The organism is Mycobacterium sp. (genome assembly GCF_032159775.1).
Taxonomy (GTDB): domain Bacteria; phylum Actinomycetota; class Actinomycetes; order Mycobacteriales; family Mycobacteriaceae; genus Mycobacterium.
Map to the genome: position 1 here is coordinate 1 of NZ_JAVHWK010000076.1, position 51,025 is coordinate 51,025.

Genomic DNA, 51,025 nt, shown 5'->3' on the forward strand with positions numbered 1-51,025 from the left:
CCCGATCATCAGCGAGATGCCGCATGGTGGCGTCGGCGCTTCGGGCTTCGGCAAGGACATGTCGGACTACTCGTTCGAGGAGTACCTGACGATCAAGCACGTGATGAGCGATATCACCGGCGTCGCCGAGAAGGATTGGCACCGAATCATCTTTAGCAAGCGTTAGCTTTAGCAAGCGTTAGCGCGGCAGTCGTCCACTCCCCGAAACTGCTGGGAGATTGCGAATTCGGCGGGAAAAGCGATCTGCCAGCAGTCTCGGCGTGCTTGGGTGTTAAGCACTCGTACAAATCGGGTACACGGGCTTGTCTTTCAAGATCGACAGGAGTGCGATGAGTGCCACGCCGGGATTGCAGAAGTCACTGAGTCAGCGTCAGCTGAGGATGATCGCGATCGGTGGCGTGATCGGCGCCGGTCTGTTCGTCGGCTCCGGTGTGGTGATGGGTGGCACCGGCCCCGGTGCCTTCATCACCTATGCCCTTTCGGGCGTGCTGATCATCATGGTCATGCGGATGCTCGCCGAGATGGCGGTCGCCAATCCCTCGACGGGGTCGTTCGCCGACTACTCACGTGACGCGCTCGGGCACTGGGCCGGCTTTTCCGTCGGCTGGCTGTACTGGTACTTCTGGGTGATCGTGGTCGGCTTCGAGGCGATCGCGGGCGCGAAGATCGTGCAGTACTGGATCGACATCCCATTGTGGTTGTGCGCGTTGATGTTCATGATCCTGATGACTGCGACGAACCTGTTCTCGGTGAAGTCATACGGCGAGTTCGAGTTCTGGTTCGCGGGCATCAAGGTCGCCGCCATCGTCGTCTTCATCGTGATCGGCGGCTGCTTCGTGCTCGGCCTGTGGCCCAGCAAGTCGGCTGATTTCTCGAACCTGTGGAGCCATGGCGGGTTCATGCCGATGGGTATAGGTGTCATCACGGTCGGCATCGTGACGGTGATCTTCTCGATGGTCGGCCCGGAGATCGCGACGATCGCCGCGGCCGAGTCGTCGGACCCCGAGAAGGCCGTCGCGAGGGCGGCCAACTCGGTGATCTGGAGAATCCTGATCTTCTACGTGCTGTCGGTGTTCCTGCTCGTGACGATCGTGCCGTGGAACAACGAGGATCTGGCCGCCTCACCGTTCGTCGCCGCGTTCACCGAGATGGGAATTCCCTACGCCGACGACATCATGAACGCCGTTGTGCTGACGGCGGTGCTCAGCTGCCTCAACTCCGGGATGTACACGGCGTCGCGCATGTTGTTCGTTCTCGCCGCACGCAACGAGGCACCCGAACGACTGATGCGGCTCACCAGTCGCGGTGTGCCCGCGTACGCCATCTTGTTCTCGTCGATCGTCGGCTTCCTGTGCATCATCGCGGCCGCCTTCTCCGAGAAGACCATCTTCGCGTTTCTGCTCAACTCCAGCGGCGCGATCATCCTGTTCGTCTACATCCTGATCGCGATATCCCAGATCGTGCTGCGCTACCGAGACCGCGACCGCGAACTGAAGCTGAAGATGTGGCTGTTCCCTGCGCTGTCGATCCTCACCACGATCGCGATGCTGGCGATCCTGGTGCAGATGGCACTCGACGACGCACTGCGCTCGCAGCTGGTGCTCAGTCTGTTGTCGTGGGGCGTCGTGCTGGTGCTGTTCTTCCTCAATCAGCGGTTCAACAAGCGCCACCACATCGATGTGGAGGCCGCCGAGGCGAGAGCACGCGCACTGCTCAACGAGTGATGCGAATCAGCTTCTTGTTGACGAATTCGTCGATGCCGTAGCGGCCGAGTTCCCGGCCGAAACCGGAGCGCTTCACGCCGCCGAACGGCAGCTCGACGCCTTCCGCGCCGACTGCGTTGACGAACACCATGCCCGCCTCGATCTGGTCGGCGACGCGCTTGGCCTGTTCGTCGTCGGTGGTGAAGACGTAGGAGCCCAGCCCGAACGGGGTGTCGTTGGCCAGCTGGACGGCTTCGTCTTCGGAGCTCGCCTTATAGACCGTCGCCACGGGGCCGAACAGTTCTTCTTTGTACGAAGGCGAATCCGGTGAGACGTTCGTAAGCACACCCGGCGGGAAGTGCGCGCCCTTGCGCTCGCCTTCGGAGACCAGCGTCGCGCCGTCGTCGACGGCACGCTTGACCTGTTCGTCCAGTCGCTCGGCCGCCGCGAGCGACGACAACGGCGCGAGGCCCTCGGCCTTTTCCAGCACCTTCCTGGTGAACTTGTCCAGGAAGTCGTCGTAGATGCCCTCGTCGACGATGATCCGCTTGGCGGCGTTGCACGCCTGCCCGGTGTTCTCGAAGCGACCGTCGATGGCCGCCTCCACGGTGGCGTCGAGGTCGTCGGAGCTCAGCAGGATGAAGGGGTCTGAGCCGCCGAGTTCGAGGACGACCTTCTTCAGGTTGCGGCCCGCGATCTCGGCGACGGCGGCGCCCGCGCGCTCCGAGCCGGTCAGCGAAACCCCTTGCACGCGTGGGTCGGCGATGATGTCGGCGACCTGTTCGTTGGTCGCGTAGATGTTCACGTAGGCGCCCTCGGGGTAGCCGGCGTCGGTGAAGATCTGCTGGATCGCGGCAGCCGACTCGGGGCACTGCGGTGCGTGCTTGAGCACGATGGTGTTGCCCAACGTGAGGTTGGGTCCCGCGAATCGGGCCACCTGGTAGTACGGGTAATTCCACGGCATGATGCCCAGCAGGACGCCGACCGAACCGCGTCGGATCAACGCGGATCCTTCGCCTTCGACCAACTCGATCGGCTCGTCGGCGAGGAACTTCTCGGCGTTGTCCGCGTAGTACTCGTAGATCGCCGCGCTGAAGTCCACCTCGCCCTCGGACTGGTCGATGGGCTTGCCCATCTCGCGGTTGATGATCTTCGCGAGCTCTTCTTTGCGCTCGGTGTGCAGCTTGGCGACCTTACGAATCAATTCCGCGCGGTCGGCGATCGTCGACCCCCGCGACCATTCGCGGTGCGCCTTGCTTGCCGCGGCGATGGCCGCCTCGATCTGCTGGTCGGTGGCTGTCGGGTACTCCTTCACCGTCTCGCCGGTCGACGGGTCAACCACGGCATACAGTGATGCGCTCATTCCGGTGTGCTCCTTTGCCGCTTGTTCACGAAGCGCTGCAGTACTTTTTCGCGCTTTTGGATCCTGACCCTGATCCTGCACGAAATCAGTCGCCCGGTGCAACGATCGCGACGAATTCCGCCTGGCAGAAGTCAGCCGGGGGGAGAAAATCGCAGTTCTAGACTTGGTCCATGACCGCCAGCACCCGCGTCGACGAGTTCGAGGCACTGCGTCCACATCTGCTGGCCGTGGCGTATCGGCTCACCGGGACCGTTGCCGACGCCGAAGACATCGTGCAGGACGCGTGGTTGCGCTGGAACGGCGCGAAGACGGAGGCGATCACCGATCTGCGGGCGTGGTTGACGACCGTGGTCAGCAGGTTGGGCCTCGACCGGTTGCGCTCCGCGGCTCACCGGCGGGAGACGTATGTCGGCGAGTGGCTGCCCGAACCGGTGGTCACCGGGTTCGACGGCAGCGACCCGCTCGCGCTGGTTGTTGCGGGCGAGGAAGCTCGGTTTGCCGCGATGGTGGTGTTGGAGCGGTTGACGCCCGACCAGCGGGTGGCGTTCGTGTTACACGACGGCTTCGCGGTGCCGTTCGGTGAGATCGCCTCGGTGCTGGGGGTGACCGACGCGACGGCACGGCAGTTGGCTTCTCGTGCGCGACGGGCGGTCATCACGTCCGCGCCGGAACCGGTGCCCGACGACGCTCACAACGAAGTCGCAGGCGCCTTGATGGCGGCACTCGCCGAGGGCGACATGAAAGCCGTTGTGCGCCTGCTACATCCGGAGGTGACGTTCACCGGGGATTCCAATCGCAGGGCGCCGACGGCCGCGCGCGTCATCCACGGGCCGGACAAGGTCGCGCGGTTCCTGTTCGGTCTGGCGACCCGGTACGGGCCGAACTTTGTCGCGACCGCTCAACTGGCCCTGATCAACGGACAGCTCGGCAGCTACACCCCTGGTGCGCCGGCCCGCGACGGCTATCCCGAGATGATGCCGCGGGTGACCGCGGTGACCGTTCGCGACGGAAAGATCTGCGCCATATGGGATATCGCGAACCCCGACAAGTTCACTGGTTCGCCTCTTCGGTAGCCCACGGCACCCTGCAGGCGTCTCCCGAGCTGAAGCCCTGTTCGGTGATGCCGAGCGCCGAGTACATCCTGGCCCGCATGTTCTCCACGCCGATTTGGTAGCTCAGTTCGATCACTCCGTCGTCGCCGAAGCGGCGGCGCAGATCCTCGACCTGTTCGTCGGTGATGGTGTGCGGGTCGGTCGTCATCGCGTTGGCGTAGGCAATGGCGGCCCGCTCGTCGTCGGTGAAGAGCGGAGAAGTTGCGTACTCGTCCACGTACTTGAGCCGTTCGACGTCGAGCCCCTCGAGGCGGATCAGCATCGAGCCGAAGTCGACGCACCACGAGCATCCAACGGTGCGGGCGGTCCAGAACACCGCGAGCTCGCGAACGCTGGCAGGGAGCTTCTTCGACCCGGACTGCAGCAGCATCTCGTGCACGCCGTTGGCCATCATCAACCGGGGGTGATGGGCGGCGACGGTGAAGGGCTCGGGCACCTCGCCGAACTTCCGCTTGGCGAACCTGTACATCAGCCTGGTCATCAACGACGCCTGCTGCGGCGGCACGGGAGCGATACGAGTTTTCTGTGTCATACCCGTTAGACGAGACACCCCCGCAATGTGTGACACCCAGACGCGCGAAACGGAATTCCAGCACCCAAAGTGCGAGAAGAGGGGTGCTGGAATTCCGTTTCGCGAGACAGCTAGCTGGTGGCAGTGACTACGGGGTGCCGACGCAGCCGACGCCGTTCACGCACGCACCGGTGCCGCCAGGTCCGGCTCCGGCACCTGCACCCGGCACGCCTGCAGTGGCGCCACCCGGTCCGGCTCCGGCACCTGCGCCGCCTGCGCCTGCGCCTGCGCCGCCCGGTCCGGCTCCGGCACCCGCGCCCGGCGCGCCTGCGGTTGCTCCGCCCGGTCCGGCGCCAGCGCCCGGCGCGCCCGCTCCAGGTGCTCCGGTACCGGTGCCGGGGGCCGGAGTGGCCGCCGACGGTGTCGTCATCGACGTGGTCGTGGTGGTGGTCGAGGATGTGCTGCTCTCGTCACCTTTGTCGTCGCCGCCCCCGCAGGCCGACAGCGTCAAAGAGATGGCCGCGGCGGCAATTCCTGTGGTGACGGAGAAGCGACGAAAGGTCAAGCGCTCAGTCATGGTTCAATCCCGATTCTGTGAGTGGATCTACCTCGGCAAACGTGTAGATACCCACTCGCATCCGCGACAAACCGGACCCGACGGCGCGAAAGCGTCAGCGCGCGAACATCAGCGCGCGCTTGACCTCCTGAATCGCCTGCGTGACCTGGATTCCGCGCGGGCAGGATTCCGTGCAGTTGAACGTCGTGCGGCAACGCCAGACGCCGTCGACCTCGTTGAGGATGTCGAGGCGCTCGGCGGCTGCCTCATCGCGGCTGTCGAAGATGAACCGGTGCGCGTTGACGATCGCGGCTGGCCCGAAATAGGAGCCCTCGCTCCAATAGATGGGGCAGCTGGTGGTGCAGCACGCGCACAGGATGCACTTGGTCGTGTCGTCGTAGCGGGCCCGGTCGGTCGGGCTCTGGATCCGCTCGCGGGTAGGCGGATTGCCGCTGGCGATCAGGTACGGCTTGACCGCCCGGTAGGCGTCGAAGAACGGCTCCATGTCCACCACCAGATCCTTCTCCACCGGCAGGCCGCGAATCGGTTCGATGGTGATGGTCAGCTTCTTATCGGCCTTCTTCGGCAGCATGTCCCGCATCAGCACCTTGCACGCCAGCCTGTTGACGCCGTTGATGCGCATGGCGTCCGAGCCGCACACGCCGTGTGCACACGACCGCCGGAACGTCAGCGTGCCGTCCAGATACCACTTGACGTAGTGCAGCAGGTTGAGCAGGCGGTCGCTGGGCAGGCACGGCACCCGGAAGCTCTGCCAGCCTGCGCTGTCGGGGTCCTCCGGGTTGAAGCGGGCGATCTTCAGCGTCACCATCACCGCGCCGTCGGGGATCGGCGGCAGTTCGGGATCCTTGGTGTCGACCTCGGGTGCGATCGTGGTCATCAGTACTTCCGTTCCATCGGCTCATACCGGGTCTGCACCACCGGCTTGTAGTCCAGCCGGACGTCGCTCAGCAGATCAACGCCGTCCTTATAGGCCATCGTGTGGCGCATGTAGTTGGTGTCGTCGCGGTTGGGATAGTCCTCGCGGGCATGGCCGCCGCGGGACTCCTTGCGGTTCAGCGCGCCGACGACGGTGACCTCGGCCAGCTCGAGCAGCATGCCCAGTTCGATCGCTTCGAGCAGGTCGCTGTTGAAGCGTTTGCCCTTGTCGTGCACGGTAATTCGGGCGTACCGCTCCTTGAGCGCGTGAATGTCGGTGAGCGCCTGCTTGAGCGTCTCCTCGGTTCGGAACACCGCCGCGTTGTTGTCCATCGACTGCTGCAGCGCGCCGCGGATGTCGGCAACGCGCTCGTTGCCGTGCTCGGAGAGGATGCCGCTGATCCAGTTGACCACCATGCCCTCCGGGTTCTCGGGCATGTCGACGTGGTCGTGTCCCAGTGCGTAATTCGCGGCGGCGATGCCTGCGCGACGGCCGAACACATTGATGTCCAGCAGCGAGTTGGTGCCCAGCCGGTTGGCCCCGTGCACCGAGACACAGGCGCATTCGCCCGCGGCGTAGAGCCCGGCGACGACGTTGGTGTTGTCGCGCAACACCTGGCCGTGCACGGTGGTCGGGATGCCACCCATGACGTAGTGACAGGTGGGATACACCGGCACCAGTTCCTTGACGGGGTCCACGCCGAGATAGGTCCTGGCGAACTCGGTGATGTCGGGCAGCTTGGCCTCGAGCACGTCCGCGCCGAGGTGCCGCACGTCGATGTAGACGTAGTCCTTGTGCGGTCCGGCGCCGCGGCCCTCCAACACTTCGAGCACCATCGAGCGGGCCACGATGTCGCGCGGAGCGAGGTCGACGATGGTCGGCGCGTAGCGCTCCATGAAGCGCTCACCCTCACCGTTGAGCAGCCGGCCGCCCTCGCCACGCACCGCCTCGGAAATCAGGATGCCAAGGCCGGCGAGCCCGGTCGGATGGAATTGGTGAAACTCCATGTCTTCCAAGGGAAGTCCCTTACGGAAAACGATGCCCAAGCCGTCGCCGGTGAGCGTGTGCGCATTGGAGGTCGTCTTGTACATCCGGCCCGACCCGCCGGTGGCGAACACGATCGCCTTCGCGCTGAAGACGTGGATGTCACCGGAGGCCAGTTCATAGGCGACGACGCCGGTCGCCACCGGCCCGCCAGGAGTCTCCGTCAGGCAGATGTCGAGCGCATAGAACTCGTTGAAGAACTCGACATCGTGCTTGACGCAGTTCTGATACAGGGTCTGCAGGATCATGTGGCCGGTGCGATCGGCGGCATAGCAGGCGCGGCGCACCGGCGCCTTGCCGTGGTCGCGGGTATGCCCGCCGAACCGACGCTGGTCGATGCGACCTTCGGGGGTCCGGTTGAACGGCATCCCCATCTTCTCCAGGTCGAGCACCGCGTCGATGGCTTCCTTGCACATGATCTCGACCGCGTCCTGGTCGGCGAGGTAGTCGCCGCCCTTGACGGTGTCGAAGGTGTGCCACTCCCAGTTGTCCTCTTCGACGTTGGCCAGCGCCGCGCACATCCCGCCCTGTGCTGCACCGGTGTGGCTGCGCGTCGGGTACAGCTTGGTCAGTACCGCGGTGCGGACCCGCGGACCGGCCTCCACGGCGGCGCGCATGCCGGCGCCGCCCGCGCCGACGATGACGACGTCATAGCGATGCTCAATGATCATTGGCGCCCATGTTTCTTTCCAGACCTCACAGCAACCTCACGAGATGTTCGCGTCGAAGGTGACAAGGACATAGCTGCCCAGCACCAACGTGAAGCCGGTGGCCAGCAGCAACAGCGAATTCAGATAGAACTTCGTGACGTTCTTGCGGGCGTAGTCGCCGATGATGGTGCGCATGCCGTTGGCGCCGTGGATCATCGCCAACCACAGCAGGGCCATGTCCCAGATCTGCCAGAACGGCGATGCCCAGCGGTCGGCGACGTAGTTGAAGTCGATCCGGTACACGCCGTCGTCCCACATCAGCATGACGAACAGGTGACCGAGAGCGAGGAAGACCAGCGCCACCCCGGAGAACCGCATGAACAGCCAGGCGTACTTCTCGAAATAGGGGATGCCCCTGGGCCGGCGCGGCGCTCGCGGATGGTCCAGCGAGGCAGGCCGGTCGTGCTCCCTCTCGGCGACGGGTGCCACCCGGCCCTCGCGGTGGTGTGGCGACCACGGCGCGCTCACAGGAATCGCTCCGCCATGTGCATGCCGAGCACGCCGAGTGCTGGGATCATCACGGCCAGCCAGATCGCGGCCACTCCCCACAGCATCAGCCGTTGGTAGCGCGGGCCGTGCTGCCAGAAGTCGATGAGGATGACCCGGATGCCGTTGAGAGCGTGGTAGAGCACCGCGGCGACCAGCCCGACCTCCATTAGGCCGATGATCGGCGTCTTGTAGGTGTTGACGACTTCGTTGTAGGCCTCCGGGCTGACCCGGACCAGCGCGGTGTCGAGCACGTGAACGAACAGGAAGAAGAAGATGGTGGCACCGGTGATTCGGTGCAGCACCCAGGACCACATGCCCGGGTCACCGCGATACAGGCTGCGTCGGCGTGCCGGCTTCTTCCGCGGGGCCGCTGTCTCCGTGTCCGTACTCATCGGGCCTCCAACGTCTTCGGTGGTCGGGGCGACTCTAAACCCCTTTGTAGTAGCCAAAGCACTACCGTGTTAGCCGTTCGCAGGTGTTTGACCTTGAATTTAGGGTTACCTACATCACGTGTCGAGCCACGAGACGGAGAATTCGGAATGCATTCAGTGCCCGGTTGGCGGTATTGACGTGACAGCCGATATCGATTGGAAGATGTTGCGGGGCAAGGCAATAGAGGCTGCGGGCAATGCCTACGCGCCGTATTCGGGGTTCTCTGTCGGCGCTGCGGCGCTGGTTGCCGACGGTCGATTGGTGGCCGGCTGCAATGTGGAGAATGTCTCATATGGCCTAGGTCTCTGTGCCGAGTGTTCAGTGGTCAGCGCCCTGTATTCGGGCGGCGGCGGCAGGCTGATCGCGCTGTCCTGTGTGAGCGCCGACGGCGAACCGCTGATGCCGTGCGGGCGGTGCAGACAGGTGCTGCTGGAGCACGGCGGACCGCAGATGCTCGTCGACCATCCGCTGGGCCCGCGTCCGTTGGGTGACCTTCTGCCTGACGCATTCGGTCCCGACGACCTCGCCCGCGGGGAGCCGGAAAAGCCGTGACGGAACCCACTTTCGACGCGCCGACTGTCATCCGCGCCAAGCGCGACGGTGGCGGCTTGTCCGACGCGGCGATCGACTGGGTCATCGACGCGTACACGCACGGCCAGGTGGCCGACGAGCAGATGTCGGCACTGTTGATGGCGATCTTCCTGCGCGGGATGACGCGCCACGAGATCGCGCGCTGGACGGCCGCGATGGTGAACTCGGGCAAGCGGATGGATTTCACCGATCTGCGTCGCGACAACAAGCCGCTCGCCCTGGTGGACAAGCACTCCACCGGTGGGGTGGGAGACAAGATCACCATCCCGCTCGTGCCCGTCGTGATGGCATGCGGTGGCGCCGTCCCCCAGGCCGCCGGGCGCGGACTCGGCCACACCGGCGGCACCCTCGACAAGCTGGAGGCCATTGCCGGGTTCACCGCCGAGATCTCGACAGAGCAGATCCGCCAACAGCTTTGCGACCTCGGTGCGGCGATCTTCGCGGCGGGCGAGCTGGCGCCCGCAGACCGCAAGATCTACGCGCTGCGTGATGTCACCGCCACCACCGAATCCCTGCCGCTGATCGCCAGCTCGGTGATGAGCAAGAAGATCGCCGAGGGTGCGCGGGCGTTGGTGCTCGATTGCAAGGTGGGCTCTGGTGCGTTCCTCGCGACCGAGGCGGAATCGCGCGAGCTGGCGCACACCATGGTCGAGCTGGGCACCGAACACGGGCTGGTCACCCGCGCACTGCTGACCGACATGGACCGGCCGTTGGGCAGGACCGTCGGCAACGCCGTCGAAGTGGACGAATCCCTGGAGGTGCTGGCAGGCGGTGGGCCGCCCGACGTCGTCGGGCTGACGCTGGCGCTGGCACGCGAGATGCTCGACGCGGCAGGGTGCGACGGTGTCGATCCCGCCCAGACGCTGCGCGACGGATCGGCCATGGACCACTTCCGCCTGCTGGTCAGCGCCCAGGGCGGCGACCTGTCGCAACCGTTGCCGATCGGTGCGCACTCCGAGACCATCACCGCTGCCCGCGGTGGCACGATGGGCGATATCGACGCAATGGCGGTGGGGCTGACCGTGTGGCGACTCGGTGCGGGTCGCGCGGTTCCCGGTGAGCGTGTTCAGTCCGGCGCTGGTCTGCGTATCCACCACCGTCCGGGCGAAGCCGTCGCCGCGGGCGAAGCGTTGTTCACCCTCTACACCGACACCCCTGAGCGTTTCGACGCTGCGATGGCGGAGATGGACGGCGGTTGGAGCGTCGGCGACACGGCCCCCGAGATCGGGCCCCTCATCATCGATCGGATAACGGCATGACCAGCCCGCTGACCCTGGACACCATTCGGCGCGCGCCCAAGGCGCTGCTGCACGACCACCTCGACGGCGGACTGCGCCCCGCCACCGTCCTCGACCTCGCCCAGCAGACCGGTTACGAGGATTTGCCTGCCGCCGACGTCGCCGGGTTGGCGACATTTTTCCGCACCGCCGCGCACAGCGGATCGCTCGAGCGCTACCTGGAGCCGTTCGCGCACACGGTGGGGGTGATGCAGACGCCGGAGGCGCTGTACCGCGTGGCCCTCGAGTGCGTCGAGGATCTGGCTTCAGACAACGTGGTGTACGCCGAGATCCGGTTCGCCCCCGAACTGCACATCGACCGCGGCCTGTCGCTTGACGCGGTGGTCGACGCGGTGCTGGCCGGCTTCGCCGACGGAGAGAAGGCCGCCAGCGCCGAGGGCCGCGCGATCACCGTGCGTTGTCTCGTCACCGCGATGCGCCACCAGGCCCGGTCGTTGGAGATCGCCGAGCTGGCGATCCGGTTCCGGGACAAGGGTGTTGTGGGATTCGACATCGCGGGCGCCGAGGCGGGCTACCCGCCGACACGGCACCTCGATGCCTTCGAATACATGCGAAGCCACAACGCCCGCTTCACGATTCACGCAGGAGAGGCGTTCGGCCTGCCGTCCATTCACGAGGCCATCGCGTTCTGCGGTGCCGACCGCCTGGGCCACGGGGTGCGCATCGTCGACGACATCACCATCGGGCCCGACGGCAGCCTCCAGCTCGGTCGCCTGGCCGCACTTCTGCGGGACAAGCGAGTTCCTTTCGAATTGTGCCCGAGTTCCAACGTGCAGACCGGTGCCGTCGGCAGCATTGCCGAGCATCCGTTCGATCTGTTGGCGCGCAGCCGGTTTCGCGTCACCGTCAACACCGACAACCGGCTGATCAGCGACACCACGATGAGTCAGGAGATGCTGCGCCTCGTTGAGGCGTTCGGCTACGGCTGGAGCGACCTTGCGCGGTTCACCATCAACGCGATGAAGTCGGCGTTCATCCCGTTCGACGAACGACTGGCGATCATCGACGAGGTGATCAAACCGCGGTTCGCCGTGCTGATCGGCTGAGCACTCTTGCGCGAGGGGGCCCACGCGAGAGTTGTCAGTAGAAGTAGAGGTTGGAGCCTGGCAGTTCCTGGTGGACACGCGGCCTACCCGATGGCGTCAGATCATCGCCGAACTTCGCCATTTCGCCGGTCCGGACGCTGACGATGTTGAAGTAGCCGGTGAACGCGAAGCGTCCCGGCGGGTTGGCGGGATCGATATCGGGTACCGGCACGGGGGAGATCGTGAACTCCTCGGCATGGTCGTCATTGCTCGGCGCGCACGTGTAGAGGAGCTTGTGCCCTGCGGGTGTGAGGGACGTGGCGCTGGCATGCAGGTTGCGGTTGAACGCCTGATTGGTGAACGACTTTCCAGTACCCAGGTCGTTGAGAACCCACAGATCGGTCGGATGGTTGTTGTCGAACAGCTGCTGGTGATAGACCTCGAAGTTCACCGGCGCGGCTTCGCCCGGCGGGATCGACTCGGTGTTGCTGGCATGCAGGCAGTCACTGGTGTCGTGCTTGAGGATGTACACCGGCTCCGTCGGGTCGGGTAGACCGGTGAAGATGTAGGCGGCCGATTCGGCCAGCCGTAGCTGCTGTCGGACGGTGTCGACCTCCTGCACCGCATTGGGTACGCCGAATCCCGTTACCAGAGCCTGCATCTGATCGATCAACGGCTTGAGCACCGTCTGCTGACTCTCCCGGCTGAACACGGTGTCCCGGTACGTCCGAATCTGGTCCACCAACTGCTTGCGGCGCGCGTCGTCGTTGCGGACCAACTGCGCGACGATCCCCATCCGGCCGAGCCGGAAGAACTCGCCAGGTTTCAGTATCTGGTCGACACCCCAGGGAATCATCTTGAACTTGATATCTCCCACGCCGGGCGAGGCGACGGCGGTGACGTCGTTGTAGAGATAGGTGTTGTTGGTGTTGTTCGCGTAGCCGTCCCAGTGCTTGAGGAGAAACTCCATCGCGTAGACCTTGAGGAACTGGTCCATGTCGAGCAGTTGATCCGCCCCGGCGAGACCGTTGGCCTTGATGTGCCTGCACGCGAATTTGAGATCTTCTTTGTCGTCGAACTCGGAGAGGTCCTCGACGCCGATGAAGGGGAGACGTTCTTCGCGCAAGTCATCCGTGTGCTCGATCTCGTACAGATTGCCGTTCATGTTGCCGTTGAAGGTGCGTTCGATGTAGCGCTTCATGATCGGCTCGGCGTTGACGAAAAGGCCGGGGAAGATGTCGCCCCCGAGCCCTTCGCCGACCGGCGTTCCGTTCACGAACACCATGGCGTAGTTGCACCGTGAATGCGGCAGGCCGGCCATTTCGAGCATTCGATAGCCCAAATTTTGCCTGATATAGGAATCGTCCTGCTTGGAGTTGTTGAGCGTCACGTACCGCGATCCGATGAGCGCTTCGATCGCATCCTCATTGGCGCTGCTGAACCGGCCGAAGTCGACATGCAGGCACGGCTTCTTGTCGTCGATCGAGCCGCAGAACGACTTCTTCTTGATGCCGATGTCGCTGAAAGTCGTACGGGCGGGAAACCTGGTCCCGGAGATTTCGACGGTGTCCGCTTTGCGCCAGGTGTATCTGCTGCCACCGGTCCAGTCCCATTCGCAGCGACCGCTCTTGGGCTCCTCGAGGCGCACCTTGTCCCACTCGGACGCAGGCATCGTGATCTTGATCGTGATCACGTTGTCTAGCCCATAGAACGAATCCATCGCCTGCTGCTGTTCCGCGGTCATCGCCATCTCCGTCCATCGCTGCTACTGGCAGCATGCTGCGGAGAACCGCGTACGTCGCGAGTATCGATTACTCGATTGTGCTGGGGACTACTCCTGGCGCAGCCGTGAGTCGAGGAAGGTCTCCAGCGACTCCCATTGCTCGACCGCCTTGGCGTACGGCGGGCTGGGCTTTCTGACCGTGCCGGGGTCCAGAACGTGGGCGACCAGACCGCCCAGCGGCATGTCGGCGTCCAGCGTCTCCTCGACGATGTCGTCTTCGGCGTACTCGCCGACGTCGCGAAGCAATTCGACAGCCAGCTCCAGCTGATCGCGATCCACCGACTCGGGGCCGTCGGCGAGGTCGTCGGCCAAACCGCTCGTCACATAGACGTTGTCGTCGGTGACGTCGACGCGAAGCGAGCCGTCCGTCGCGGCGGTCTTGATGTCCTCGTAGGTCGCCAGATCGGACAGGTCGTGGTCGTGCTCGTCGGCCAGGTAGCGCGCCAGCGATCGCTCCGATCCGAAGACGCTGACCCGGCCGTTTCGGCCAAGGAACACCGGCGCTTCGTCGAGATAGCACCGCAGCGTGTAGAACGTGCCGCCGCGGGTGATCATCTGAATCGGGTCGATGCCGACTTTGAGCCAGAAGTCCTCGTCGGCGCCGAGCACCAGCCCGCCGGTGGAGGCCGGGGCCGCCACCTGCTCACCCAACGTCTCGTCGGCGTCCCCGCCCTCGGCGTCGACGTCATCGCCCTCGACGTCATCGACCCCGATCTCGTCGGGTTCCTCGATCTCTTCAGGTTCGGGCTTGGGTGCCTCGAGTTCGGCCGCCGCCTTCTCCGACGCCGCCTTGTCGACATCCGGGACGGTGATGACCTCATCGATGGCGTCCACGACGTTGTCCCAGCTCCGCCCGATGACGGCCCCGATCTCGGCCCAGCGCTTGCGGCCACTTCTGCCGTTGAAGCTGTCCATGCCCGCACCGAGCGAGCCGAGGATCGGGTTGCCGTTGAAGAATTTCGTGACCGCAGGCAGTTCGCAGACAGATCCGACGGACGACACGATCGCCAGGGTCCTGTGCAGCGTCGCCACCGATTCCTCGGTCGGCTTCTCCGCCAGCAACTCCTGCACGCCGATCAGGTCGTACTCTCGCTCCGCCGGTGGATCGAACCGGTGCGCGTTCGCCCCGATCAGACCCTCCCACGCCGGGTGGTCGGTGAGGTCGTTGTCGCTGTTCGTCCTGATGAAGGCGACCAGATCGGCGACGGACTCGAAACCGTAAAGGTCCTCGTCCTTGCCGAGCAGGGCCTCCCACTCGTCGCCAGCATCGCGCCAGCGTGGAGCCCAGAGTGTGTACAGGTCGCCCTTGGTCAATCCGAGCCGGATCGGCACGATGTCAGCAGCCATGCGGCACAGCCTAGAGCGTGCCGGTGTGCATACTGCCAAACGGTGTGCGACCAGCCGCTCCGGCGATACTGTGACTCGGGCCCACAGGTGGCTCACGGGTAAGGGGAGGCGACCATGGTTGCAGCGATGTTTCCGGCGCAACAGGCGGGGCTGAACTACCTCACCGAGGGTGGTCAGGAAACCGAGATCATGTACAAGTACGGGTTCGATCTGCCGCACTTCGCCATGTTCCCGTTGCTCGACAACCCGCGTGCAGTGTCCGAACTGCACGGCATGTACACGCGGTATCTCGATACCGCGGCACGCAACGGATTCGGCGTTTTGATGGGGGGCCTGGACTACCGGGCCAGCCCGGACTGGGGCTCGCTGCTCGGTTACTCGTCCGAGTCGCTGGCCGAGATGCAAATGCGCGCAATAGATTTCCTGCGCGAGCTCGGAAAACCGTATGAGGGGCAGGTGCCCGCGCTGCTGTACGCGGGAATAGTCGGTCCACGCGGTGACGCGTACGAGTTGAACAAGACCATCACCGCCGAGGAGGCCGAGCAGTACCACGGCGAGCAACTGGCCACACTCGCCATGGCCGGCGTGGACGTGATCGAGGCCATGACGTTCAACAGCATCCCCGAGGTGGTGGGGTTGTCCCGTGCGGCGGCGCGTGCGGGCCTGCCTCTGGCGTTGTCCTTCACGCTCAATCACGACACCCACCGGCTGGAATCGGGCGCGTCGCTCAAGGAGGCCATCGAGTCGATCGATGCGCAGACCGGTGACGATCGGCCCGCGTTCTACGGCATCAACTGCTCACACCCCCTGGAGTTCACCCCCGCTATAGAACCGGGCGAGTGGTTTACCCGGGTGCGGTCTCTGCGGCCGAACGCGGCGATGATGGACAAAATCTCGCTGTGCACGCTCGGCCACCTCGAGATGGGTGACCCGCCAACGCTCGGTGCGCTCATGGGCGACCTGGCGCGGCAGTACCCCAACATCGACGTGTGGGGTGGCTGTTGCGGCACGTGGGACACCCACCTCGAAGAGATCGCGCACAACGTGGGTACAGCGCGCAACGCATAAGCCCTTGCTATGGTCCTCGCGTGCGCGGAGCAGTGACGGTCCATATGAACGCCCCCGCGCAACGGGTTTGGGAGTTGGTCTCCGACGTCCGCAACACCGGGCGGTTCTCGCCTGAGACGTTCGACGCCGAATGGCTGGACGGCGCGACAGGACCCGCGATCGGTGCCCGCTTCCGAGGGCACGTGAAGCGCAATGAGATCGGGCCGGTCTACTGGACGACGTGCCGGGTTACGGCCTGCCGGCCCGGCCGCGAGTTCGGCTTCGAGGTGTTGGTGGGCAACCGCGCAGTCAACAACTGGCACTACGCGTTCGCGCCGGGTGATGACGGCACGGACGTGACCGAGTCGTTCTGGGTCCCCGTCCCAACACTTCTGCGGGCCACCGCTTTTCTGGGTTATCTGCGCAAGCGGCGCAACATGCGTGACATGCGCACGACGCTCGAACGGATCAAGGACGTCGTCGAAGCCTGAGGAGTCAGTCCTTCTTCTTGTCTTCTGGCAGCGGCCGGTTCGCGACGACCGGGAACGAACCCGTGAATCCTTCGCGCTCCCGAGCGACCTCGAGCACGCGACCCCGGACGGCGAACCAGCCGACGACCAACGCCGGAATGATGAGCACCAGGCTGGCGACGGTCCAGGTGCCGATCGGAGGGTCGAGCGCCATCAGCACGACGACGCCGAACAGGAACGCCAATGTGAGATAGCCGGTGTACGGCGTGCCCCACAACCGGAACGACGGCCGCTCCAGGATGCCCTTCTTCGACCAGCGGTACAGCTGGATTTGACAGATGACAATGGTGCCCCAGGACGCGATGATGCCGAGGGCCGCGATGTTGAGCACGATCTCGAACGCCTGGCCGGGGAAGAGAAGGTTGAGGATGACGCCGAACAGCCCGACGACCGCAGTCAGGAAGATTCCGCCATACGGCACGCCGCGACTGGACATCCGCGCCGTGAACTTCGGTGCGCTGCCGTTCATTGCCATCGACCGCAGGATCCGGCCGGTCGAGTACAACCCGGCGTTGAGGCTGGAGAACGCGGCGGTCAGCACGACGATGTTCATGACAGTGCCCGCGCCGTTGATTCCGATCTTGGAGAAGAACGTGACGAACGGGCTCTCGCCGGCCTTGTAGGCGGTGTAGGGGAGAAGAAGGGCCAGCAGGAACAGTGAACCGACGTAGAAGACGGCGATACGTGCGATCACCGAGTTGATCGCACGCGGCATGATTTTATGTGGATGAGCGGTCTCACCTGCCGCTGTTCCGACGAGTTCAACTGCGGCGTAGGCGAAGACAACGCCGGACATGACAATCACCAGCGGGAAGAGGCCGGCGGGGAAGAGTCCGCCGTTGTCAGCGATCACACTGAATCCGGTTGGCTGCCCCTGAATTTGGTAGCGGCCGGCAAGGAAGATGGTGCCTGCGACCAGAAATGTGATCAGCGCAAGGACTTTGATGGCCGCAGCCCAGAACTCGAGTTCCCCAAACAGGGTGACCGAAATGAGGTTTACCCCCACCACGAGCGCCAACGCGATCAATGCGATCAGCCACTGCGGCACGCTCCCGAACGACGTCCAGTAGTGGAAGTAGGTGGCGATCGCCGTCGAGTCGACGATGGCCGTGAACGCCCAGTTCAGCCAGTACATCCAGCCGGCGACGAACGCCGCCTTCTCGCCGAGGAATTCGCGCGCATACGACACGAAGGATCCCGACGACGGCCGGTGCAGCACGAGTTCGCCCAGCGCCCGCAGGATGAGGAAGACAAAGACGCCACAGAACGCGTAGCTCAAGAAGAGGCCCGGTCCGGCGTTGTGTAGTCGGCCGCCGGCACCGAGGAACAGCCCGGTGCCGATGGCGCCGCCGATCGCGATCATCTGCAGCTGTCGGGGCTTGAGGCCCTTGTGGTAGCCCTCGTCCTCCGCCGTCAGCGCGGAGTTGTCGTACGTCGACGGCTTGGGTTCAGTGGTCATCGAAGCGGCCTCGCTCTAGTCGGTTCCGGGTGACGCAGGATCAACGGGGTTACCGCGGGCATCCCAATGCTCCGGAGGGTCTGGCGTATCGCTGACGTCACGAAACGTCATCACGAAGCCGGACACGGCGACCACGGCCGCAATCGCGTAGCCGATGATCGAATACCAACCGGCGTGCAGGTAGGCGGTGACCGCGACGATCGCCATGGCCAGGAACACCAGGGTCATCCCGATCAGTGGGATCTTGGCGAAAAGGTCGACACGTGCCATGACACTCACCCCCGAACCGAACGTGAACTAATGGTGAAACGAGTAGACACCCTCCCGGTCACACGGGCGACTCGAACTCCAAGATTCCTTTGAGAAACCTTCAAGAGGGTGCACAGATCCTCATCCGGTGACCACTGCAGAACTCACCAGGCCGGACGTGCGCAATGTTCCCCGGTTCTACGGCGCCGTGGCTGGGGACATCGTGCCGCGGCTGCCGTTCCTGCGGCGAATCCTCAAGCACCCGCGCCTTAAGCAGTACAACCGGCTCGTCGTGCTAGTGATGACGGTCAACCTCGGATGGGCGGTGCACGGTGCCGCGGCCGCCGGCTGGTGGACATCGGACGGTACCGACTTATGCGCCATCGCACTGACGGCGCAAACGAATCTTGCTGCTGCCGTGGTGTTTCGGCAGCCCTACATCCCCAATGCATTGGCATGGCTGGTGACCCGACCGCCGACGTCCTGGCCACTGCGGGTGCGATGGGCGCTCGGCAAGTACTACCACTTCGGCGGTCTGCACGTGGGCATGGCGGTGGCAGGCACGATCTGGTACATGACCCTCGTCGTTTCGTTGATCCGCGACGCCGTCGCCGGTGTCGGCGAGGTGTCACACGCGCACATGGTCCTCGGCATCACCATCGCCACGACGTTCACGGTCATGATCGCGATGGCGTTGCCCCGGCTGCGCGCGTCACATCACGACCGTTTCGAGGTGACGCACCGGTTCTGCGGCTGGGCGGCGCTTGTGCTGGTGTGGATCAACACCATGCTGTTCGTCGACGGTGGCCGCGGTGAGCAGTCGTTCGGCTCTGCCCTGATGGCCGAGCCTGCCTTCTGGCTGGTCGTGCTGACCGCGCTGTTGGCCATCTGGCCGTGGCTGCGTCTGCGTCGCATCCCGATCGGTTGGGAACGCCCGTCGTCGCATGCGGTGATCCTGCGTCTGGATCACGGCGTGGTGCCGGCCGTCGGTACCACCCGCCCGATCAGCCGTCGCCCCTTTGTGGGGTGGCACCACTTCGCCAATGTGCCTGCCGCGCCGGGCGCGACCGGATATCGCATGCTGGTGTCCCGTTCAGGCGACTGGACCTCCGCCTTCGTCGACGAACCGCCGACGCACGTGTGGGTGCGGGGAATCCCGACGGTCGGCGTGGCCAATGTGCGCAAGTTGTTCACCAAAGTTGTGGTGGTGGCCACCGGCAGCGGCATTGGGCCCGTATTGGGACACATAATGGACACCTCGGTCCCGTCCCAGTTGGTGTGGGTGACCAAGAACCCACGTCTCACCTACGGCGACGCGTTCGTCGACGAGATCAAAGCCGCCCAACCCGACGCGATGATCTGGGATACCGGCGCGCTCGGCAAACCCGATGTGCTGCAACTGGCTTACGGCGCCTACGCCCAATCGGGGGCCGAGGCAGTCATCTGCGTGTCCAACAGCACTGTCACGCGGCAGGTGGTGCACGGTCTGGAGCAGTGCGGGATACCGGCGTTCGGCCCGATCTGGGATTCGTGACCGACATGAGACACTTCCCTTGTACCCGATGGGATCAGGGGGTTCGACGTGGAGTCGCGCGTCGGCACGGCGTTCGGCAAGTACACCATCATCGGCCTGCTCGGCAAAGGCGGGGTGGGTGAGGTGTACGAGGCCTACGACACCGAGAAGAACCGAACCGTCGCGCTGAAGATCCTCGCCTACGGGTTTTCCGACGACGCCACGTTTCGCCAGCGATTTCAACGCGAGTCCCGTGCGGCGGCGGTGCTGCAGGAACCGCACGTCATACCCATTCACGATTGGGGTGAGATCGACGGCAGGCTCTACATCGACATGCGTCTGGTGCACGGCCAGACGCTCGACGAGCTGATCGCCACGGGCCCGCTCGAACCGTCACGCGCCGTGGCCATCATCGGTCAGGTCGGCGCCGCGCTGGACGCGGCACACGCCGAGGGTCTGATGCATCGGGATATCAAGCCGCACAACATCATCGTCACGCCGGCTGATTTCGCCTACCTGGTCGACTTCGGTATCGCCGCGACGAAGGGCGACACTCGGCTGACAACCGCGGGGATGCCGATCGGCACCATCAATTACATGGCGCCCGAACGGTTCACCGAACAGGAGGCCACCCCTGCGGTCGACGTGTACTCGCTGGCGTCCGTGCTGTACGAATCGCTGACCGGCGACAGCCCGTTTTCTCGTGACAGCCTCGAGAACATGGTCGCGGCCCATCTCGCCTCGCCACCTCCGCGGCCGAGCGTGACCAACCCGCGCGTTCCGGCGGCGTTCGACGCCGTCATCGCCCGAGGAATGGCGAAGGATCCCGACGACCGGTACGGCACCGCCGGTGGCCTCGTCCGCGCGGCGCAACGGGCGGCCGACGGCAGCAGATCCACCCTCGTCATGCCGCCGGACACTGCGGCTGCCGATCCCGCGCAGGCGGTCGCCGACCGTTACGCGGGCCGCCGGCGGGGATGGCTGATGCCTGCCGTGATCGCCGTGGCCACGGCGCTGATCCTGGGTGCTGTCGGCGTGGTCATCGGCCTGCTGACCCAGCAGGACCGGGGGGCCCAGTCGGAGGCCCCGCCAGCGCCGGTGCCCGACCACACGAGCCGAACTCAGCCAACACGCACTGGCGGCGTGCCGTTCCGCGGTTATGTGCTGCAGCGGCCCAGCCTCGAGGTGCGCGCCGAGCCGGTGCTTTCCGGGTCGGTCACCGGCTACCTACCGGTTGAGACTGAGGTGTTCGTCGTCTGCACGACGATCGGCGACGTCGTGGAGGGACCGGGCGTCGGAGCAGGACCCTCGATAGCCACACCGGTATGGGACAAGGTCCGTACCGATCCAAACGGCACCGACGTCGGTTTCGTACCCGACGCGTGGGTGAAGACGGGCACGGCGCAACCCCGGGCGGATGCCTGTTGATTGGTTTCGGGGTGCTGGGTCCGCTCGAGATGACCGTAGGCGGCGAACCGGTGTCGCTGGGCTCGCGCAAGCAGCGCGCAGTGCTGGCCATGCTCGTGATCAATCGCAATCGCGCGGTTGGCAGTGACGCGTTGATCGACGGGGTGTGGGGACAACAGGCCCGGCAGGAGCCACGTGCGAGCCTGCACACATACGTTTCCAATCTGCGCGGGTTTTTGAACAACGCCGGCGTCGAAGGGCGCACGGTGTTGGCGGCCGCGCCCCCGGGATACCGGCTCGCCGTGTCCGACACCGATTGCGACATAGGCCGATTCGTCAGTGAAAGGACGGCGGGCATACGCGCAGCCGCGGCTGGCCGATTCGAGCTGGCGAGCAGGCATCTGTCGGCCGCGATAGCGCAGTGGCGTGGCCGGGTGCTTGAAGATCTGGGCGACTTCCAGTTCGTCGCTGCCTTCGCCGCCGCGCTCACCGAGGACAAAGTCAACGTCCACACCGCCTACGCGGAAGCCGAAATCGCCTGCGGGCGAGCAGAGGCCGTGATCGGTGCTCTCGAAGGTCTGACCAACGAGCATCCCTATCGCGAGCCGCTGTGGGCGCAGTTGATCATTGCCTACTACATCGCCGAACGGCAGTCCGACGCCCTTCACGCCTACCGCCGTCTGAAGACCGCACTATCCGACGAGCTGGGTATCGAGCCGGGGCCAACGCTGCGCGCGCTGCACGAGCGGATTCTGCGTCAGGAGGTACTGGACGTGAGACGAGCCGCGCTCACCCGCGCCTCCGCGACGGCGCGCACCTTTGACCGGCGGAACACGGCGACCGGCGATACCGCGGTCGCGCGCCTTCATGCATCGTCGGGACAGGTGTATCCGCTGGTCGGGGCGGCCACCCGGATCGGCCGGTCAGCCGATAACGACGTCGTGCTCGACGACGCCGACGTGAGCCGCCACCACGCCGTGTTCAGCGACACGGGCACGAGCTTCGTCATCACCGATCTGCGCTCCGCCAACGGTGTCTACGTGCAAGGCCGTCGAATCCGGGGCAGCGTCGCGCTCGCTGACCGCGACCAGATCCGGATCTGCGATCACGAGTTCGTGTTCGAGGTCGAGCCGCGAGATTCGTAGCAGCGAACGGCGTTCCCGGTGAACGATTCACCGGGATGTGTGCGGGAACGGCAGCGGCGTAGACGAGTCGTCGCACAGGATCGCCGGTGCGACATGGCTCAGCATTTCTGCCGCGGAACAGCAGATTGCCCTGAAGGCTTACCGTGCGACCGACGCCAAGAGTTTGCTGGCCTCGCCCGCATGGATAGGAAACCGGCGGTTGACGAGCTAGGATCGCTATCTAGGACGATCGCGTTGTATGCGATAGAGGTGGCATGAAAACGATCGCTAAGTTAACGAACAGGCGCGACGCCCACGGCGTCCACGAGGGCTATCTGCTTCTCGCCGACATCTCGGGATATACCGCGTTCCTTACCGGCACCGAGCTGGAGCACGCGCACGAGATCATCCATGAACTGACCACGCTCATCCGCGAGCGGCTCGCGCCTCCCATGCGGTTTGTAAAGCTCGAAGGCGACGCTGTCTTCTGCTATGCGGACACGGAGACGTTTCGGGAAGGTGAGCGGCTCGTCGAGCTGATCGAGGCCTGCTACTTCGAATTCTCCAACCGCTTGCTCGACATGACGCGCGCTACGACCTGCCGCTGCGTGGCCTGCGCGGCCATCGGTTCGCTTGGGCTGAAATTCGTATTGCATTACGGCAGCTATGTGGTCGAGCGCGACGACCGACGCGAAGACCTCGCGGGACCGGACGTCATCTTGGCGCATCGGCTGCTGAAGAACACGATCAGCAACGACGACGGCCCGCGGGCTTACTCGTTCTTCACACGGGCGTGTCAGCAGCGCCTGCCTCCGTCGTTCGAACTGCCCTCACATATCGAGATGTACGAGTCGTTCGGCGAAACCAAAGGCGGCGTGCATGATCTCGATCCGGTCCTGAGCAGGATGCGGGAGGAGCGCCGCTTGTACATCAGCGCTTCCGACGCGGACTTCGAGATCCCGATCGATGTGCCGGTGCCACCGGCGGTCGCCTGGCAGTACGTCGTTGATCCCATCGAGCGACAGCGCTGGGCCTGCCGGCGGTACAACGAGGATCCTGACCACGACGAGCGAAACGCAGAGGGCCGCCTCGGGCCTGGCGCGACGTCGCACTGCAGCCACGGCCCTGGGCATCTGATGGCCTTCCGCGAGTTCATCGACTGGCGTCCCTTCGTTTACTTCACGTCCCGCGTGAGAACGACGGTGGCCGGAGGTCTTCCCCGTTCTCTTATCGAGACGGTCGAGTTCGTTCCCCTGGGCGATCACCGCACACGGATCATCATTCGCTATCGGGCGACGAATCGGTCCCCCATGTCGCTGCTGATGGGCCGCGCGACACGTGCGTTCGTCACCGGGTTGTGGCAGCGGAGGGGGAGCGACCTGGTCAGCATCGCCGAGGAAGATGTCGCAGCGCTTCGGCTCGGCGGCATCGAGCGTCAGGCAGTCGGCCGCCAGAAGCCCTGAAAACCCTGACCCGCGTTCGTCGTTCGGATCGGCGACAGCTGCACCGGATCGCCCGCCTCGATCATCTGGCCGTCACCGACGACCATCGCGACGTGACCGTCCCACACAGCAAGGTCACCGGGTCGAAGCGCGTTCTGGCTCACCGCTGCGCCGAGATCCTGTTCCTGAGCTAGTCGCGGAAGATCAAGTCCTGCTTCGTGATACGCCCACTGCGTCAGCCCGCTGCAGTCCAGCCCGACTCCCGGTGCGGTGCCACCCCAGACGTAGGGAACGCCGAGCTGTGTCAGTGCGTTACGGACGGCGTCGGCGGCGACGGCGTTCGGCGCTTCCACTGTGCTGCCATCCGGAAGCCGCACGGCAACCCCGTCTCCGAACTGCTCTGGATCCGGCAGCGGCAGCGACGCAAGTTCGGCGCCGGTGGGCGCAGCACCGCCTGACGCCCCGGCAGGCATGCCGCCGAATCCCGCGGGCGGCGCGAAACCGGCAGGCGCAGTAGGCGCACCGGCCGTCGCTCCCGCAGGTGCCGTCGCTCCCGCAGGCGCCATCGGTGCCGCCGGTGCCTCGACATTGGCGGCGTGGCCGTCGAGTTCTGTGCGCAGTTCGTCGACGACGGCGACCGCCTCATTCAGCGCCCGTCGAGCCTCCTCTCGCAACTCTTCTGCTGCACCGGGTTCGTCGAGCCGCGCCTCGATGGCGGCGGCGTGTTCTTCGAAGCGGCTGATGATGTCCTGCAGCCGTGAGCGCGCCCAGGAAACGGCATCAGCAGCGCCTGCGGTGCTGACCCTCAACTCATCGATCCGCTGCGCCAACCTGTCCGCGGAATCGGCGACACCGGATATGAAGTCCGCGGCTCCGTCGGCACCCACGCCTGACCATCTCTGCGCGACACGTTCCCATCCGAGACGTGCGGCAGCGGAGATGTCCGCCAACTGGTCACGTACCTCCGCAAGTGAGATGGCCGGATCCCCCTCGTCCGACCAGCCCGGCCCGACCTGCGCCGCCACCTCTCGGATGGGCGCCGATAACGCGGCGATCAGTCCGCTCGGCATCGCTAAAGAAGCTGGCTGCCGCGTCGGTCAGCGTCGGAGTAGGCCTGCGCCACCACACCCGTGACCGACTGCGCCGAGGCGAGGTCGTCGCCCAGCGCGAGGACGGCCTGCATTTCGGTTGCGACCGCGTCGGCGAGGGCGGCGAGGAATCCCGCGCCGACGGGACCGAACGCGGCGGCCGCGCCCGCACCGGGCAGCGACTTCAGGGCGGCTGCGGCGGTGGACAGGTCATCGGCGTGGGCAGAGCAGTCGGTGCCGAGCGCACTGATGGCGTTTGTGTCGACGAACATGGCGATACGACGATCGATCGCGCCGGGTGGTTCCCTGACGTTAGGGTCGGCGCATGGACGTGCGCGTCGTCGACCATCCGCTGGCCGCAGCGCGGCTGACCACATTGCGCGACGAGCGCACGAACAACGCGTCGTTTCGAGACGCGCTTCGCGACCTGACCTTGATGCTGGTGTACGAAGCCACCCGCGACGCCGCCACCGAGAGCGTCCAGGTCCGCACGCCGCTCGCAGCCACCACCGGTGCCCGACTCGCCCACCCGCCGCTGCTGGTGCCCGTGCTGCGCGCCGGTCTCGGCATGGTCGACCAGGCGCACGCGTTGATCCCCGAGGCGCACGTCGGCTTCGTCGGTGTCGCGCGTGACGAGCAGACCCACCAGCCGACGCCCTACCTGGAGTCGCTGCCCGACGATCTGAGCGGCCAGCCCGTGTTCGTGCTCGACCCGATGCTGGCGACCGGTGGCTCGATGGCGCACACCATCGCACTGTTGCAGGCCCGCAACGCCGTTGACATCACGGCGATCTGCGTCGTCGTCGCCCCAGAAGGCATCGCGGCGATCGAGAAAGTGGCACCCGACCTCAAATTGTTCACCGCAACCATCGACGACCGTCTCAACGACGTCGCCTACATCGTTCCCGGACTGGGCGATGCCGGCGACCGCCAGTTCGGGCCGCGCTAGAACTTGCCCGCGAGCTCGGTCAGCTCTCCGGCAATGCGTTGGGCCTCCGCGCGGGCCGCCGCCACATCACCGTCGACGCACGCGCGTCGAACTTCGATGTAGGACTTGACCTTCGGCTCGGTACCCGACGGCCGCACCGCGATCCGGACCTCAGTCTCGGTGTCTCCACCGGTGAGGATCACCGCGTCGGATCGACGTTGGTAAGGCTGCGCCGCAGCCAGATCCGTCATCGTCACGTCGAACCCGCACAGCTTCGTCGGCGCCTTGGAACGCAGCCGGGTCATCACCGCCGCAGCGTCGTCGGCATCGCCCACCGGCCGGGATACCGCCGTCGTGGTGTGCACGCCGTGGCGTCGGGCGAGGTCGTCGAGTGCGTCGAGCACTGTGCGTCCCTGCTCGCGCAGCGCTACGACCAGGTCGCAGAACAACACGGCGGTGCTGATCCCGTCCTTGTCGCGGACCGCTGACGGGTCGACGCAGTAGCCGATCGCCTCCTCGTACGCATATATCAGCGTGCACCCCGGCAGATCCGCGTCCGCCCGCGACAACCACTTGAAGCCCGTCAGAGTCTCGACGTGGCGAGCGCCGTGCGCGGCGGCGATCCGGGAGAGCATCCGCGACGACACCACAGAGCTGGCCACCACCGTGCATTCGGTTACGTCGCCGGGATCGATCTGAGACAGTATGTAATCACCGAGCAGCCAACCGGTTTCGTCGCCCGTGAGCATGCGCCAGCCGTCCGGCGTCGGCACGCCGACCGCGCACCGGTCGGCGTCGGGGTCAAGGGCTATGGCGACTTCGGCTTCGTTCTCGGCGGCCAGCTTCAAAAGTTCGTCGGTGGCTCCCGGTTCCTCCGGATTGGGGAACGGGACGGTGGGGAAGTCGGGGTCGGGCGCGAACTGACTCTCGACCACGGCAACGTCGGACAGTCCGGCCCGGACGAATGCATCGAGTGCGTACTCGCCGCCGACGCCGTGCATCGCGGTGAACGCCAACCGCACCGAGCCGTGCGTGTGCCGGACCTGCGACGCGCGGTTGACGTAGCGCTGGATCAGGTCCATGCCAGATGTCTGGACCGGCGCTCTTGGTATCTCGTCGGCGTGCGGCGCCTTGCCGATCAGCGCCTCGATCTCCCGGTCGGTGGGCGGGACGATCTGAATGCCGCTGTCGAAGTAGACCTTGTACCCGTTGTCCGATGGCGGGTTGTGAGACGCCGTGATCTGGATGCCCGCGCTCGCGCCGAGATGGCGGCTACCGAACGCCACCACCGGCGTTGGCACAGCGGCGAACAGCAACGTCACCATGAATCCTTGCCCGGCGAAGACTTCGGCTGCCGCGAGCGCGAACTGCTCCGAGCAGTGGCGGGCGTCGCCGCCGACGACGACGTTGGATCCGTCGAAGCCGCGTTCCTTGAGCACCTGCGCGACGGCCCAACTGGTCCGCAGAACGACGGCGAGGTTCATGCCACCCGGGCCGCCGCGCATCGGACCTCGCAGACCTGCCGTGCCAAAGGTGAGCGGAAGCGCGAACCGTTCCGCTAGCTCGTCGTCACTGCACGACTTCAACTCCGCGGCGGTCACGGGGTCGGGGTCGTGCTCTATCCATTCTTGAGCGGCGCTGGCCCGAGGGCTCGTCATACGGGCAGTGTGCCCACTTTGTGTTCGGCGTAAGCCAGCTTGCGTAGCACCGGCGCAATCAACATCAGGAGGTTGAATTCGAGGTCCGTCAGGTTGTCGCGCATGGTGACGTTCAGCCAGGCGTCACGCTCGGCGCGATCCTCGTCGAGGAGCGCGATGCCGGCAGCGGTGACCTCGATGAGTTGGCGACGTCGATCGTCGTCGTCGGGGCGGCGCGACAGCAGTCCGCGGCCCACCAACTCGTTGATGCTGTCGGTGAGGGACTGCACCCGCACGTGGAGCCGTACAGCCAGCTCGGCGGGTGTGATCACGCTTGTCCTGGTGACTTCGCTGAGCACCTCCATCTGACTCAGCGTCAGTCTGTGGTCGGGTCGGTGCCTGCGCATCTGCCTGGTCACCGCCACCATCGATTCCCGCAACTCGGTGGCGGAGGAGCTGGCGCGTGACTCGGTCATCACCAAGTTATACCTTGGTTAATCTTCGCTGTCATAGCTATAACGCCGGGTTGCACGCCAATTTTGTTAAGGGCATACTTGACATAGTGACTAGGCAGCGGCTGAATCAAGCATCCAGATGGGTGCTGCTGGCCGCAATCACGATCGCGGTCACCGTTCCCCTGACCGTCCTCGGCGTTCCCTCTGCCGCGCTGTTCGCAGCGCTGATCGTCGGTATCGCCTTGGCGCTGCCCGCAGTGGCTCCCAAGCGGGTTCCCCGCCCTATCGGCACTGCCGCCCAAGGCGTGCTCGGCGTCTACATCGCCACGATGGTCGATCGCGACGCGGTGAACGCACTCGGCCCGGACTGGACCATCGTTCTCGGGGTCGCCATGGCCACGCTTGTGCTCAGCATCGGTGCGGGCGCCCTGCTCGGGTGGCACCGCGACGTCAGCCCTCTCACTGGATCCCTTGCACTGGTCGCCGGTGGCGCGTCGGGCTTGGTCGCCATCGCGCGCGAACTCGGCGGTGATGATCGCGTCGTCGCCGTGGTGCAGTATCTGCGCGTCGCGCTGGTGACCGCGTCGATGCCGGTCGTGGTCACGCTCGTTTACCATGCCGACAAATCACACCATGCCGACTTGCGCGGTCAAACCGATTCGGCGCCTTGGTATCTCAGTGTCGCGCTGATGACCGTGCTGATCGTCGCCGGAGCGGCGGGGGGACGGCTCATCCGGCTGCCGGGGGCGGGTCTGCTCGGGCCGATGGCGTTGACCATCGTGCTTCAAGTCACCGGGTTGTCGTTCGGCCTCTCGGTGCCGACGATTCTGGTTCAGGCCGGCTACATGTTCATCGGCTGGCAGGCGGGTGTGGCCTTCACCCGCGACGCGCTGCGGGCAGTGGGACGGCTGCTGCCGGTCGCCGTCGCCCTGATCGTGGTGCTGACCATCGCCACCGCGGGCCTTGGCGTGGTGCTGGCCGATGTCGCAGGTCTGACCCCGCTCGAGGGCTACCTCGCCACCAGCCCCGGCGGTGTGTACGCCGTGCTCGCAACCGCGGTGGAGACGGGATCGAACGTCACGTTCGTCATCGCGGCCCAAGTGGTACGAATCCTGTTGATGCTTTTCACCGCGCCGTTGCTGGCCCGGGTCGTGATCAGGATGACCGAGCGATTCAGTGATCAGAGCCGCGAGATCACCGAGGCCAGCAGGGAACCGGTGCGGGTAGCCGACTGACGGCCTGCGGCAAGCACCTCTTCGTGGTTCAGCGGCTGTCCCGTCATGCCCGCCGCGGCGTTGGTCACCAACGACACCGCAAGTACCTCGGCGCCGACCGCCCGCGCGGCGATCGTCTCGTGCACGGTCGACATGCCGACCAGGTCGGCACCGAGGGTGCGCAGCATCCTGATCTCGGCCGGAGTTTCGTAGTGCGGTCCAGGCAGGCACGCGTAAACGCCCTCGGCAAGGTCGGGGTCCACCTCGCGCGCGAGCGCGCGCAGTCGAGGCGAGTAGGCGTCGACCAGGTCGACGAACTGCGCCCCCACCAGCGGAGATCTCGCCGTCAGGTTCAGGTGGTCGCTGATCAGCACCGACTGTCCGACCGCGAAATCAGTTCGGAGACCACCCGCGGCGTTGGTCAATATCACCGTCCGCACGCCTGCCGCGCAGGCCGACCGTACGGGGTGCACAACGTGGCGCAGGTCGTGGCCTTCGTAGGCGTGGATTCTGCCGACGAACACCAGCGTGCGGTGATCGCCCGTCCGCACCGAGATGACGTCGCCGCCGTGTCCCTCCGCGGTCGGGGGAATGAAGCCCGGCAGTTCGCCCACCGGCACCACCGCCGTGGGCGCACCCAACTCGGCGGCCGCCGGCGCCCATCCGGAGCCCAGGATCACGGCGACGTCGTGCTCCTCGACGCCGGTGCGCTCGCGGATTGCGGCCGCGGCCTGCTGCGCTGCCACCTCCGGATCGGTCACAGTTCGGCAGCTTAGCTGTCAGTGAGATACTGCCAAGATGCCAACCGCCACGGCCGCCGTCAGCGTCGAAGACGCGATCAACCGGCGAAGTGGCGACCTGATCGAGCTGTCGCACTCCATCCACGCCGAGCCAGAGCTGGCGTTCGCTGAGTTCAAAAGCTGCGCCAAGACCCAAACCCTGGTTGCCGAGCGCGGCTTCGAGATCAGCGCCTCACCCGGCGGCCTGGACACGGCGTTTCGCGCCGAGTTCGGCAGCGGGCCGTTGGTGATCGGCATCTGTGCTGAATACGACGCGCTGCCCGGGCTCGGACATGCCTGCGGGCACAACATCATCGCCGCATCGGCCGTCGGCACCGCGCTTGCGCTCGCCGATGTCGCCGACGACCTCGGCCTCAAGGTCGTGCTGCTCGGCACACCGGCCGAGGAGTCCGGCGGCGGAAAAGTGTTGCTGCTCAACGCCGGAACCTTCGACGACATCGCCGCGACGGTGATGCTGCACCCCGGCCCGCTCGACATAGCGCGTGCGCGCTCGCTTGCGGCCGCGGAAGTCGAAGTCACCTATCTCGGCCGTGAGGCGCACGCCGCCGTCGCGCCGTACCTGGGTGTCAACGCGGCGGACGCGATCACTGTGGCGCAGACAGCGATTGGGCTGCTGCGCCAGCAGTTCGCGCCGGGCGAGATGGCACACGGCATCGTCACCAACGGTGGGCAGGCCCCCAACGTCATTCCCGCCCGCACCGTCCTGCTGTACCTGATGCGGGCAACCGACGCCGCATCGCTGCGTCACCTCGACGACAGGATGGCGGACTGCTTTCTCGGTGCGGCGATCGCCACGGGCTGCGACTACGAGATCGTGCAGACCGAACCGCCGTACGACGAGCTCGCGCCGGACAAGTGGCTGGCCGATGTTTTCCGCGGCGAGATGACGCGCCTCGGCCGAGAACCGATCGGCCAGGAGTTCGAGGCCGCGGTGCCGTTGGGCAGCACCGACATGGGCAACGTCACCCAGGTGATGCCGGGCATCCACCCCGTCGTCGGAGTCGACGCGCAGGGGGCGTCGGTCCATCAGCCCGGCTTCGCAACCGCAGCGGCCGGTGCCAGCGGCGACAAGGCCGTCTGCGATGGCGCGATCATGCTGGCCCGCACGGTGGTCGCGCTGGCCGAATCGCCCACCGAACGCGACCGGGTGCTCGACCTGGCGGCCAAGCGGGTTGCGTCATGACCTTGGCAGACGCCGCCGACGCCTGGCTGGACGCCCACTACGACGATGTGGTGGCCTGGCGCAGGCATATTCATGCCCACCCCGAGCTCGGCAGGCAGGAGTTCGGCACCACACAGTTCGTGGCGTCCAAGCTCGCCGACGCCGGGCTGAATCCGAAGGTGCTTCCCGGCGGCACCGGCTTGGTTTGCGACTTCGGCCCGGAGCACGGCCAACGCATCGCGCTGCGCGCCGATATGGATGCGTTGCCGATGGCCGACCGCACCGGAATGCCCTACGCCTCAGTGGTTCCCAACGTCTCGCACGCATGCGGACACGACGCGCACACCGCGGTGCTGCTCGGCACGGCGCTTGCGCTGAGCTCCGTGCCCGAGCTGCCGGTCGGCGTGCGGCTGATCTTCCAGGCCGCTGAGGAGCTGATGCCCGGCGGCGCCATCGACGCCATCGCCGCCGGGGCGATCAACGGGGTGTCACGGATCTTCGCATTGCACTGCGATCCGCGGCTGGCCGTCGGACGGGTCGCATTGCGAGCCGGGCCGATCACCTCTGCCGCCGACCACATCGAGGTCACCCTGCACAGCCAGGGCGGGCACACGTCGCGACCACATCTCACGGGTGATCTGGTCTACGGGCTCGGCACCGTGATCACCGGCCTGCCCGGTGTGCTGTCCCGCCGCATCGACCCGCGCACCAGCACCGTGATGGTGTGGGGTGCGGTCAACGCAGGCGTCGCGGCCAACGCCATCCCGCAGAGCGGCATGCTCGCAGGCACTGTGCGGACCGCCAACCGCGATACCTGGCTGACCTTGGAATCGATTGTCGGCGAGATCATTACGGCCCTGTTGGCGCCGCTGGCCATCGAGCACACGCTGCACTACAGGCGCGGTGTGCCGCCGGTGGTCAACGAGGAGATCTCGACGCGGATCATGACGCACGCGATCGAGAGCATCGGTCCCGATGTGCTGGCCGACACCCGTCAGTCGGGCGGCGGGGAGGACTTCTCCTGGTATCTCGAGGAGGTGCCGGGGGCGATGGCACGGCTGGGTGTCTGGCCCGGCCGGGGCCCGCAGCTCGATCTGCACCAGCCGACGTTCGATATCGATGAACGCGCGCTCGCGGTGGGCATCCGCGCACTGGTGAATATCGTCCAGCAGGCCGCCGAGTTCTGAGGCTGGTCCCGTCGGCACCGCGAGCGTGCGTGTTTGCACACGACACGCCGCAGTTTCACGTTCAACTGTGCACCTTCGCGGTGCGGGGCTGTGCACAGTTCGACATTGATCCACCGCCCTCTCCTCTGGCTCTACCGCAGTCGCCTCGCTGGCGTCGACGATCTCGTCATGAACGCAGAGCTGGAACGATTGTTCGATGATCAAGGAGGAGTCGCTACCAGTGCCCAGATTCTCCGCCATACGTCAAGGCGCAGTTTGGAGCGACAACTCGAAAGCGGTGCGCTGAGCAAGATTTGGTACGGGATCTACTGCCGCGGAGAACCCGACGACAATACGCGTTTACGGGGTCTGGACCTCTCGTGCCGCGCCAAGGTGCCAGTATGCCTTGGGACTGCCGCTGCATTGCACGGCTTCGATACCGAAGAGCCCGCGGACCTACATGTGCTCAATCCGCCGCGTCGCCAGCTGCGACCGAGTGATGGCTTGGTCGTACATCGCCGCGACGGTGCGCCACTTGTAACGGTCGATGGGCGTCGGGTGACGTCGCCGGCATGGACCGCTGTCGAGGTCGCACGCAGCCTGCAACGTCCACGCGCACTAGCGACGCTCGACGCAGCGCTGCGCAGCGGCACGTGCAGCCGGGCCGATATCTGGCGAGCAGCTATCGAGCAGGCCGGGCGACGCGGCATAGTCGAGGTCCGAAACCTGATCGCGCTGGCGGATCCTCGCGCGGAGTCGCCGATGGAAAGCGAAGCGCGATTGGCCATGATCGACGGCAACCTGCCGACGCCGGAGCTGCAGTACGAACTCATCGACGGGAACGGTGACCTCAGGCGCCTGGACTTCGCCTGGCCCGACCATCGGGTCGCTGTCGAGTACGACGGAGTGGACTGGCATAGCGGCCCGGACGCGATGAAGCGGGATCGTCGGCGTCAGGCCGCGCTGGGAGACATACGCTGGGTCGCCCTCGCAATCGTCTTCGAGGATGTCAGATACCGGCCGTCGGAGTTCGTAGGCCGCATCGACGCACAATTGCGTCGCGCTCAGGCGGCGTGAAGGTGCACGGAATGCCACCCGGCCGCGGCGTGTCGTGTGCAGACACGCACGGTCGCGGTGCAGGGCGTAGAGGTTAAGGCTCCACGGTGCCTGGGCCGATGTTGCGGGCCGGGCGGGTGCGCAGATCGCGGACGTATTCCGCTGGTGCACCGGCGATTTCGGCGGCATCGGCCATCACACCCAGATAGCGCGCCGACGGCAGCCCGCCTTCCCACGCGTCGACCACATACAGCCACGCCAACACCGGATCGGTCGTGGTGTCCGACGACAGCCGGTCCACCCGGCAGCGGATCTTCTTGTGCACGCCCAGCTCGCCGCCCTCCCAACGGTCGAGGTTCGCTTCGTCGGACTCCGTCATGTCGTAGAGGACGACGAACACCTTTTCCAGCGGATCTTCGACCAGCGTGGCGAGTGCGCCTTCCCAGCCGATGTCCTCGCCGCCGAAGGTGAGCCGCCAGCCGTGCAGCCATCCCGTTCCCGCCATCGGCGAGTGCGGCGCCCGCTCCAGCATCTGCTCCGGATGCATGTTCGACCCGTAAGCGGCGTAAATCGGCACGGGAGCAGCCTAAGGCTTCTCTCGATGGCTGGGCGTTCAACGGCACGCTTGGCTAGGTTAGGGCGGTGGCAACCCGCATTGTGATCATCGGCGGCGGCCCGGCAGGCTATGAAGCGGCGCTGGTTGCCGCGGCCCGCGGTCGCGACGTCGCCGAGGTCACCATCATCGACAGCGACGGCATCGGCGGGGCCTGCGTGCTGTGGGACTGCGTGCCATCGAAGACGTTCATCGCGTCGACCGGTGTGCGGACCGAGCTGCGCCGTGCGCCTGATCTCGGCTTCGATCTCGAGTTCGAGGACGCCGAGATTCAGCTGCCCCGCATCAACGAGCGCGTCAAGCGGCTCGCGGCTGCTCAGTCCGCCGACATCGCCGACCGGCTGCGCAGCGAGGGGGTCACCCTGGTCAGCGGGCGCGGGGAACTCGTCGACGACGTGCCCGGCATGGCCGCGCACCGCGTCAAGGTCACGACGGCGGACGGCTCGACGAACGTCGTGCCCGCCGACGTCGTACTGATTGCCACCGGCGCCAGCCCCCGCGTGTTGCCCGGCGCGAAGACCGATGGTGAGCGAATCCTGAACTGGCGGCAGCTCTACGACCTCGATGCGCTGCCCGATCATCTCGTCGTGGTCGGATCCGGGGTCACCGGTGCCGAATTCGTCAACGCCTACACCGAGCTCGGTGTGAGGATGACGGTGGTCGCCAGCCGCGACCAGATCCTCCCGCACGAGGACTCCGACGCCGCCGCTGTGCTCGAGGAACTGTGGGAGCAGCGCGGCGTCAAACTCGAGAAGAACGCGAGGGCCGACTCGGTCACCCGCACCGATAGCGGTGTGCTGGTGACCCTGACCGACGGCCGCACCGTCGAGGCCAGCCACGCGCTGATGACCGTCGGCTCGGTGCCCAACACATCCGGCCTGGGGCTCGAGAAGGTCGGCATCGAACTCGGGCAGGGCAATTATCTGACCGTCGACCGGGTGTCGCGCACCTCGGCACCGGGCATCTACGCGGCCGGTGACTGCACCGGCCTGATGCTGCTGGCCTCGGTTGCGGCCATGCAGGGGCGCATCGCGATGTATCACGCACTCGGCGAGGCGCTGCACCCAATCAGGCTGCGCACCGTGGCCGCTGCGGTGTTCACCCGCCCCGAGATCGCCGCCGTCGGCGTCCCGCAGGCCAAGATCGACGACGGCACGGTCGCCGCTCGCACAATCATGTTGCCGCTGAACACAAACGCGCGAGCCAAGATGTCCAGCCTGAGCCGTGGCTTCGTGAAGATCTTCTGCCGCCCGGCGACCGGCGTGGTCATCGGAGGCGTGGTGGTCGCGCCGATCGCCTCCGAACTGATCATGCCGATCGCGATGGCTGTCCAGGACGGCCTGCCAGTGGACGAGCTGGCGGAGACGTTCTCGGTCTACCCCAGCCTGTCGGGTTCGATCACCGAAGCGGGCCGCAGGCTGATGCGTCACGACGATCTCGACTAGCCGCAGGTAGCCTGGAGCTAAGAAGCTACCGACCAGTAACAAGAGGAGTCCGCGTGACCGACCCGATACCCGGTCTGGGCAGCGGGCAGACCTTTCTCGGCCCTGAGCAGCGCAGACTGGCGTGGGAGCGGCTCGGAAGCGAACAATTCGACGTTGTCGTCATCGGCGGCGGCGTGGTCGGCGCGGGCGCGGCTCTGGATGCGGCCACGCGCGGGCTCAAGGTCGCTCTCGTCGAGGCCCGCGATTTTGCCTCCGGCACCTCGAGCCGCTCGTCGAAGATGTTCCACGGCGGACTGCGCTACCTCGAGCAGCTCGAGTTCGGGTTGGTGCGGGAGGCGCTGCACGAACGCGAGCTGTCGTTGACGACGCTGGCGCCGCATTTGGTCAAGCCGCTACCGTTCCTGTTCCCGCTGACCCACCGATTCTGGGAGCGGCCGTACGTGGCGGCGGGCATCTTTCTCTACGACCAACTCGGCGGCGCCAAATCCGTTCCCGCGCAGAAGCATTTGTTCAAAGCGGGCGCGCTGCGGTTGGCGCCGGGCTTGAAGCGAAGTTCGCTGATCGGCGGTATCCGCTACTACGACACCGTCGTCGACGACGCCAGGCACACGATGAACGTGGCGCGCACCGCGGCGCATTACGGAGCGGTCGTTCGGACGTCGACCCAGGCGGTCGCACTCCTGCGCGAGGGCGATCGCGTTACCGGGGTGAAGATCCGCGACTCCGAGGACGGCGACGTCACCGAGGTGCACGGCCACGTCGTGGTCAACGCCACCGGAGTGTGGACCGACGAGATCCAGGCGCTGTCCAAGCAGCGCGGCCGGTTCCGCGTCCGCGCGTCCAAGGGCGTGCACGTCGTGGTGCCGCGGGACCGCATCGTCAGCGAGGTGGCGATCATCCTGCGCACCGAGAAGTCCGTGCTGTTCGTGATCCCGTGGGGCACGCATTGGATCATCGGCACTACCGACACCGACTGGAATCTCGACCTCGCCCACCCCGCGGCCACCAAGGCGGACATCGATTACATCCTCAGCACCGTCAACACCGTGCTTGCGACACCACTCACTCATGACGACATCGACGGTGTGTATGCCGGCCTGCGGCCGCTGCTGGCGGGGGAAGTCGAGGAGACCTCGAAGCTGTCGCGCGAACACGCCGTCGCGGTCCCCGCGCCGGGACTGGTGGCGATCGCCGGCGGCAAATACACCACCTACCGGGTGATGGCCGCCGACGCGATCGACGCCGCAAGTGAATACGTACCAACCCGGGTGGCGCCGTCGGTGACCGACAAGGTGCCGTTGATGGGCGCCAACGGGTATTTCGCGATGATCAACCAGACCGAACACCTCGGGGCGATGTACGGGCTGCACCCCTACCGGGTGCGCCATCTGCTGGACCGCTACGGCTCGCTGATCGGCGAGGTGCTGGCGATGGCCGACGACAAGCCTGAGTTACTCGCGCCGATCACCGAGGCGCCGGTGTATCTGAAGGTCGAAGCCTGGTATGCCGCCGCGGCGGAGGGCGCGCTGCACCTCGAAGACATTCTCGCCCGTCGCATGCGAATCTCGATCGAGTACCCGCACCGCGGCGTCGACTGCGCCCGCGAGGTCGCCGAGGTGGTGGCACCAATCCTGAGGTGGACGGCCGAGGACGTCGACCGCGAGGTGAACACGTACATCGCGCGGGTCGACGCGGAGGTCCAGTCGCAGCAGCAGCCCGACGACGAGTCCGCAGACGCACTGCGAGCCGCCGCGCCCGAGGCGCGCGCCGAGATCCTCGAGCCGGTGCCGCTCAATTGAGTCGTGCCCCGTTGCCTGACCGCGACGGCGTGGGTCCGGCGCGGGTGCGGTTGCGCGGCGGTGCGGTGCTGGTGGAGCTGGCGGATCGGTTCGGCGAAGCAGCAGCGGCGAAAGTGCTTGCGGGCGAGGTGGTTTGTGCCGACGGTGCGGTGGTGACGGCGGCGACGGTGCTGCCGCCGAACTCGGACGTCTATCTCTACCGTGATCTGCCTGACGAAGCTGTGGTGCCGTTCGACATCCCGGTGCTGTACCGCGACGACGACATCGTGGTCGTCGACAAGCCTCACTTCCTGGCAACCATGCCGCGTGGCGGGCATGTCGCGCAGACGGCGACGGTGCGACTGCGGCGAGAGCTGGATCTGCCGGAGTTGTCGCCCGCACATCGGTTGGACCGGTTGACCGCAGGAGTGTTGTTGTTCACTGCGCGGCGTGAAATCCGCGGCGCGTATCAGACGATGTTCGCGCGCGGCGAGGTGCGCAAGACGTATCTGGCGCGAGCGGCGGTGGACCCGGCGTTGGAGTTTCCGATGACGCTGCGCAGCCGAATCATTAAGCAGCGTGGCCGGTTACAGGCGTTCGAGCAGCCGGGGGAGCCGAACGCCGAGACGCTAGTTGAGCATCTCGGCGACGGCTTGTACCGGTTGACACCGCGCACCGGGCGCACGCATCAGCTACGGGTGCACATGGCCTCGCTCGGCCTGCCGATCATCGGAGATCCGTTGTACCCGGACATCGTCGATGTTGCGCGCGGCGACTTCTCGACGCCACTGCAGCTGCGGGCTTACAACATCGAGTTCGAGGATCCGATGAGCGGACGTTTGCGCCGGTTTATCAGCGAGCGCAGTATCGACTCATGACCTCGGTTGGCAAGTTGTGGCAGTACCCGGTCAAGTCGATGCAGGGCCTAGAGGTCGACGAGATTTCGCTCGGCACGACCGGCGTCCGCGGCGACCGCGCATACGCGTTCATCGATGCCGAGACGGGTGAAATCGCCAGTGCGAAGCAATCCAAGCACTTCGGGCCATTGCTCGAATGCCGGGCGAGTTTCCTTCATCCGCCGGCCGAGGACGGTGCAGCACCCATCGAGGTGACCTTCCCCGACGGCACCGTGGTTCGGACCGACGGCGATGGCGGGGAAGAACTGGCCAAGCGCGCGTCAGAATATCTGCGCCGAGAAGTGCGCTTCGTGAAGGCCGAGCGTCATGCGCTCGGTTTCGTGGACCTTGCCCAAGTGCACGTGTTGGCCGCAAGCACGCTGAGGCAGTTGGCAGCTGAGCACCCCGAAGGAGGTTGGGATCCGCGACGGATGCGACCCAACGTCCTGGTCGACGACGGCGATCTACTCGCCGCGGAGGACGACTGGCTGAACTGCGATGTACACCTCGGTGAGCAGGCCGTCGTGCACCTCGCCATTCTGACACCGCGTTGTGTGATGACGACTTTGCCTCAGCCAGGTCTGCCGAAGGACGCTGCGATTCTGAAGGCGATCGCGCGACTCGGGCTCAAGGATCTCCCATTTTTCGGCCAATCCGCCTGTGCCGGTTGGTATGCCGACATTGTCAGTCCTGGCGTCGTGCGACGTGGAGACCCGATTGACATCGAGCGCGTAACGCCTCGAAAAGGCGCTATCGCTGCCACAATCGACCTATGACCCAGTCGCTAGAGCCTACGCATGAACAGATGGCCGCACTCGCCGCGCGACCGGCCGACGACCCCGTCGTGATGGTCAACTTGTTGCAGTTCCGCCTCGACGGCGGCCGCGAAAGCTATGCCCGCTACGCGCAGGAGGTCGTGCCGCACCTGCAACGGGTCGGCGGCACGGTCCGCTACGCAGGCAACGCGCCGACGCAAGTCATCGGAGACGGTGAAAAGCCCTGCTGGGACGCGATTCTCGTGGTGGAGTACCCGTCGCCCGCAGCGTTCATCGACATGGTGACCAACGAGGACTACGTGAAAATCCATGAGTACCGAGCGGCCGCGCTCGATCGCGGCGACCTGATCGCCACGTCGACGTGGACGATGGCCGACTAATCGTGTACCTGGTCACCGGCGCGGGCGGCGGGATCGGCAGCGTGAGCCGCCAGGTGGTGAAACTGCTTCTCGATGATGGGCATCCGGTGCGGGCGATGGTGCGTCGGGACGACGACCGGGCGACCGCGCTTCGCGATCTGGGCGCCGAGGTCGTCGTCGGAGATCTGACCAACACGCAACACGTCGCGAACGCGATGGCTGGCGTCGAGCGGATGTTCTTCAACATGAGTGTCTCGCCCGACTACCTCACGGCCACGGCCATCGTCTGCGCGGTCGCGCTCGAGGCGGCGCCAGTCGAAGTCATCGTGAACATGTCGCAGATGACCGTCTCGCAGATGACGCTGACCAGTACCTCGGAATCCAAGCAGCACCGGCTGCACTGGCTCGCCGAACACATCATGAACTGGTCGGGTGTGCCGGTCGTTCATGTGCGTCCCACGGTCTTCATGGAGAACCCGTTGCTCACCATGCTGGCCGCCGACTCGATCCGCGAACGCGGCACGCTGGTGTTGCCGTTCGGCAGCGGGCGAACATCGCCGATCGCCGCTACCGACGTCGCCCGAGTGGTGGCCACCGTGCTCCGCGAACCCGCAGGATGCATCGGCAAGGTTTACGAGCTGACCGGGCCCGAAGTGCTCGACATCGGCGGGATCGCTGAGCAGTACTCGCGCGCGCTGGGCAGGCCGGTGACCGCGCAGGATCTGCCGCTCGACGAGTGGACAGATCGAGTGCTGACCCCGATCGGGCTGCCCGCGCACGTCGCCCAGCACATCGCCACCATGGCGCGGCTTCACCGCGAGGGCCGCTACGACCGCAGCACCGACGACGTCGCGCAGATCACCGGCGCCCCAGCGCAAACGGTGGAGCAGTACGTGGCCGCACACGCCGACGTGTTTAGCTGACCGGTGTGGACCGCACAACATTCGACCGTCTCTTCGACATGTCCGACCGCACCGTCATCGTGACCGGCGGCAGCCGCGGCATCGGTCTCGCGTTGGCGGAGGGGTTCGTCCTCGCCGGCGCGCGCGTCGTTGTGGCCAGCCGCAAAGCCGAGGCCTGCGACAAGGCCGCCGCGCATCTGCGTGACCTCGGCGGCCAGGCGGTCGGCGTGCCGACTCACGTCGGCGACGTCGAGGATCTCGGAGCACTGGTGCAGCGCACCGTCGACGAGTTCGGCGGCGTCGATGTGGTGGTCAACAATGCCGCGAACCCGTTGGCGCAGCCCCTCGGGTCGATCACCGTCGACGCGTTGACCAAGTCGTTCGAGGTCAACCTGCGCGGTCCGGTGTTTCTCGTGCAGGAGGCGCTACCGCATTTGAAAGCCAGCCCGCACGCCGCTGTGCTGAACATCGTCTCCGTCGGCGCGTTCATCTTCTCGCCGATGCTGTCCATCTATTCGTCGATGAAGGCGGCGATGATGTCGTTTACGCGGTCGATGGCCGCGGAGTTCGCGCATCACGGCATCCGCGTCAATGCAATCGCGCCCGGACCGGTGGACACCTACATGATGCAGCAGAACCCGCAGGAGATGGTCGACGCAATGGTCGGCGGCACGTTGGTGAAACGACTGGCCACCGCTGATGAGATGGTCGGACCGGCGCTCCTGTTGTGTTCGGACGCAGGCAGTTACATCACCGGTTCGGTGATTATCGCGGACGGTGGCGGAACTCCTCGCTGAAGCGGGCCACGGCGCCGCCGGTCGATGCCAGGATCTGGCTGCGGTTCTCTACGTGCAGCGCCGACTCGAGGCTTGACGCCTCCAGGTTCGCCCACAGCACCTGCTTGGTCGACTCCAGTCCGAATTCGCCGTAGCTGCATAGCGTTTCGGCAACCGCGAGCGCGTCGTCGAGCAGCGCCGAATCTGCCGACAGACGGGTGACGAGGCCGAGCTGCAGCGCCTCCTGGGCGTCGATGACGCGCGCGGTGAGGATCATGTCGAACGCCGGACCCGCGCCGACGATGCGGGGAAGCGTGTAACTGACGCCGATGTCGCAGCCGCCGAGGCCGAGCTTGATGAACTGTGTGCAGAACCGTGCGGACTCGCTCGCCAGCCGGATGTCGCAGGCCGCCGCGATGCCGAGGCCGCCGCCGTAGGCGGGTCCGTTGACGGCCGCGATCACGGGTTGGCGCAGTCGGTGAATGCGGCTCGTCAGGTCGGCGATGCGTTCCTGCCACCGCATTCCCGACCGCGGGAACTCAAGCCCCGAGCCCATACCGGGCGGATTCGGGTCGGTCAGGTCAAGACCCGAGCAGAAGCCGCGGCCTGCTCCGGTGAGCACCACCACCCGGCACTGCCCGTTCGCGGCGATGTCGGTGATGGCCACGTGCAGCGACTCCACCAACTCCCGTGACAACGCGTTGAGCTTCTCGGGCCGGTTGAGCGTGACGACGGCGATCTCCGGCCTCGGATAGGTCAGTTCGAGGTGTGGCATGGCCACACGTTATTACGTTGACGGGCAGGCTATGTCGACATAGACCGTGGTTCCGGGGTGCACGCCGGTGACCGCGCATTCCGACAGCGGTGTGGTTGCGGCTCCGTTGATCCCCACCGTGTAGCCGTCGGCCTGCAGTTCTTTCACGGTGTCGGCCGCTGAGCCGACGCCGCTGGGGGCGGCACCGGCGTCCGCCGCGAACCCCAACGCACTCAATGCCAGAACGCCGGCTGCGACTGCGGAAAAAGCGAACTTCATGCACTGAAGAACGTCGGTAGTTCCTCAGGTATTTCTCAGCTTCAGGGGCCGCTAGGGGCCGCTCTGCCAGGCGTTGACACCGACGGTGATCATCCGCAGCTGTTTGACCGCGACGCGCTTGATTTCTTGGAGTGCCGCCTGGTCGCCTGCGTCCTCGATGGCTTCGGCGATGACGATCATCGAGTTGACGAACAAGCTGGCCAAGATGTTCAGGTCCTCGCTGCTCCAGGTCGTCAGGCCGGGGAAACGGGCAAGGTCGATGGCCAGCTCCGAGGTGATCAGCCGAATCTCGGTGCGGATCGCGTAGCGCAGCACGGTCACTCCGCTGTTGCGTTCACGGCCGATGAACACCCAGTGTTCGCGCCGCTCGTCGACCCCCTCGACGAGGATGTCGACCGATGACTCGATGACGCGCTTGGGATCGAGCTTGCCCGCCCGCGCGCCCCGCAGCATGTCCCGCAGAACCCGGAACGACTCGTCGATGAGAACCAGGCCAAGCGCTTCCATCGACTCGAAGTGCCGGTAGAACGCGGCGGGCACGATGCCCGCCTCGCGCGTCACCTCACGCAGGCTCAGCTGCGAGAAGCTGCGCTCCTCCAGCAGGCGGAGCGCGGCCGCCACGATCGCGCGCCGGGTGACCTCCTTGCGCTCTTCGCGCGAAGGGGTGTCCCGTGAACGCGACCGGCTTGATCTGCGCGTACGTGAGCCAGGCGTACGACTGTTCACTCTGTGAAACCTACCACAATCAGGCACTTTCCCATTGACGGACCAGGCTGTACTGGCGCACGGTATACACATGTTCACTCAAACTCTGACACGCCGAGCGCGACGGTCGCCCCTTTTGGAGCTGCTGACCGGCCCCCACGGCGTCGACCGATACACCGAGCTCGTCGACCGGACCTGGACCAATGGAGAAGCCCGCGCGAAGGTCGTCGCGGTACGGCGCCAGACGCCCCGCAGCGTGACGCTCACCCTGGAACCGAACCAAGCGTTCACCGGATTTCTGGCCGGCCAGCACATCAACCTCACCGTCGAAATCGATGGCCGCCGCCGCACCCGCTGCTACTCGCCCGCGAGCGCAGAAGGCGCGACGCACATCGAGCTCACCATCGGCCGCCATGACGGCGGGCTGGTGTCCAGCTACCTGTGCGACAACGCGCGGCCCGGAATGGTCCTCGGCCTCGATTCGGTCGGTGGCGACTTCACCATGCCGACCGAGCGGCCGACCCGAATCCTGTTCGTCTCCGGCGGCAGCGGCATCACCCCGGTGATGTCGATGCTGCGCACGATGCGCGACGAGGGATCCGACCGCGAGATCACCTTCATCCACTACGCGCGCAGCGCCGAAGAGGCCTGCTACGCCGACGAGCTTGCCGCGATGCCGGGAGTGCGCGTGCTGCACGGCTACACCCGCGAGGGCACAGGCGACCTGACTGGCTACTTCGACGCCGATCACCTGGCCGCCGCGATGCCCGTGCCGGAAGCCGTATATGTCTGCGGTCCGCCCGCACTGGTGGACGCCGTCCGGGCACACTGCCCCGACGCGAAGTCCGAGAGCTTCGTCCCGCCCGTGTTCAGCGCACCCGCCGAGGCCACCGGGGGGCGGATCTCGTTCACCGACAGCGGTGTCGAGGCCACCGATGACGGCAGGCCACTACTGGTCCAGGCCGAGGACGCCGGACTCACACCCGAAAGCGGATGTCGGATGGGCATCTGCCACAGCTGCACCCGCCGCAAGACCAGCGGTGTCGTACGCAACCTGATCACCGGGACGGTCTCGGATGCCGAGGAGGAGGACGTGCAGATCTGCGTGTCCACCCCCGTCGGTGACGTCGAGATCGCCCTCTAGGCAAGGAGAATCATGACTACAGCAACGATGACCCAGCCCAAGACCCTGTCGAAGACGGTGGCAGGCAAGACCGTCACCTTGACCCCGGAGCAGACCGAGGCGTTCGGGCGTGAGCTCGACGCACTCAAGGAGCGTGTGATCGCCGACCTCGGCGAGCGCGACACCACCTACATCCGGCGAATCATCAAGGGCCAGCGCGGCTTGGAGGTTGCTGGCCGGGCAATGCTCTTCGGCGGCATCTTCCCGCCCTTCTGGCTCGCGGGCACCGCGATGCTGGGGCTGTCGAAAATCCTCGACAACATGGAGATCGGCCACAACATCATGCACGGCCAGTACGACTGGACCGGCGATCCCGCGTTGGCCAGCAAGAAGTTCGAGTGGGACACCGCCTGCCCGGCCGACCAGTGGCGTCATTCGCACAACTACATGCATCACACCTACACCAACATCGTCGGCATGGACCGCGACGTCGGCTACGGCATCCTGCGAATGAGCAAGGACCAGCGCTGGAGCCCGTACTTCCTGGGCAACCCGGTCTACGCCTTCTTGCTGATGGTGCTGTTCCAATACGGCGTCGCACTGCACGAGCTGGAAACCGAACGGATCCGGTCAGGCGAGATCACCGTCGCCGAGAAGCGAGATATCCTCAGCGCGATTTGGCGCAAGACGAAGCGGCAGACGCTGAAGGACTATGTGGCCTTCCCGTTGTTGGCCGGGCCGTTCGCGCCGTGGGTGTTCGCAGGCAACATGACCGCGAACCTGATGCGCAACGTCTGGTCTTACATGATCATCTTCTGCGGCCACTTCCCAGAAGACGTGCAGGAGTTCTCCATCGAGGAGACGAAGGCCGAGACCCGCGGCGGGTGGTACTTCCGCCAGATCCTCGGATCGGCGAATCTGACCGGCGGCAAGCTCTTTCACATCCTGAGCGGCAACCTGTCATTCCAGATCGAGCATCACCTGTTCCCCGACGTGCCGGCCCATCGGCATGCGGAGATCGCCCCCGAGGTGCAGGAGATCTGCAAGCGGTACGGCATCCCCTACAACAGCGGTTCGCTGCCCAAGCAGTTCGCCACCGTGGTGCGCAAGATCGTCAGGCTCGCTCTGCCCTAGGTCTGGCAGTTCGGGCACCAGAACGTCACCCGGTCGCCGGTGCGATCCGTCTTGATGGCGGTGCCGCACCGGCGACACGGCTCTCCCGATCGGCCGTACACCCACACCTGCTGCCCTCGCCGGGTGTCGCCGGTGGTAGTGCGGTTGGACCGGGTTCTGTTCAGCCACAACATGTCACGGGCCCGTTGCGCCAGCCGCAACGGGTCCTTCACCGACCCCGTCGGCGCCGTCGGTAGGTGTCCGAACAGGAAGCACAGCTCGTTGGCGTACACATTCCCGACGCCTGCCATCACCCGCTGATCCAGCAGGGTCTCCGACAACGGCCGGTCCGGATCGGCGACGAGGTTGGCGGCCGCAACGTGCGGATCCCAATCCGGCCCAAGCAGATCGGGCCCGAGGTGGGCGACGACCTCCTCGTCGTCGGCGCGCTCGAGGATTTCCAGTACGCCGAGATCGATTCCTGCAGCCTGCACGTCGCCGGCCTCCAAGAGGATGCGGATCCGGTGGCCCGCGCGGCTGGGCCGGTCGGTGCTGGTCACCCACCAGCTGCCGTCCATTTTCAGATGGGAGTGGATACTCGCCCCACCGACCCTGATGAACAGGTGCTTGCCGCGGCTGACGACCTCGTCCACCCGCTCGCCCGTCAGATCGACGGTGGCATACCGCGGCACGCGAACATCGCAGCGCGTCAGTGTTTTTCCCTGCAACGCCTCGCGCAGCTTGGCGGCGGTGTGAAAAACGGTGTCACCCTCAGGCATCGTTATCCGGTCATCCGTAACGAGACTTCCCACAGCCGTTCGGCGTTCGCCGGGTCGACCGCATACGCGGCCACCCCGCCGCTTCCGGGCGCGCCGCGACGTTCGACGACGCGGGCTTCGTTGCAGTCCTCGAAATAGCGGCCGCCGATGCCTTCGAGCGACGGTGACGTCGCCACCAACACCGACGTTGCCGCACCCTGCTCGACGGTTTTGACCCTGAGGTCTTTCTTCGCAGAGACCGCATGGCCCGCACCGACGTGGCGCCCCAGCCGGGTATCGAAGATCGCACCGGGCATCAGCGCGTTCGACGTGATCCCGTCGTCGGTCCATCGGCGGGTCGCCTCGACGGCGAACAGCACGTTGGCCGTCTTGGATTGCCCGTACGCGCTGAACGGGTCGTAGTCGCGGAATCCGTAGTCGATGTCGTCGAATACGACCGGTGAACGCAGATGGCCCGCCGAACTCACCGACACGATCCTGGCCCCGTCCGCGGCGGCGAGCGCTTTGTGCAGGCCGACGGCGAGCAAGAAGTGGCCGAGATGGTTTGAGGCGAACTGCAATTCATGCCCGCTCGGCGCCATGGTCAGCTCGGGCGTCGCCATCACGCCCGCGTTGTTCACCAGGATGTCGAGCGGCCTCGTCCAGGCTCGAACGAAGGCCGCGACGCTGGACAGGTCGCTGAGGTCGATGACACCGACGTCGACGCTGTAGTTTTTGGTGCTGTCGCGGATCTCGGCGGCGACACGATCGCCGTAGGTGGTGTTGCGGACGGCCAGCGTGACCGATGCGCCCGCCCCGGCCAGCGCGCGTGCCGTTTCGACGCCGATACCCGACGAGGCGCCGGTGACGATCGCCGTCCTGCCGGTCAGGTCGACACCCGCGATGACGTCGGCTGCGGTGGATTCGGGCCCGAACGGTGTCGTGACGCGGTTAGTCATGGTGACTGCCTACAGCGGCGATGGCTTGCTCGGCTTCGCGCGCGATGCGTTCGACGATTGCTGCGGCGGAGTCCTGTTCGGCAATGATGTCGACGGCCTCGCCCGCCCAGACGGGAACGTAGTCGGGGTCGCCACGGCCGACTCCCTCGCGGAACGCGGCCCTGGCCGCATCGTCGATGTCGGCCTCGCGACCCTGCCAGGTATCGGTGACCCTGTTGCGCAGGGTTCGGGCGGGGTAGCGCTCCGGCCACGCTGAATCGCGGATGACGTCGAGCGCGCGTCCCCGGGTGGTGTCGTCGGCGCCCGCGGCGATGATCGCCTTCATGGCGTCAGGGGCGATCAGCGCCTCGTGGGTGACCTCGAACCGGGTGCCGATGACGGCGCCCGCGGCGCCGAGCACCAACGCCGCGGCAAGCCCTCGGCCGTCCGCGATGCCGCCGGCCGCCAGCACCGGCACGGAGCCGGCGATATCGACGACTGCAGGAACGAACGGCAATGTCGCGCGGCCGCCGCCGTGCCCACCCGCCTCGGAGCCCTGCGCCACGACGACGTTCGCACCCACGTCGAGCGCGCGACGGGCCTCCGCCACGGTGGTCACCTGAACGATGATCGGGATTTTCGCGGCTCGGATCGCCTCGGTGAACGGTGCGGGATCGCCGAACGAGAGCATGATCGCCGCGGGCGACTGCGCTATCGCCGCGTCTATCGTCGCCGCGTTGATGGCCCAGGACAGGAAGCCGATGCCCCACGGTTTGCGGGTGGATGCCCGCGCCTGCGCGCACTCCCGGTCCAGCCAGGCCAGGTCGCCGCGGCCCGCGCCGATCACGCCCAGGCCGCCGCCTTCGGAAACCGCGCCGGCCAGTGCTCCGCCTGCGACATCGCCCATCGGGGCAAGCACCACCGGATGGTCGATGCGGAACATCTCGGTCAACGCTGTGCGTAGCCCCATGTCGTGAACTCTAGGAAGTCGACCGGTCAGCGCAGTCGGAGACCCCGTGGTGTTCGTGCGAAACCGGCATCGGTGAGCGCGGTAACCACGGCGGCCTGGCCGACCTGCGCGTCCGGTGCGAGCACCGGTCCGCCGTTGACCTTCTCGACGAGCAGCGACTGCACGCGGCGCGCGCCGACAAGGTCGGCAAGCGCCCCGGCGGCGGCATGGTGGGCATTCGGATCGTCGGTGAAGGTGAGCAGTGTGCGTCCGCCGCGCTCGAGGAACCAGGCGAGTTCCCCGTCGACGAGCGCAACAAGGGCGCCGGCTTTCCGGCCAGGCCGGTGGGCGCCGTCCGGCCACGGCAGTGCCGCACCGTACGGGTTGGCGGGGTCCGCAGCGGCGAGGACGACAGTCTGGTACTCCCTGCGATCCGAGTCGACGCCGTCGAGGTAGGTCCGCAGCCGATCCACCGTAGACGCGACCGCGAACTGCGCCCCGCCCAACGACTCGACGAAGTACCCCCGCTGACACCGGCCGGCGTCCTCGAAAGCGCTGAGCACCTTGTAGAGCATGGCGAACCCGCCGGGAATGCCCTCGGCCGCGGCGGCGCCCTTGGTCAGCACGCCGTATCGGTTGAGCAGCAGATCGGCCTGAAAGTGCGCCCGCACAGTCGAATCCAGCTCGGCTTCGGGAAGCGCCGACCATCTGCCCGCGACTGTCGGATCAGAGGTGCGCGTCTGCGCGTGGGCAACGCTGTAGCGGCTCAGCCGCGGCGGTCGCGAGCCTTGGCGGTGTGCGGGCCGACTCGATCGCCGCCCGCTGCCGCCGACCAATGCCCGAACGGGCGCGAACGTGTCACCGGTGATCCAGCCGGCCCAAACCAGTTCCCACAACGCCCGTTTGAACTCTTCGGTGTCGCCGCCGGCCGAGCCGGCGAGCTGACGGAAGAAGAACGCGCCGCCGCCATGGCCGGGGGAGCCGAGAATCTCCAGCATTGCCCGGTGGGTGTCGGTGAAGTCGATCTCGGTCGGTTGGGCGAGCGTCAGCGGTGCGGATTCGGCCGGGTGGAAGGCGATCCAGCCGTCGCCGCTTCCGATCGTGCCCGCCCCCGACCATGTCACCTCGCCCGACGCGAGCAGTTCGTCGAGCATCGCCGGCTGGTAGTCGCGGACGCGGGTGGCGAACACCAGCGGTTCGATCGCCGACGCAGGAATGGGCACCCCAGCGAGTTGATCGATGACCGATGCGAGGCCGTCGATGCCGGAGGCCTTCTCCAAACCGACCTGCTGCCACGCGGGCAGGAACCGGGCATAGGCCGCGGTGCTGACCGGCTCCACCTGCGCCCGCAGCGCGGCCAGCGATCGCCGCCGAAGAATCTTGAGCACACCTGCGTCACACCACTGGTCGCCTGCTTCTGCGGTGTCGGTGAACTCTCCGCGCACCAGCTTGCCGTCGATCGCCATGCGGCCCAGCACATCTGCGGCCACCCGCTGGCCCAGCCCGAACCGGGCCGCCGCCTCGTGCGTGGTGAACGGCGCACGGGTCCGCGCGTACCGGCCGAGCAGTTCGCCGAGCGGATCGGCGCCCCCTTCGGTGAATACCGCGGGCACGCCGACCGGCACCGCGACGCCGACGCCGTCGCGGAGCAGGCCGATGTCCTCGATAGCCACCCACCACGTCTGCCCGGCGAACGACACCGTCAGTGCGCGCTTGGTCTCGCGCAGCCCCTCCAGCCAGCCGCCGACGTCGTCGGCGGTGCACCGCTCGGCGATCTCGGCCTCCGTCAGCGGCCCCAGCATCCGCAGCAGGTCGGCGACGCCCTCCGCGTCACGTGCCGCGCGATCCTCGCTGAGGTGCTGCAGTTGCGCGGCGGTGCTGGCGATCACCTGGGGGTCGAGCAGCTCGCGCAGTTCGACGCGGCCCAACAGCTCGGCCAGCAGCATGCTGTCCAACGACAGCGCGGCGGCACGGCGCTCCGCCAACGGGCTGTCGCCCTCGTACATGAACGCACCGACGTATCCGAACAGCAGCGACGCCGCGAACGGCGACGGTGTCTGGGTTTCCACCTCGACCAACCGCAGCCTGCGCTGTGCGATGCGGCCCATCAGCTCGATCAGCGTCGGCACGTCATACACATCCTGCAGGCATTCGCGGACGGTTTCGAGCACGATCGGGAAGTCCGGGTATTTGCGTGCCACATCGAGAAGCTGTGCCGCACGCTGGCGCTGATGCCACAGCGGCGACCGCTTGCCCGGGTGGCGGCGCGGCAGCAGAAGGGCGCGCGCCGAGCATTCGCGGAACCGGGATGCGAACAGCGCCGAACCGCCCACCTCGGCGGTCACGATCGGCTCGATCTCGTCGGCGTCGAAGACGAACAGTTCGGCGCCCGGCGCCGCGTCCTCGGTGTCCGGCAGCCGCACGATGATGCCGTCGTCGGAGGCGGTCGGCTTCTCGTCGATGCCGTAGCGCTCACGGAGCCGTCGCGACACCGCCAACGCAAGCGGGCCGTGCACCCGCAGCCCGTAGGGGGAGTGCAGGATCACCCGCCAGTCACCCAGCTCGTCGCGGAACCGTTCGACGACGAAGGTGGCGTCGGTCGGCACGGTGCCCGTTGCCTGGCGTTGGTCGTTGAGCAGCTGCCACAGGTTGTCTGTCGCGTAGTCGTCGAAACCCATTGCGACGCAACGCTCCGCGAAGGTCTCGCGGTCAAGACCGGCGAGCTCCCCGGTGAAGGCACCGATCGCCGCGCCGAGCTCGGCAGGCCTGCCCACCCCGTCACCGCGCCAGAACGGCAGCCGGGCCGGCTCGCCGGGCGCCGGGATGACGAGCACCCTGTCGTGCGTGATTTCGGTGATTCGCCAGCTGGTCGCGCCAAGGGAGATCACATCGCCAGGTCGCGATTCGTAGACCATCTCCTCGTCGAGTTCGCCTACCCGCGAGGGTTTGTCGGATTCCGCGCTGGACGCCAGGTAGACGGTGAACAGCCCGCGGTCGGGAATCGCCCCGCCGGAAGTGACCGCCAGCCGCTGGGCGCCCGGCCTCGCGGTGAGCGTGCCCGCATCGCGGTCGTACACGAGGCGAGGCCGCAGCTCGGCGAACTCGGTCGACGGGTACTTCCCGGACAGCAGATCCAGCGTCGCCTCGAAGGCGCTGCGCGGCAAGGTCGCGAACGGCGCGCTGCGTCGCACCGCCTCGAACCAGAGGTCGGCGTCAAGAGGCTCGAGCGCGCACGCGGCCACGGTGTGTTGGGCCAGCACGTCGAGCGGGTTCGTCGGCACCCGCATCGTCTCGATCTCGCCGGACAGCATTCGCCGCACGGTCACCGCGCAGCCGATCAGGTCGGTGCGGTGCTTGGGGAACAGCACGCCCTGGGAGATCTCGCCGACCTGATGGCCGGCCCTGCCGATGCGCTGCAGCCCGCTGGCCACCGACGGCGGCGTCTCCACCTGGATCACCAGGTCGACGGCGCCCATGTCGATGCCCAGTTCGAGGCTGGAGGTGGCCACGACGGCCTTCAGTCGTCCCGTCTTGAGGTCGTCCTCGACGAGCGCGCGCTGCTCCTTGCTGACCGAGCCGTGATGCGCCTTCGCCAGCAACGGTGAGGCACCAGAAGCGAGCCCGCTGCCCATGATGTGGGCCGGTGAGCCGCCGCCCACCTGCGTGTTGGGGCCGGTCTGCAG

The 51,025-nt window shown here is 66.3% G+C and carries 47 protein-coding genes and 3 pseudogenes; 26 read left to right on the forward strand and 24 right to left on the reverse strand.

Annotation, left to right across the window (positions count from 1 at the left end; translation table 11 throughout):
- Positions 1-166, forward strand: a pseudogene (locus QOJ24_RS07875) (gamma-aminobutyraldehyde dehydrogenase); the annotation flags it as partial.
- 163 nt (positions 167-329) lie between these two features.
- A pseudogene (locus QOJ24_RS07880) lies at positions 330-1,706 on the forward strand (amino acid permease); the annotation flags it as partial.
- Between the two features lie 7 nt (positions 1,707-1,713).
- Here the strand turns inward: QOJ24_RS07880 and QOJ24_RS07885 are convergent.
- Entirely contained in the window at positions 1,714-3,066 is a 1,353-nt protein-coding gene (locus tag QOJ24_RS07885) for an NAD-dependent succinate-semialdehyde dehydrogenase (protein WP_526260430.1), read from the reverse strand.
- A gap of 170 nt (positions 3,067-3,236) precedes the next feature.
- Here QOJ24_RS07885 and sigJ point away from each other — a divergent pair, with 170 nt between their 5' ends.
- Positions 3,237-4,139, forward strand: a complete 903-nt coding sequence (sigJ, locus tag QOJ24_RS07890; protein WP_526260431.1) for an RNA polymerase sigma factor SigJ — start codon at positions 3,237-3,239, stop codon at positions 4,137-4,139.
- Here sigJ and QOJ24_RS07895 read toward each other — a convergent pair.
- The 6 genes from QOJ24_RS07895 to sdhC form a co-directional block, all read right to left on the reverse strand.
- Positions 4,117-4,710 carry a carboxymuconolactone decarboxylase family protein gene (locus QOJ24_RS07895; protein WP_526260432.1) on the reverse strand — a complete coding sequence of 198 codons (594 nt, stop codon included), beginning with the start codon at positions 4,708-4,710 and terminating at the stop codon, positions 4,117-4,119. The two genes, sigJ and QOJ24_RS07895, sit on opposite strands and share 23 nt — an antisense overlap.
- A gap of 127 nt (positions 4,711-4,837) precedes the next feature.
- Positions 4,838-5,266, reverse strand: coding sequence for a hypothetical protein (locus QOJ24_RS07900; protein WP_526260433.1), 429 nt, complete (start codon positions 5,264-5,266; stop codon positions 4,838-4,840).
- A 94-nt stretch (positions 5,267-5,360) separates the two neighbouring features.
- On the reverse strand, positions 5,361-6,143 hold the full coding sequence (locus QOJ24_RS07905; protein ID WP_526260434.1) for a succinate dehydrogenase/fumarate reductase iron-sulfur subunit: 783 nt from the start codon (positions 6,141-6,143) through the stop codon (positions 5,361-5,363).
- A complete protein-coding gene (gene sdhA, locus QOJ24_RS07910) occupies positions 6,143-7,897 on the reverse strand; it encodes a succinate dehydrogenase flavoprotein subunit (RefSeq protein ID WP_526260435.1) in 1,755 nt (584 codons plus the stop codon). Before sdhA ends, QOJ24_RS07905 begins: the two co-directional genes overlap by 1 nt.
- A gap of 36 nt (positions 7,898-7,933) precedes the next feature.
- The gene (locus tag QOJ24_RS07915; RefSeq protein ID WP_526260436.1) at positions 7,934-8,404 is read right to left on the reverse strand and encodes a succinate dehydrogenase hydrophobic membrane anchor subunit; all 471 of its coding nucleotides are present in this window, start codon (positions 8,402-8,404) and stop codon (positions 7,934-7,936) included.
- Positions 8,401-8,817 carry a succinate dehydrogenase, cytochrome b556 subunit gene (sdhC, locus tag QOJ24_RS07920; protein WP_526260437.1) on the reverse strand — a complete coding sequence of 139 codons (417 nt, stop codon included), beginning with the start codon at positions 8,815-8,817 and terminating at the stop codon, positions 8,401-8,403. Before sdhC ends, QOJ24_RS07915 begins: the two co-directional genes overlap by 4 nt.
- Positions 8,818-8,995: 178 nt before the next feature.
- Between sdhC and QOJ24_RS07925 the strand changes: the two genes are divergently transcribed.
- The 3 genes from QOJ24_RS07925 to QOJ24_RS07935 are packed head-to-tail and all read left to right on the forward strand — an operon-like array spanning position 8,996 to position 11,792.
- Entirely contained in the window at positions 8,996-9,409 is a 414-nt protein-coding gene (locus QOJ24_RS07925) for a cytidine deaminase (RefSeq protein ID WP_526260438.1), read from the forward strand.
- A complete protein-coding gene (locus QOJ24_RS07930; RefSeq protein WP_526260439.1) occupies positions 9,406-10,707 on the forward strand; it encodes a thymidine phosphorylase in 1,302 nt (433 codons plus the stop codon). The genes QOJ24_RS07925 and QOJ24_RS07930 overlap by 4 nt, the downstream gene beginning before the upstream one ends.
- Complete coding sequence (locus QOJ24_RS07935; RefSeq protein ID WP_526260440.1) at positions 10,704-11,792, forward strand: adenosine deaminase; 1,089 nt, start codon at positions 10,704-10,706, stop codon at positions 11,790-11,792. The genes QOJ24_RS07930 and QOJ24_RS07935 overlap by 4 nt, the downstream gene beginning before the upstream one ends.
- A gap of 34 nt (positions 11,793-11,826) precedes the next feature.
- On the opposite strand, the gene QOJ24_RS07940 is transcribed toward QOJ24_RS07935, so the two are convergent.
- Both QOJ24_RS07940 and satS read right to left on the reverse strand, forming a co-directional pair.
- Entirely contained in the window at positions 11,827-13,515 is a 1,689-nt protein-coding gene (locus QOJ24_RS07940) for a CotH kinase family protein (RefSeq protein WP_526260441.1), read from the reverse strand.
- A gap of 87 nt (positions 13,516-13,602) precedes the next feature.
- Entirely contained in the window at positions 13,603-14,901 is a 1,299-nt protein-coding gene (gene satS / locus QOJ24_RS07945) for a protein export chaperone SatS (RefSeq protein WP_526260442.1), read from the reverse strand.
- Between the two features lie 114 nt (positions 14,902-15,015).
- On the opposite strand from satS, the gene QOJ24_RS07950 reads away from it, so the two are divergent.
- Together QOJ24_RS07950 and QOJ24_RS07955 are read left to right on the forward strand one after the other, a co-directional pair.
- Complete coding sequence (locus QOJ24_RS07950) at positions 15,016-15,969, forward strand: homocysteine S-methyltransferase family protein (RefSeq protein ID WP_526260443.1); 954 nt, start codon at positions 15,016-15,018, stop codon at positions 15,967-15,969.
- A gap of 20 nt (positions 15,970-15,989) precedes the next feature.
- Positions 15,990-16,439, forward strand: coding sequence for an SRPBCC family protein (locus tag QOJ24_RS07955; protein ID WP_526260444.1), 450 nt, complete (start codon positions 15,990-15,992; stop codon positions 16,437-16,439).
- A 4-nt stretch (positions 16,440-16,443) separates the two neighbouring features.
- Here QOJ24_RS07955 and QOJ24_RS07960 read toward each other — a convergent pair whose 3' ends face one another.
- Together QOJ24_RS07960 and QOJ24_RS07965 are read right to left on the reverse strand one after the other, a co-directional pair.
- Positions 16,444-17,937, reverse strand: a complete 1,494-nt coding sequence (locus QOJ24_RS07960) for an amino acid permease (RefSeq protein WP_526260445.1) — start codon at positions 17,935-17,937, stop codon at positions 16,444-16,446.
- 90 nt (positions 17,938-18,027) lie between these two features.
- Positions 18,028-18,207: pseudogene (locus tag QOJ24_RS07965) on the reverse strand (hypothetical protein); the annotation flags it as partial.
- Between the two features lie 127 nt (positions 18,208-18,334).
- On the opposite strand from QOJ24_RS07965, the gene QOJ24_RS07970 reads away from it, so the two are divergent.
- From QOJ24_RS07970 to QOJ24_RS07985, 4 genes are all read left to right on the forward strand, one after another.
- Complete coding sequence (locus QOJ24_RS07970; RefSeq protein ID WP_526260446.1) at positions 18,335-19,720, forward strand: FNR domain-containing protein; 1,386 nt, start codon at positions 18,335-18,337, stop codon at positions 19,718-19,720.
- A gap of 48 nt (positions 19,721-19,768) precedes the next feature.
- Positions 19,769-21,127, forward strand: a complete 1,359-nt coding sequence (locus QOJ24_RS07975; protein WP_526260447.1) for a serine/threonine-protein kinase — start codon at positions 19,769-19,771, stop codon at positions 21,125-21,127.
- Between the two features lie 29 nt (positions 21,128-21,156).
- Complete coding sequence (locus QOJ24_RS07980) at positions 21,157-22,251, forward strand: BTAD domain-containing putative transcriptional regulator (protein ID WP_526260476.1); 1,095 nt, start codon at positions 21,157-21,159, stop codon at positions 22,249-22,251.
- Positions 22,252-22,505: 254 nt separating this feature from the next.
- A complete protein-coding gene (locus QOJ24_RS07985; RefSeq protein WP_526260448.1) occupies positions 22,506-23,693 on the forward strand; it encodes an SRPBCC family protein in 1,188 nt (395 codons plus the stop codon).
- On the opposite strand, the gene QOJ24_RS07990 is transcribed toward QOJ24_RS07985, so the two are convergent.
- Positions 23,666-24,742 (reverse strand): C40 family peptidase, encoded by a 1,077-nt coding sequence (locus QOJ24_RS07990; protein ID WP_526260449.1) that lies wholly within the window; start codon positions 24,740-24,742, stop codon positions 23,666-23,668. The two genes, QOJ24_RS07985 and QOJ24_RS07990, sit on opposite strands and share 28 nt — an antisense overlap.
- Positions 24,743-24,744: 2 nt before the next feature.
- Complete coding sequence (locus QOJ24_RS07995; protein ID WP_526260450.1) at positions 24,745-25,032, reverse strand: hypothetical protein; 288 nt, start codon at positions 25,030-25,032, stop codon at positions 24,745-24,747.
- A gap of 53 nt (positions 25,033-25,085) precedes the next feature.
- Here QOJ24_RS07995 and upp point away from each other — a divergent pair, with 53 nt between their 5' ends.
- Positions 25,086-25,709, forward strand: a complete 624-nt coding sequence (upp, locus tag QOJ24_RS08000) for a uracil phosphoribosyltransferase (RefSeq protein WP_526260451.1) — start codon at positions 25,086-25,088, stop codon at positions 25,707-25,709.
- On the opposite strand, the gene QOJ24_RS08005 is transcribed toward upp, so the two are convergent.
- Positions 25,706-27,346 (reverse strand): phospho-sugar mutase, encoded by a 1,641-nt coding sequence (locus tag QOJ24_RS08005; RefSeq protein WP_526260452.1) that lies wholly within the window; start codon positions 27,344-27,346, stop codon positions 25,706-25,708. The genes upp and QOJ24_RS08005 overlap by 4 nt on opposite strands.
- Positions 27,343-27,801 (reverse strand): MarR family winged helix-turn-helix transcriptional regulator, encoded by a 459-nt coding sequence (locus tag QOJ24_RS08010; protein WP_526260453.1) that lies wholly within the window; start codon positions 27,799-27,801, stop codon positions 27,343-27,345. Before QOJ24_RS08010 ends, QOJ24_RS08005 begins: the two co-directional genes overlap by 4 nt.
- An 86-nt stretch (positions 27,802-27,887) precedes the next feature.
- On the opposite strand from QOJ24_RS08010, the gene QOJ24_RS08015 reads away from it, so the two are divergent.
- On the forward strand, positions 27,888-29,015 hold the full coding sequence (locus QOJ24_RS08015; protein ID WP_526260454.1) for an AbrB family protein: 1,128 nt from the start codon (positions 27,888-27,890) through the stop codon (positions 29,013-29,015).
- Here QOJ24_RS08015 and QOJ24_RS08020 read toward each other — a convergent pair.
- Entirely contained in the window at positions 28,961-29,755 is a 795-nt protein-coding gene (locus tag QOJ24_RS08020) for a purine-nucleoside phosphorylase (protein ID WP_526260455.1), read from the reverse strand. The two genes, QOJ24_RS08015 and QOJ24_RS08020, sit on opposite strands and share 55 nt — an antisense overlap.
- 37 nt (positions 29,756-29,792) lie before the next feature.
- Between QOJ24_RS08020 and QOJ24_RS08025 the strand changes: the two genes are divergently transcribed.
- The 3 genes from QOJ24_RS08025 to QOJ24_RS08035 all read left to right on the forward strand — a co-directional run bounded on the left by QOJ24_RS08025 (position 29,793) and on the right by QOJ24_RS08035 (position 33,199).
- Entirely contained in the window at positions 29,793-30,977 is a 1,185-nt protein-coding gene (locus QOJ24_RS08025) for a M20 family metallopeptidase (RefSeq protein ID WP_526260456.1), read from the forward strand.
- A complete protein-coding gene (locus QOJ24_RS08030) occupies positions 30,974-32,143 on the forward strand; it encodes an amidohydrolase (RefSeq protein WP_526260457.1) in 1,170 nt (389 codons plus the stop codon). Before QOJ24_RS08025 ends, QOJ24_RS08030 begins: the two co-directional genes overlap by 4 nt.
- Positions 32,144-32,311: 168 nt before the next feature.
- Complete coding sequence (locus tag QOJ24_RS08035) at positions 32,312-33,199, forward strand: type IV toxin-antitoxin system AbiEi family antitoxin (protein WP_526260458.1); 888 nt, start codon at positions 32,312-32,314, stop codon at positions 33,197-33,199.
- Between the two features lie 73 nt (positions 33,200-33,272).
- On the opposite strand, the gene QOJ24_RS08040 is transcribed toward QOJ24_RS08035, so the two are convergent.
- Positions 33,273-33,755 carry a gamma-glutamylcyclotransferase family protein gene (locus QOJ24_RS08040; RefSeq protein WP_526260459.1) on the reverse strand — a complete coding sequence of 161 codons (483 nt, stop codon included), beginning with the start codon at positions 33,753-33,755 and terminating at the stop codon, positions 33,273-33,275.
- A gap of 65 nt (positions 33,756-33,820) precedes the next feature.
- Between QOJ24_RS08040 and QOJ24_RS08045 the strand changes: the two genes are divergently transcribed.
- Genes QOJ24_RS08045 through QOJ24_RS08075 form a run of 7 tightly spaced genes read left to right on the forward strand, consistent with a single transcriptional unit; the run spans position 33,821 to position 40,744 of the window.
- Positions 33,821-35,236 carry an NAD(P)H-quinone dehydrogenase gene (locus QOJ24_RS08045; RefSeq protein WP_526260460.1) on the forward strand — a complete coding sequence of 472 codons (1,416 nt, stop codon included), beginning with the start codon at positions 33,821-33,823 and terminating at the stop codon, positions 35,234-35,236.
- A gap of 53 nt (positions 35,237-35,289) precedes the next feature.
- Positions 35,290-37,035: a glycerol-3-phosphate dehydrogenase/oxidase gene (locus QOJ24_RS08050; RefSeq protein WP_526260461.1), complete on the forward strand. Its 1,746-nt coding sequence runs from the start codon at positions 35,290-35,292 to the stop codon at positions 37,033-37,035.
- The gene (locus QOJ24_RS08055; RefSeq protein WP_526260462.1) at positions 37,032-37,892 is read left to right on the forward strand and encodes a pseudouridine synthase; all 861 of its coding nucleotides are present in this window, start codon (positions 37,032-37,034) and stop codon (positions 37,890-37,892) included. The genes QOJ24_RS08050 and QOJ24_RS08055 overlap by 4 nt, the downstream gene beginning before the upstream one ends.
- Positions 37,889-38,686: an MOSC domain-containing protein gene (locus QOJ24_RS08060; protein WP_526260463.1), complete on the forward strand. Its 798-nt coding sequence runs from the start codon at positions 37,889-37,891 to the stop codon at positions 38,684-38,686. Before QOJ24_RS08055 ends, QOJ24_RS08060 begins: the two co-directional genes overlap by 4 nt.
- Positions 38,683-39,066 carry a DUF1330 domain-containing protein gene (locus QOJ24_RS08065; RefSeq protein WP_526260464.1) on the forward strand — a complete coding sequence of 128 codons (384 nt, stop codon included), beginning with the start codon at positions 38,683-38,685 and terminating at the stop codon, positions 39,064-39,066. The genes QOJ24_RS08060 and QOJ24_RS08065 overlap by 4 nt, the downstream gene beginning before the upstream one ends.
- A gap of 2 nt (positions 39,067-39,068) precedes the next feature.
- Positions 39,069-39,968 carry an NmrA family NAD(P)-binding protein gene (locus QOJ24_RS08070; RefSeq protein WP_526260465.1) on the forward strand — a complete coding sequence of 300 codons (900 nt, stop codon included), beginning with the start codon at positions 39,069-39,071 and terminating at the stop codon, positions 39,966-39,968.
- 5 nt (positions 39,969-39,973) lie between these two features.
- Positions 39,974-40,744, forward strand: a complete 771-nt coding sequence (locus QOJ24_RS08075; RefSeq protein WP_526260466.1) for an SDR family NAD(P)-dependent oxidoreductase — start codon at positions 39,974-39,976, stop codon at positions 40,742-40,744.
- On the opposite strand, the gene QOJ24_RS08080 is transcribed toward QOJ24_RS08075, so the two are convergent.
- Genes QOJ24_RS08080 through QOJ24_RS08090 form a run of 3 tightly spaced genes read right to left on the reverse strand, consistent with a single transcriptional unit; the run spans position 40,713 to position 42,482 of the window.
- The gene (locus tag QOJ24_RS08080; RefSeq protein ID WP_526260467.1) at positions 40,713-41,498 is read right to left on the reverse strand and encodes an enoyl-CoA hydratase/isomerase family protein; all 786 of its coding nucleotides are present in this window, start codon (positions 41,496-41,498) and stop codon (positions 40,713-40,715) included. The genes QOJ24_RS08075 and QOJ24_RS08080 overlap by 32 nt on opposite strands.
- A 12-nt stretch (positions 41,499-41,510) precedes the next feature.
- Positions 41,511-41,756, reverse strand: a complete 246-nt coding sequence (locus tag QOJ24_RS08085; protein WP_526260468.1) for a hypothetical protein — start codon at positions 41,754-41,756, stop codon at positions 41,511-41,513.
- A 51-nt stretch (positions 41,757-41,807) separates the two neighbouring features.
- Entirely contained in the window at positions 41,808-42,482 is a 675-nt protein-coding gene (locus tag QOJ24_RS08090; protein ID WP_526260469.1) for a TetR/AcrR family transcriptional regulator, read from the reverse strand.
- 70 nt (positions 42,483-42,552) lie between these two features.
- Here QOJ24_RS08090 and QOJ24_RS08095 point away from each other — a divergent pair, with 70 nt between their 5' ends.
- Both QOJ24_RS08095 and QOJ24_RS08100 read left to right on the forward strand, forming a co-directional pair.
- On the forward strand, positions 42,553-43,605 hold the full coding sequence (locus QOJ24_RS08095) for a ferredoxin reductase (RefSeq protein ID WP_526260470.1): 1,053 nt from the start codon (positions 42,553-42,555) through the stop codon (positions 43,603-43,605).
- A 12-nt stretch (positions 43,606-43,617) separates the two neighbouring features.
- Complete coding sequence (locus QOJ24_RS08100) at positions 43,618-44,718, forward strand: fatty acid desaturase family protein (RefSeq protein WP_526260471.1); 1,101 nt, start codon at positions 43,618-43,620, stop codon at positions 44,716-44,718.
- Here the strand turns inward: QOJ24_RS08100 and nei2 are convergent.
- The 4 genes from nei2 to QOJ24_RS08120 all read right to left on the reverse strand — a co-directional run.
- Positions 44,715-45,476: an endonuclease VIII Nei2 gene (gene nei2, locus QOJ24_RS08105; protein ID WP_526260472.1), complete on the reverse strand. Its 762-nt coding sequence runs from the start codon at positions 45,474-45,476 to the stop codon at positions 44,715-44,717. The two genes, QOJ24_RS08100 and nei2, sit on opposite strands and share 4 nt — an antisense overlap.
- Positions 45,477-45,478: 2 nt before the next feature.
- Positions 45,479-46,414: an SDR family oxidoreductase gene (locus tag QOJ24_RS08110; protein ID WP_526260473.1), complete on the reverse strand. Its 936-nt coding sequence runs from the start codon at positions 46,412-46,414 to the stop codon at positions 45,479-45,481.
- The gene (locus tag QOJ24_RS08115; RefSeq protein ID WP_526260474.1) at positions 46,407-47,363 is read right to left on the reverse strand and encodes an NAD(P)H-dependent flavin oxidoreductase; all 957 of its coding nucleotides are present in this window, start codon (positions 47,361-47,363) and stop codon (positions 46,407-46,409) included. The genes QOJ24_RS08110 and QOJ24_RS08115 overlap by 8 nt, the downstream gene beginning before the upstream one ends.
- A 26-nt stretch (positions 47,364-47,389) precedes the next feature.
- On the reverse strand, positions 47,390-51,025 hold a 3,636-nt coding region (locus QOJ24_RS08120; protein ID WP_526260475.1), incomplete at its 5' end, for a DEAD/DEAH box helicase.

Bases quoted from the DNA above. Each gene is read 5' to 3' on its own strand.
- QOJ24_RS07885 (WP_526260430.1), bottom strand. From the start codon at position 3,066: ATGAGCGCATCACTGTATGCCGTGGTTGACCCGTCGACCGGCGAGACG.
- sigJ (WP_526260431.1), top strand. From the start codon at position 3,237: ATGACCGCCAGCACCCGCGTCGACGAGTTCGAGGCACTGCGTCCACAT.
- QOJ24_RS07895 (WP_526260432.1), bottom strand. From the start codon at position 4,710: ATGACACAGAAAACTCGTATCGCTCCCGTGCCGCCGCAGCAGGCGTCG.
- QOJ24_RS07900 (WP_526260433.1), bottom strand. From the start codon at position 5,266: ATGACTGAGCGCTTGACCTTTCGTCGCTTCTCCGTCACCACAGGAATT.
- QOJ24_RS07905 (WP_526260434.1), bottom strand. From the start codon at position 6,143: ATGACCACGATCGCACCCGAGGTCGACACCAAGGATCCCGAACTGCCG.
- sdhA (WP_526260435.1), bottom strand. From the start codon at position 7,897: ATGATCATTGAGCATCGCTATGACGTCGTCATCGTCGGCGCGGGCGGC.
- sdhC (WP_526260437.1), bottom strand. From the start codon at position 8,817: ATGAGTACGGACACGGAGACAGCGGCCCCGCGGAAGAAGCCGGCACGC.
- QOJ24_RS07935 (WP_526260440.1), top strand. From the start codon at position 10,704: ATGACCAGCCCGCTGACCCTGGACACCATTCGGCGCGCGCCCAAGGCG.
- QOJ24_RS07940 (WP_526260441.1), bottom strand. From the start codon at position 13,515: ATGACCGCGGAACAGCAGCAGGCGATGGATTCGTTCTATGGGCTAGAC.
- satS (WP_526260442.1), bottom strand. From the start codon at position 14,901: ATGGCTGCTGACATCGTGCCGATCCGGCTCGGATTGACCAAGGGCGAC.
- QOJ24_RS07950 (WP_526260443.1), top strand. From the start codon at position 15,016: ATGGTTGCAGCGATGTTTCCGGCGCAACAGGCGGGGCTGAACTACCTC.
- QOJ24_RS07960 (WP_526260445.1), bottom strand. From the start codon at position 17,937: ATGACCACTGAACCCAAGCCGTCGACGTACGACAACTCCGCGCTGACG.
- QOJ24_RS07980 (WP_526260476.1), top strand. From the start codon at position 21,157: ATGACCGTAGGCGGCGAACCGGTGTCGCTGGGCTCGCGCAAGCAGCGC.
- QOJ24_RS07985 (WP_526260448.1), top strand. From the start codon at position 22,506: ATGAAAACGATCGCTAAGTTAACGAACAGGCGCGACGCCCACGGCGTC.
- QOJ24_RS07990 (WP_526260449.1), bottom strand. From the start codon at position 24,742: ATGCCGAGCGGACTGATCGCCGCGTTATCGGCGCCCATCCGAGAGGTG.
- QOJ24_RS07995 (WP_526260450.1), bottom strand. From the start codon at position 25,032: ATGTTCGTCGACACAAACGCCATCAGTGCGCTCGGCACCGACTGCTCT.
- upp (WP_526260451.1), top strand. From the start codon at position 25,086: ATGGACGTGCGCGTCGTCGACCATCCGCTGGCCGCAGCGCGGCTGACC.
- QOJ24_RS08005 (WP_526260452.1), bottom strand. From the start codon at position 27,346: ATGACGAGCCCTCGGGCCAGCGCCGCTCAAGAATGGATAGAGCACGAC.
- QOJ24_RS08010 (WP_526260453.1), bottom strand. From the start codon at position 27,801: ATGACCGAGTCACGCGCCAGCTCCTCCGCCACCGAGTTGCGGGAATCG.
- QOJ24_RS08025 (WP_526260456.1), top strand. From the start codon at position 29,793: ATGCCAACCGCCACGGCCGCCGTCAGCGTCGAAGACGCGATCAACCGG.
- QOJ24_RS08030 (WP_526260457.1), top strand. From the start codon at position 30,974: ATGACCTTGGCAGACGCCGCCGACGCCTGGCTGGACGCCCACTACGAC.
- QOJ24_RS08035 (WP_526260458.1), top strand. From the start codon at position 32,312: ATGAACGCAGAGCTGGAACGATTGTTCGATGATCAAGGAGGAGTCGCT.
- QOJ24_RS08060 (WP_526260463.1), top strand. From the start codon at position 37,889: ATGACCTCGGTTGGCAAGTTGTGGCAGTACCCGGTCAAGTCGATGCAG.
- QOJ24_RS08065 (WP_526260464.1), top strand. From the start codon at position 38,683: ATGACCCAGTCGCTAGAGCCTACGCATGAACAGATGGCCGCACTCGCC.
- QOJ24_RS08080 (WP_526260467.1), bottom strand. From the start codon at position 41,498: ATGCCACACCTCGAACTGACCTATCCGAGGCCGGAGATCGCCGTCGTC.
- QOJ24_RS08085 (WP_526260468.1), bottom strand. From the start codon at position 41,756: ATGAAGTTCGCTTTTTCCGCAGTCGCAGCCGGCGTTCTGGCATTGAGT.
- QOJ24_RS08095 (WP_526260470.1), top strand. From the start codon at position 42,553: ATGTTCACTCAAACTCTGACACGCCGAGCGCGACGGTCGCCCCTTTTG.
- QOJ24_RS08100 (WP_526260471.1), top strand. From the start codon at position 43,618: ATGACTACAGCAACGATGACCCAGCCCAAGACCCTGTCGAAGACGGTG.
- nei2 (WP_526260472.1), bottom strand. From the start codon at position 45,476: ATGCCTGAGGGTGACACCGTTTTTCACACCGCCGCCAAGCTGCGCGAG.
- QOJ24_RS08110 (WP_526260473.1), bottom strand. From the start codon at position 46,414: ATGACTAACCGCGTCACGACACCGTTCGGGCCCGAATCCACCGCAGCC.
- QOJ24_RS08115 (WP_526260474.1), bottom strand. From the start codon at position 47,363: ATGGGGCTACGCACAGCGTTGACCGAGATGTTCCGCATCGACCATCCG.